Annotated in this window: 41 protein-coding genes (2 of these 41 cut by a window edge); 18 read left to right on the top strand and 23 right to left on the bottom strand. The window is 66.2% G+C overall.

Annotated features, from left to right (window positions below; all coding sequences use genetic code 11):
- Nucleotides 1–1,603, top strand: partial view of an esterase/lipase family protein gene (locus tag BSF38_RS26930; protein WP_076350127.1) — the 3' portion only. The gene continues 248 nt to the left of window position 1, outside the view; only the last 1,603 of its 1,851 coding nucleotides appear in the window; the start codon falls outside the window, past its left edge; the stop codon is at nucleotides 1,601–1,603.
- Between the two features lie 9 nt (nucleotides 1,604–1,612).
- Here the strand turns inward: BSF38_RS26930 and BSF38_RS30985 are convergent, their stop codons facing one another.
- From BSF38_RS30985 to BSF38_RS26910, 5 genes are all read right to left on the bottom strand, one after another.
- Nucleotides 1,613–1,825 (bottom strand): hypothetical protein, encoded by a 213-nt coding sequence (locus BSF38_RS30985; RefSeq protein WP_145952348.1) that lies wholly within the window; start codon nucleotides 1,823–1,825, stop codon nucleotides 1,613–1,615.
- 278 nt (nucleotides 1,826–2,103) lie between these two features.
- Entirely contained in the window at nucleotides 2,104–2,643 is a 540-nt protein-coding gene (locus tag BSF38_RS26925; protein ID WP_237170632.1) for a hypothetical protein, read from the bottom strand.
- Nucleotides 2,644–2,645: 2 nt separating this feature from the next.
- Complete coding sequence (locus tag BSF38_RS26920) at nucleotides 2,646–3,551, bottom strand: sugar phosphate isomerase/epimerase family protein (RefSeq protein WP_076350126.1); 906 nt, start codon at nucleotides 3,549–3,551, stop codon at nucleotides 2,646–2,648.
- 64 nt (nucleotides 3,552–3,615) lie between these two features.
- Entirely contained in the window at nucleotides 3,616–5,139 is a 1,524-nt protein-coding gene (locus BSF38_RS26915) for a glycine--tRNA ligase (protein WP_210405650.1), read from the bottom strand.
- A gap of 72 nt (nucleotides 5,140–5,211) precedes the next feature.
- A complete protein-coding gene (locus tag BSF38_RS26910; RefSeq protein WP_076350125.1) occupies nucleotides 5,212–5,994 on the bottom strand; it encodes a 2-phosphosulfolactate phosphatase in 783 nt (260 codons plus the stop codon).
- A gap of 331 nt (nucleotides 5,995–6,325) precedes the next feature.
- Between BSF38_RS26910 and BSF38_RS26905 the strand changes: the two genes are divergently transcribed.
- A complete protein-coding gene (locus BSF38_RS26905) occupies nucleotides 6,326–7,222 on the top strand; it encodes a hypothetical protein (RefSeq protein WP_210405649.1) in 897 nt (298 codons plus the stop codon).
- Nucleotides 7,223–7,322: 100 nt separating this feature from the next.
- Here the strand turns inward: BSF38_RS26905 and BSF38_RS26900 are convergent, their stop codons facing one another.
- Nucleotides 7,323–8,093: a hypothetical protein gene (locus BSF38_RS26900; protein WP_237170631.1), complete on the bottom strand. Its 771-nt coding sequence runs from the start codon at nucleotides 8,091–8,093 to the stop codon at nucleotides 7,323–7,325.
- Between the two features lie 496 nt (nucleotides 8,094–8,589).
- On the opposite strand from BSF38_RS26900, the gene BSF38_RS26895 reads away from it, so the two are divergent.
- On the top strand, nucleotides 8,590–9,105 hold the full coding sequence (locus BSF38_RS26895) for a Spy/CpxP family protein refolding chaperone (RefSeq protein ID WP_083713579.1): 516 nt from the start codon (nucleotides 8,590–8,592) through the stop codon (nucleotides 9,103–9,105).
- 545 nt (nucleotides 9,106–9,650) lie between these two features.
- On the top strand, nucleotides 9,651–10,472 hold the full coding sequence (locus tag BSF38_RS26890) for a TatD family hydrolase (protein WP_076350122.1): 822 nt from the start codon (nucleotides 9,651–9,653) through the stop codon (nucleotides 10,470–10,472).
- A gap of 17 nt (nucleotides 10,473–10,489) precedes the next feature.
- Here BSF38_RS26890 and BSF38_RS26885 read toward each other — a convergent pair whose 3' ends face one another.
- The 9 genes from BSF38_RS26885 to BSF38_RS26840 all read right to left on the bottom strand — a co-directional run bounded on the left by BSF38_RS26885 (nucleotide 10,490) and on the right by BSF38_RS26840 (nucleotide 20,822).
- Nucleotides 10,490–12,187, bottom strand: coding sequence for a tetratricopeptide repeat protein (locus BSF38_RS26885; RefSeq protein ID WP_168189472.1), 1,698 nt, complete (start codon nucleotides 12,185–12,187; stop codon nucleotides 10,490–10,492).
- A gap of 283 nt (nucleotides 12,188–12,470) precedes the next feature.
- On the bottom strand, nucleotides 12,471–12,680 hold the full coding sequence (locus tag BSF38_RS26880) for a hypothetical protein (RefSeq protein WP_145952346.1): 210 nt from the start codon (nucleotides 12,678–12,680) through the stop codon (nucleotides 12,471–12,473).
- A gap of 362 nt (nucleotides 12,681–13,042) precedes the next feature.
- The gene (locus BSF38_RS26875; RefSeq protein WP_076350119.1) at nucleotides 13,043–14,137 is read right to left on the bottom strand and encodes a DUF1559 domain-containing protein; all 1,095 of its coding nucleotides are present in this window, start codon (nucleotides 14,135–14,137) and stop codon (nucleotides 13,043–13,045) included.
- Between the two features lie 768 nt (nucleotides 14,138–14,905).
- Complete coding sequence (locus BSF38_RS26870; protein WP_076350118.1) at nucleotides 14,906–15,127, bottom strand: hypothetical protein; 222 nt, start codon at nucleotides 15,125–15,127, stop codon at nucleotides 14,906–14,908.
- A 78-nt stretch (nucleotides 15,128–15,205) separates the two neighbouring features.
- Nucleotides 15,206–16,303 (bottom strand): DUF1559 domain-containing protein, encoded by a 1,098-nt coding sequence (locus BSF38_RS26865; protein WP_076350117.1) that lies wholly within the window; start codon nucleotides 16,301–16,303, stop codon nucleotides 15,206–15,208.
- Nucleotides 16,304–16,943: 640 nt separating this feature from the next.
- Entirely contained in the window at nucleotides 16,944–17,780 is an 837-nt protein-coding gene (locus BSF38_RS26855) for a sugar phosphate isomerase/epimerase family protein (protein ID WP_076350115.1), read from the bottom strand.
- A 15-nt stretch (nucleotides 17,781–17,795) separates the two neighbouring features.
- A complete protein-coding gene (locus BSF38_RS26850; protein WP_076350114.1) occupies nucleotides 17,796–18,713 on the bottom strand; it encodes a UbiA family prenyltransferase in 918 nt (305 codons plus the stop codon).
- The gene (locus BSF38_RS26845) at nucleotides 18,713–19,549 is read right to left on the bottom strand and encodes a sugar phosphate isomerase/epimerase family protein (protein ID WP_076350113.1); all 837 of its coding nucleotides are present in this window, start codon (nucleotides 19,547–19,549) and stop codon (nucleotides 18,713–18,715) included. The genes BSF38_RS26850 and BSF38_RS26845 overlap by 1 nt, the downstream gene beginning before the upstream one ends.
- Before the next feature lie 58 nt (nucleotides 19,550–19,607).
- Nucleotides 19,608–20,822: an inositol-3-phosphate synthase gene (locus BSF38_RS26840; RefSeq protein WP_076350112.1), complete on the bottom strand. Its 1,215-nt coding sequence runs from the start codon at nucleotides 20,820–20,822 to the stop codon at nucleotides 19,608–19,610.
- Nucleotides 20,823–21,114: 292 nt separating this feature from the next.
- Here BSF38_RS26840 and BSF38_RS26835 point away from each other — a divergent pair, with 292 nt between their 5' ends.
- Nucleotides 21,115–22,530 (top strand): deoxyribodipyrimidine photo-lyase, encoded by a 1,416-nt coding sequence (locus BSF38_RS26835; RefSeq protein WP_076350111.1) that lies wholly within the window; start codon nucleotides 21,115–21,117, stop codon nucleotides 22,528–22,530.
- 1 nt (nucleotide 22,531) lies between these two features.
- On the opposite strand, the gene BSF38_RS26830 is transcribed toward BSF38_RS26835, so the two are convergent.
- The 3 genes from BSF38_RS26830 to BSF38_RS26820 form a co-directional block, all read right to left on the bottom strand.
- Nucleotides 22,532–24,844 (bottom strand): DUF4159 domain-containing protein, encoded by a 2,313-nt coding sequence (locus BSF38_RS26830; protein ID WP_076350110.1) that lies wholly within the window; start codon nucleotides 24,842–24,844, stop codon nucleotides 22,532–22,534.
- 110 nt (nucleotides 24,845–24,954) lie between these two features.
- Entirely contained in the window at nucleotides 24,955–27,279 is a 2,325-nt protein-coding gene (locus BSF38_RS26825; RefSeq protein ID WP_076350109.1) for a DUF4159 domain-containing protein, read from the bottom strand.
- Between the two features lie 129 nt (nucleotides 27,280–27,408).
- A complete protein-coding gene (locus BSF38_RS26820; protein ID WP_076350108.1) occupies nucleotides 27,409–28,551 on the bottom strand; it encodes a hypothetical protein in 1,143 nt (380 codons plus the stop codon).
- Nucleotides 28,552–29,390: 839 nt separating this feature from the next.
- Between BSF38_RS26820 and BSF38_RS26815 the strand changes: the two genes are divergently transcribed.
- The 8 genes from BSF38_RS26815 to BSF38_RS26780 all read left to right on the top strand — a co-directional run bounded on the left by BSF38_RS26815 (nucleotide 29,391) and on the right by BSF38_RS26780 (nucleotide 42,634).
- Nucleotides 29,391–30,356, top strand: coding sequence for an AAA family ATPase (locus BSF38_RS26815; RefSeq protein WP_076351504.1), 966 nt, complete (start codon nucleotides 29,391–29,393; stop codon nucleotides 30,354–30,356).
- A gap of 211 nt (nucleotides 30,357–30,567) precedes the next feature.
- The gene (locus tag BSF38_RS26810) at nucleotides 30,568–31,467 is read left to right on the top strand and encodes a DUF58 domain-containing protein (RefSeq protein ID WP_076350107.1); all 900 of its coding nucleotides are present in this window, start codon (nucleotides 30,568–30,570) and stop codon (nucleotides 31,465–31,467) included.
- A 6-nt stretch (nucleotides 31,468–31,473) separates the two neighbouring features.
- Nucleotides 31,474–33,681 carry a BatA domain-containing protein gene (locus BSF38_RS26805; protein ID WP_076350106.1) on the top strand — a complete coding sequence of 736 codons (2,208 nt, stop codon included), beginning with the start codon at nucleotides 31,474–31,476 and terminating at the stop codon, nucleotides 33,679–33,681.
- Nucleotides 33,682–33,780: 99 nt separating this feature from the next.
- The gene (locus tag BSF38_RS26800; protein WP_237170628.1) at nucleotides 33,781–35,973 is read left to right on the top strand and encodes a glutamine amidotransferase; all 2,193 of its coding nucleotides are present in this window, start codon (nucleotides 33,781–33,783) and stop codon (nucleotides 35,971–35,973) included.
- Nucleotides 35,974–36,111: 138 nt separating this feature from the next.
- Nucleotides 36,112–36,549 carry a BlaI/MecI/CopY family transcriptional regulator gene (locus BSF38_RS26795; protein WP_076350105.1) on the top strand — a complete coding sequence of 146 codons (438 nt, stop codon included), beginning with the start codon at nucleotides 36,112–36,114 and terminating at the stop codon, nucleotides 36,547–36,549.
- Nucleotides 36,546–40,775: a carboxypeptidase regulatory-like domain-containing protein gene (locus BSF38_RS26790; protein ID WP_076350104.1), complete on the top strand. Its 4,230-nt coding sequence runs from the start codon at nucleotides 36,546–36,548 to the stop codon at nucleotides 40,773–40,775. The genes BSF38_RS26795 and BSF38_RS26790 overlap by 4 nt, the downstream gene beginning before the upstream one ends.
- 189 nt (nucleotides 40,776–40,964) lie before the next feature.
- Nucleotides 40,965–41,849 carry a helix-turn-helix transcriptional regulator gene (locus BSF38_RS26785; protein ID WP_237170627.1) on the top strand — a complete coding sequence of 295 codons (885 nt, stop codon included), beginning with the start codon at nucleotides 40,965–40,967 and terminating at the stop codon, nucleotides 41,847–41,849.
- Between the two features lie 164 nt (nucleotides 41,850–42,013).
- Nucleotides 42,014–42,634, top strand: coding sequence for a DUF417 family protein (locus BSF38_RS26780; protein WP_076350102.1), 621 nt, complete (start codon nucleotides 42,014–42,016; stop codon nucleotides 42,632–42,634).
- Between the two features lie 16 nt (nucleotides 42,635–42,650).
- Here the strand turns inward: BSF38_RS26780 and BSF38_RS26775 are convergent, their stop codons facing one another.
- Nucleotides 42,651–42,929 (bottom strand): hypothetical protein, encoded by a 279-nt coding sequence (locus tag BSF38_RS26775; RefSeq protein ID WP_076350101.1) that lies wholly within the window; start codon nucleotides 42,927–42,929, stop codon nucleotides 42,651–42,653.
- A 114-nt stretch (nucleotides 42,930–43,043) separates the two neighbouring features.
- Complete coding sequence (locus BSF38_RS26770; RefSeq protein ID WP_145952345.1) at nucleotides 43,044–44,978, bottom strand: hypothetical protein; 1,935 nt, start codon at nucleotides 44,976–44,978, stop codon at nucleotides 43,044–43,046.
- 438 nt (nucleotides 44,979–45,416) lie between these two features.
- Here BSF38_RS26770 and BSF38_RS26765 point away from each other — a divergent pair, with 438 nt between their 5' ends.
- The 4 genes from BSF38_RS26765 to BSF38_RS26750 all read left to right on the top strand — a co-directional run bounded on the left by BSF38_RS26765 (nucleotide 45,417) and on the right by BSF38_RS26750 (nucleotide 50,608).
- On the top strand, nucleotides 45,417–47,543 hold the full coding sequence (locus BSF38_RS26765) for a hypothetical protein (RefSeq protein WP_076350099.1): 2,127 nt from the start codon (nucleotides 45,417–45,419) through the stop codon (nucleotides 47,541–47,543).
- Nucleotides 47,544–47,745: 202 nt separating this feature from the next.
- A complete protein-coding gene (locus BSF38_RS26760; RefSeq protein ID WP_168189470.1) occupies nucleotides 47,746–49,041 on the top strand; it encodes a carboxypeptidase regulatory-like domain-containing protein in 1,296 nt (431 codons plus the stop codon).
- 99 nt (nucleotides 49,042–49,140) lie between these two features.
- Nucleotides 49,141–49,401, top strand: a complete 261-nt coding sequence (locus tag BSF38_RS26755) for a hypothetical protein (RefSeq protein ID WP_076350097.1) — start codon at nucleotides 49,141–49,143, stop codon at nucleotides 49,399–49,401.
- Between the two features lie 28 nt (nucleotides 49,402–49,429).
- On the top strand, nucleotides 49,430–50,608 hold the full coding sequence (locus BSF38_RS26750; protein WP_076350096.1) for a glycosyltransferase family 4 protein: 1,179 nt from the start codon (nucleotides 49,430–49,432) through the stop codon (nucleotides 50,606–50,608).
- Here BSF38_RS26750 and BSF38_RS26745 read toward each other — a convergent pair whose 3' ends face one another.
- The gene (locus BSF38_RS26745; RefSeq protein ID WP_076350095.1) at nucleotides 50,609–52,387 is read right to left on the bottom strand and encodes an RNA polymerase sigma factor; all 1,779 of its coding nucleotides are present in this window, start codon (nucleotides 52,385–52,387) and stop codon (nucleotides 50,609–50,611) included.
- A gap of 1,100 nt (nucleotides 52,388–53,487) precedes the next feature.
- Entirely contained in the window at nucleotides 53,488–53,862 is a 375-nt protein-coding gene (locus tag BSF38_RS26740) for a hypothetical protein (protein WP_237170626.1), read from the bottom strand.
- Nucleotides 53,863–53,987: 125 nt separating this feature from the next.
- Between BSF38_RS26740 and BSF38_RS26735 the strand changes: the two genes are divergently transcribed.
- Complete coding sequence (locus tag BSF38_RS26735; protein WP_076350094.1) at nucleotides 53,988–54,812, top strand: esterase/lipase family protein; 825 nt, start codon at nucleotides 53,988–53,990, stop codon at nucleotides 54,810–54,812.
- 68 nt (nucleotides 54,813–54,880) lie between these two features.
- Here BSF38_RS26735 and BSF38_RS26730 read toward each other — a convergent pair whose 3' ends face one another.
- A protein-coding gene (locus BSF38_RS26730; RefSeq protein WP_076350093.1) for a beta strand repeat-containing protein crosses the window boundary here: on the bottom strand, nucleotides 54,881–57,671 show its 3' portion. Its footprint extends 1,295 nt past the window's final position; 2,791 of the gene's 4,086 nt are visible here — the last part of the coding sequence; its start codon lies beyond the right edge, outside the window; the stop codon is at nucleotides 54,881–54,883.

Here is a 57,671-nt window from a genome sequence, read left to right as displayed (position 1 = left end):
CGCGAGCGTGGATCGCTACTACGCGGCAGCGGTCTTCGCCTCGGCCGCGCTGACGGCGGCTTCGACCGCGACGACGCCCATCGACGACGCCGAGCTGATCGCGCTTCGCGACCTGTACAACGACGGGCTCCGCGATTGCCTCCTCGCCGCCCAGGCGTTCGGCCGGATCGACCCTTCGTCGCAGTTGGTGGTGAATACGCCGTCGGGCGCGACGACGGTGCCGATCGCGCATCGCGGCTTCGTGTGGCGGGCCGGCGATTTCGGAAGTCTGTGCGAGCCTACTCGGCCGGGTCGCAATACGAATGCTCATGCTTGCAACAATTATCCAGGACTGGGCGCGGATCTGGTCGTCGAGCGGCCCAACCCCAACGTGTCGGACGCCGATCGCTACCTGCCCCGGCTGGGGTGCTTCAACGCCACGGCGGTGCTTCGTCCCGACCTCGACGCCTGGCTGGGGATCCCCGGGACGCGGCCGCCGGTCGACGTGCTGGAACTGTACGATCCGCTGCGGGTGCGGACGGTGGGCTTCGCCGCTCGAAACTGGCGGATCACGGCCGACTACGACGCCGCGAACGCGCGAGCCTACGAGCTTCAGGAGAGCCGGGGGTCGTTCGCGCTCGCGGGCTTCGCCTTTCCCGACGTCCTGATCGACAAGGCCAAGGTCGTCATGCTGGAGCCCTACCAGCCCGGCAAGATTCCGGTGCTGTTCGTCCATGGGCTGCTCACCGACCCGTTCATCTTCAATGATATGATGATCGCCCTCCAGAAGACGCCGGGGTTCGTCGACCACTTTCAGATCTGGGTTTATCGCTATCCGACCGGCGTGCCGTGGTTCCGCACCGCCGCGATCTTGCGCGAGCAGATCCGCCAGGTCTCGGCGACCTTCGATCCCGGCGGGGGCGACGCCGGGATGCGGAACATGGTGCTGGCGGGGTACAGCATGGGAGGGCTGCTGTGCCGGCTTCAGGTCTCTTCGAGCGGCGACGCGCTCTGGAACATGGTGGCGAACCGTCCGATGGTGAGCTTGGTGATGTCGGACGAAGCGCGGCGACTGGCCACGGAGCTGTTCTACTTCGAGCCGGTGAGCAACGTCCGACGGGTGATCTTCCTCGCGACGCCTCACGGCGGCGGGTCGTGGGCGACGGGGGCCGTCGGTTCGGTGGCCACCCGCTTCGTCCGGCGGTCGCCCGACACGAAGCTGCTCATCGCCCAGGTCGATCGCGACAACCCCGGCGCCGTCCAGCCCACGCTTCGCGACCTGCCGACCAGCATCGATACGCTCATGGCGTGGAGCCCGTTCCTGGAGACGGTCCGGCGGCTGCCTATCAACCCCCGCGCGACGCTCCACACGATCGCCGGCCACGGCCTCGGCTCGCCCGAGCACGCGCGTGGAGACCTCGTAGTCCCGCTCTCCAGCGCCCATCTCGACGAGGCCGCCTCCGAGCACTGGGTGCGAGCGTTCCACAACGGCGTCTACTATCATCCCGACGCCATCGCCGAGGTTCAGCGCATCCTCGGCGAGCATCAGGCGGAAGTCCAGGCCGGCCGCTGGGAAAGCCATCCTGTCCCGGGTCCTGAGCGATTCCAAGACCCGGGGGGATGAAATCGCTCCTCACATCCAGACCTGTCGCAGCTCGGCCAGGGCGGCCGGCCGCGCGGTCGGAGAGGATTCGTCGCTGGCCTCGCGGACGAACAGGGAGTCGTCCGGCACCAGCCTGTTGACGGGGAACAAGGCCAGGACCTCCAGATCCACGCTCGGCGGTCCCTCACGCGTCAAGGGGAAGCCTCGACGAGCGGCCCTTCCTCCGCACAGCATTCGGTACATGGTCATCTCCTCGCAAGATGAGAACCCGTCGCGTCGGCTTGTCCGAAGGCCTTCCCCCCACAGAAAGGTGATCTCCGGTCGGGCCGCCGACCTTGTCGATGCGCCCGCTCTCTCTGTTATACGGTTACCATAGGACGTGTGGACCAGTCTTGATCCGTAGATTTAGTATTTTCAATCATGAATTGGCGCGGACGCGCTTTCCCGATCGGAATTCGGGTCCGAGTCGAGCGAGGCGACGGCGTCGATGTGAGGGGGAAAGCGGAGGCGGCTGGATGGCGTCAGTCCATGTCGGTGCGGAGCGATCGGGTGAGGACTTCGGCCAGCTCGTCGGCCCGCTGGCTGCCGATCAAGAGCCTGCCGCCGTCGGTGAGCACGAGGCGGACGCCTCGGTCGCCGCGCGCGGTGAGGACGCGCTCGCCGTCTCGGCCGGCGCGGACGCCCCAGCCGCCGTGGTCGGCGATCGGCCGGTATTCGACGACCTCGCAGGTTCGGATGTCGGCGATCGTCACCGAGCGACGGTAGATCGGAACCCAGCCGTACCAGACCGTGAGCACGTCTGGGGTGGCTTCGGTGGTCATGTGCAGGACGAAGACGGTCAGCAGCAAGGGAAGCCCCAGGCCGGCGCCGATCCCGAGGGCGAACTCCAGGTTCCAGGCGCGCGCCATGAGCGCGGCCGGCTCGGCGCGATAGGTCCACCAGAGCAGGCCCAGGCCGGCCGCGAGGAAGCCCGCGCCGAGCAGGGTGTAGACCCGCCAATCGAAGTATTGCTCTTCGTGGAAGAGGGTCGCGGCGGGTCGCATGGTCACCACGCTGGACACGCTCAGAGCCCTCCCCGAATTCCGCCGGACTGGGCCTCGGCTTCGGCGTCGGGTCGAGACGAGGCGGCCTCGGTCGAACCCTCCGGCTCGGCGCGGTTCCAGCGTCCCAGAGTGCGACGGACCGCCTGATAACCCATGTCGGCGACGCGGTCGACGGGAATCCGCCACAGGTGCGGGTTGAGTACTTCGAGCGACACCGGGCCGTCGTAGCCGATCGCGCCCAAGTGGTCGAGGATCGGTTCGATCTGAAAGTCGCCCTCGCCCGGAAAGATCCGGTCGCCGTCGCCGGCCAACTCGCGAGGCGTGCCGCTCAGGTCGCAGATCTGGACCCAGGCGAGGTTGTTGCGGTCGAGGTAGGCGAAGTCCTCGAACTTGCTCGGCCCCGTGTAGTAGTGGAACAGGTCGAGGCAAACGCCGACGTGGGGCGACCGGCACTGCGCGATCAGGGCCAGCGTGGTGTCGAGGCTGGAGCAGAACGCGGCGCCTTTCTGGAACTCGACCGCCAGCCGGACCCCGAACGAGCCGGCCAGCTCGCCCGCCTCGGCCAGCGAGGCCGCGGCGAGCGGGTAGTCCTCGGCCTTCAGCTCACGGTTGAAATCGACCGCGACGACCAGCGTGGGGACGTCCAGCTCGCGGAGCACGGCGAGCCGGCTCCGAAAGTGTTCCCAGTGGGCCGCGCGCTCCGCCCCGCGCGAGAGCAGCAGCCCCCCCTGGGCCGAGGCCGCCGCCGCCCGCAGTCCGCTCGCATCCAGCAGCGCGCGCAGGTCGGCGACGGTGTGGTCGCGGAGATACGTCTCGACCTTCGTCAGCCAGAGCTCGATCGTGGTCCAGCCGCTCTTCGGGTAGGCCGTCAGGTCGGCCTCCAGCGAGGTGCTCATCGTCGTGGCCTGGCTGATGCAAGGAATCATGGGGAACCCGTCCGTCTCGCTTGACGTTGCAACCTGAAGAATCATCCGACGACCGCTCCGGCGGTCAAGCCCCTTCGGGGATCGACCGGCCTTCGAGCAGGTCGCGGAGGGCCTGGGCCGCGCCGGCCGCCGGCACGCGCCACTGGCGGCAACTGTCGCGGTCGCGGAACGTCACGGTGTCGTCGGTCGTGGTCTGGCTGTCGACCGTGATGCAGAACGGCGTCCCCGCCTCGTCCTGACGGCGATAGCGGCGGCCGATGGCCCCCTTCTCGTCGTAATAGACGTTGTTGTGCTTCTTCAGCTCGCGGTAGATCGCCTCGGCCTTTTCGGGCATGCCGTCGCGCTTCACCAGCGGGAAGACGGCCGCCTTCACCGGCGCGATCCGAGGGTGGAATTTGAGCACCGTGCGACTCTCGCCGCCGACCTCGTCCTCGGTGTAGGCCTCGCAGAGGAAGGCCAGGGTCGCCCGGTCGGCGCCCGCCGACGGCTCGACGACGTGCGGGGTGAACCGCTCTTTGCGCTCTTCGTCGAAGTAGCTGAGGTCCTTGCCGCTGAACTTCATGTGCTGGGTGAGGTCGTAGTCGCCGCGATGCGCGACGCCTTCCAGCTCGCTGACGCCGAACGGGAACGCGTATTCAATGTCGGCGGTGGCCGTCGAGTAGAACGCCAGCTCCTCGGCGTCGTGGTCGCGAAGCCGCAGCTTCTCCGACTTCAGGCCGAGGCTCGTGTACCACTCGAACCGAGCCTTCCGCCAGTAGGCGTACCATTCCGGCGCCTCTTCGGGACGGCAGAAGAATTCGATCTCCATCTGCTCGAATTCACGCGAGCGGAACGTGAAGTTGCGCGGGTTGATCTCGTTGCGGAAGCTCTTGCCGATCTGGGCGATGCCGAAGGGGAGCTTGACCCGCGCAGTGTCGACCACGTTCTTGAAGTTGGCGAAGATGCCCTGCGCCGTCTCGGGGCGGAGGTAGGCGACGTTCGACTCGTGTTCGAGGGCGCCGACGAACGTCTTGAACATCAGGTTGAACGAGCGCGGCTCGGTGAGCGTGCCGCGGTCTTCGGTCGACGGGCCGATGACCTTCTCGCGGTCGGCGACGTCAATCTGCATGTAGGGGATGACCGTCGGCGGGGCGGTGGGCTTGCCGAATTTCTTGGCGAGCTTGGCGGCCCGTTTCTCCGGCGCCTCGGCCGCGTCCTCGGGCGAAGCTCCCAGGCCCGCGAGCCAGGCTTCGGTCGGCTCCCCCTTATGGTTGACGGCCGGGAAGATGTAGACGAAGACGTAGAGCTGGTCGGCCCGGTAGCGTTCTTTGGAGGCCCGGCAGTCGACCATCGGGTCGCTGAACCCGCCGACGTGGCCCGACGCTTCCCAGACCTTCGGATTCATGATGATCGAGCAGTCCAGGCCGACCATGTCGTCGCGCATCTGGACGTTGTCGCGCCACCAGGCTTCCTTGATGTTCCGCTTCAGCTCGACGCCCAGCGGGCCGTAGTCCCAGAAGCCGTTGATTCCGCCATAGACCTCGCTCGAAGGAAACACGAAGCCCCGCCGCTTGCAGAGCGAGACCAGCTTGTCCATTTCCACTTCCATCGTCGATCCTGCTTTCTGCTTTTAAAGCTTAACTCGCTCTGTCTGTCTGGAGGTCGCGTGACTGGGCCGATTCTAGCTCGCCGCGACCAGGCGAAGAGGATCGCGGCGAAGTTCGACGGCCAACTGATAGCCGCCGCGGTTGAGCGCGGCGGCGTCGGCGATATCAGCCTCGAATCCCAATTCCATGACGCGACGTCCTCCGGCCCCCCGTTTCAGGTAGCGGGTCAGCGGGCGATCGTCGTCGGTCTTGGCGTGGCCCTTGCCCCCGCCCTTGAACCAGACGGCGTCCTCGACCCGGGCCCAGAGGCCTCGGACGATTTCGGCCTCGTCGTTGTCGAGCGTGTGTTCAAGGTCCGCGAAGTGTCCGGCGAAGGCGCCGGCGAGCAGCGCGTCTTCATAGCTGACGGCGCCCTCGGTCCCGGCGCAGACCAGATGCACCGGCCGCTTCTCGTGGAGCAGGCGTTGCGCCGTGGCGGCGAAGTTGACGAACGCGCCCACGAGCACCACTTCGGCGTCGAGGCTCGCGAGGATCGCCTTCGTGCCGTTGGTCGTCGTCATGACCAGGGTCTTCCCCCGGCAGACGTCGGCCGTGCACGCCCCGGGAGAGTTGCCGAGGTCGAAGCCCTCGATTGGGACGCCGTGCCGCTCGCCCGCGAGCAGGGCCGAGCCGGGCGGCAGACCCCCGGCGATCCGCCAGGCTTCGTCGATCTCGCCGCACGGGATCACCGCGTCGCAACCCGCGGCCAGGGCGTGGACGATCATCGTCGAGGCGCGGAGCACGTCGATCACGACCGCGACCCCTCCTCGAAGCGCGCCTGCGGGAATCAAACTCGGCAGTAAATGCACGAACGTCATTCGCCACGTCCTCCCCCGCCCCCTTCCACCTCCGGGAACGGGCGTCTCCACGTCCTTAGCCCAAAACTATCGGAATTATGGCACAATCGGGCCGATCTGGGGAGCCCCCGCCGGCCGATCGAGCGTTCCCCGCCCGCTCGCCGGTCGCGTCGCGACGAGGGGCGGGTTTCTCGGGCCTTCGCCTTCCCAGGCAGGCCCGTTTCTTGTACCCTCCGGTCCGTGACTGCGCGGTCGTCCGAGCGGCCGCCCTCGGCAACGCCGACGACCGATCGTCGAACGCGTTCTCGATCGCTGTCCGCCTATTTTCGTCGTCTTGATGCGAGGTGCATGGATGCACGAGCCGAAGGGACGATACCTTTCGCCGACCGGCCCACGCGGGTTTATCAACGACCTGGTTCACTTCGCACACAAGGTCCCATCGGCCCCGGTGAGCCGGACGTTCAACGTCTCGGCGCTGCGCGACCCGCGAATTCGCCATCTTTCACGGCCGTCTTGGTCGTGCTTGTTCATGAAGGCGTACGCCCTGGTTGGGTCCGAGCACGCACCGCTGCGGCGGTCGTACCTCGAATTCCCCTGGCCGCGGATCTACGAACATCCGTACATGAACTGCGCTCTGGCGATCGAGCGGACGTACCAGGGTGAGGAGGGGGTCTTCGTCGGCCTCTTCCGGGCGCCCGAGCAGCAGTCGCTGGTGCAGCTTCAGGCCGCGCTCCGCTGGTACAAGCACGAGCCCCTGGAGAAGGTCGGCTTCTACCGCCAGGCCCTTCGCTTCAGCAAGGTGCCGCGGCCGGTGCGGCGGTTCCTCTGGTGGAGCACGCTCAACATCTCGGGCTTCAAGCGGTGCAAGCGGTTCGGCACCTTCGGCCTGAGCAGCTACGGCGCGCTCGGCGCGGAGCAGATTCACCCGATCTCGCCGCTGACCACCACGCTCACCTTCGGGCCGATCGACCCCGTCGCCGGCCGCGTGATGGTCAAGCTGATCTACGACCACCGCGTCCTCGACGGCGCGTTCGTCGCCCGCCGGCTTCGCGAGATCGAGGAGGTCCTCAACGGGGCGATCCTCGACGAGCTGCTCAAAGATCCCGGCCCGGCGCCCGCCCAGGAGCCGCCGCGCAACGTCGAACCGTTGCTCAAGCCGCACCTGCCGGGGCTGGCCCCGCCCCAGGTCTCCGGCTTCGCCGATCAACCCGCCGTCAACCAGCGCTCCGGGGCCGCCGAGCCCGCCTGACCGCCGACCTTCCCGACGGCAAAGGCGAACGACGAGCAGGGGGCCCGCGCCCCCTGCTCGATTCGAGAAGCCTACAACGGCGGATGAGCGGCCGTCGTTGTCAGGACGTCGGCAGGTTGGTCACGTCCTGGTCGGTCGAGATCCGGACGTCGAGCCGGCTCATCAGCTTCTTGAGCCCGTCTTCCTTGGCGTTGATGAACAGCACGTTGTCCATGATGATCGCGCGATCGACGTTCGGAACGTGCATCACCAGCCGCCCCGCGCCGAGCATCCAGAACTCGAGCACGTCGGGGATCTCCTTGTCGAACTTCAGGTTCATCGTCGGGAACCGTTCGAGGTCGCTCAAGGGGCCGTGGTGGTGGAGAATCTCGTTGGGGAGAATCTCCCAGTAGTCGAGCCAGCGGGTGATGTAAACCACGCCCAGCACGACCACCACCATCAGGAAGTAGAGGAAATAGAAGCCCGCGTTGGCGAACATGTAGGTCTGTTCGAGCAACTTGTTGATCGGCTTCATGATGTTGATGTTGAAGTAGGCGCCTATCCAGAGCAGGAAGAAGAGGGTGAAGAGCACGGCCAGGATGACCCCGACTAGCTCGAACCTCGGGAAGTCCAGGGCCATGACGATCAGATTGAAGGCCAGGACGGTCAGGAACAACACGCCCAGAAGATTCTGGGGCGTCCGGAATCGTTCCAGTTTGGTCATGTGCGCGACCTCGCTCTGGACGGCCGCGGGGTCCGAGGGTGCCCCCGTCACCTTCACCACGGTCTCCTTGCTGGGGTCGTAGGTCTTATTTTGAAGCGAGACCATGCCCAGCGAGCAGATCAAGGCCACGATCGCCGACGGGAAGATGTAGATGACCTTGGGCCACATGAAGATCCGGATTCCCCGCTCGCGATCCCTCGACGACCTCGACGAGCTGGAAGCCGACGCTGAACCCTTCGCATCCGATGACATATCGAAACTCTCCACGCGGCAAGATCAGGTTGACGAAAGCACCTGCATCACTCAGCGCAAATCCAGAGGACGTCAGGTGTAGGGATTGCCGAATTGCAGCCAGCGAAAATCGTAACGCTGGGTCGAGCCCGGGTAAAGCCCCCCGAACCCCGCCCTCCGGAAAGTCGTTCGAGCCGCCGCCTTCGCTCGCCACGTCTTTCAGAGGCCGTGCAGATCTTCGCACAAAGCCGCTTGACCTTGGCCTCTGAATGCAGATTTCGTACCGGAACGGTGGACGTCGCCTCGTCGGATTCCGCGCGAAGCTGGGGAACCTATGGAATCGCACGAGCACGATTCATAAACTAAACTGGTTGCAGGTCCACGATCGCATGCATTTCCGTTCCGTTGTCGCATTCAGAAAGGTCGGTATGCCATGACGCCTCTCGTCCGAAGGTCGATCGCCGCGCTGGCCAGCACCGCATTCATGACGTTCGCGCTCGCCTCCGCCTTGCCGCTGAACGCCGCGCAGGATGCGGGAACGACCAAGACCAAAGCGCAAACGGCGAAGAAGAAGATCGCGAAGAAGGCCGAAACCACCTCCAAGAGCGATCAGGCCGCCGCGCCGGCTGCCGAGGAGGACGACGAGGCCGAAGCCAAGCCGAAAGCCAAGGGCGGCCGGCAGGCGCCTCCCGACGCCGAGCACCGCGTCCCCGCCTATTTCGGAGGCCTCAACCTGACCGAGGCTCAGAAGGAATCGATCTACAAGATCCAGGGCAAATACCATCCCCAGATCCAGGAGATCGAGAAGAAGGTCGAAGCCCTCCGCGAGCGGCAAAAGTCCGAGATCGAAGACGTCCTGACCGCTCCCCAGAAGAAAGCCCTCACCGAAGCCCGCAAAGCCGCCTCCGACCGCCGCAAGGCCGCCGCCAAGGCGAAGGACGGCAACTGACCCCAGCCGAACCAAGCGATCCAGGGGCCGCCCACCCGGCGCGGACCCTGGCTCGCGAGGCTTGCCAGAATCTCTCCGAATTGACCATCGCCGACCCGCGATGCGTCGCCGTTCGTTTTCCGCGCTGTTCTGGGGCCGCCGTGAACGGTTTCTGGAATTCACAACCTCCATGCGACCGCCGTGCAGGGAGACTAGAGCAAGGAAGGCTCCCCGTCTGACTTGTTTGGAGCCCGCGCGATCGTAAAATGTTGAACGGCGATGAGATTCGGAAGTTTTTTTGGGGCGAGTCATGCCCGGAACGACAGCAACCGCGCTTGATCGCGACAGCCTCGCAATGTGGTATGCGAGACGGCAGTGCCGATGCCCTCACGCTCTTCGTCCTCGACATGACCCCCTCCCAAAGCGTTCAATGTCCCTGCCGCCTGGGTGGACGCTCACGAACAGCCAAGAACTTGGTCGGCGGTAAGTCGTCCCGCTCCAGAAGCGTTGCAGCCAAAGGTACAGTAAGTGGCCATGTGGTTATGCAAATTCAGGAATTAATATATATGAGTTCGTACATCGACCCGCACATCCACATGGTTTCCCGGACGACCGACGACTACAAGCGGATGGCGGTCGCGGGGTGCGTCCTGGTCAGCGAGCCGGCGTTCTGGGCGGGGTTCGACCGCTCGGGGGTCGAGGGGTTCCGCGACTACTTTCGCCAGCTCATCGACTTCGAGAGCAAGCGGGCGGCGGCGTACGGGATCGCCCACTACTGCTGGCTCTGCATCAACGCCAAGGAGGCCGAGGACGTCGCGCTGTCGCGCCAGGTGATCGCCATGATCCCCGAGTTCCTCGACCGCCCGGGCGTGCTGGGGATCGGCGAGATCGGGCTCAACAAGAACACCAAGAACGAGTCGACCGTGTTCCTTGAACACCTCGACCTCGCCGCGCGCACCAACGAACTGATCCTGGTGCACACGCCCCACCTGGCCGACAAGTACCAGGGGACGCGGATGATCCTCGACATGCTCAAGGGCGATCGGCGGCTCAAGCCCGAGCGGATCTGCATCGATCACGTCGAGGAGCACACGATCCGGTTGGCCCTCGACGCCGGCCACTGGGTCGGCATGACGCTCTATCCGACCACCAAGTGCACCCCCGCCCGCGCGGCCGACATGATCGAGATGTACGGCGCTTCGCGGATCATGGTGAACTCGGCCGGCGACTGGGGGCACAGCGACCCCCTGGCCGTCCCCGAGTTCATCTTCGAGATGAAGCGCCGCGGCCACGACGACGCCTTGATCCGCACGGTCGTCCACGACAACCCGCTGGCGTTCTTCAGCCAATGCGCGCGGTTCGATCGATCCGCCGTCCCCCGCTCCTAGGCTGACCGACGCCAGGCCTATGAGCCGGGCAAGGCGACCCCGCTCGGGTTCCGCTGCATTTCCTCCAGGAGGATCGTGAGGTTGCGCTGCGCCCGGAAATTGCGAGGGTCGCTTCGAAGAACGCGCTCGTACTCCGTCGCGGCCTCCTCTCGTTTTCCTTGCCGATCGAGCGTATAAGCCAGGTTGAAGCGAGCCTCGATATAGTAGGGATAGAGCCGCAACGCCGATTCGAAATGCCCCGCCGCTTCGACGAAGCGATTCTGATCGACGAGCACCATCCCGATCGCCATGTGCGCACGAGGGGATTTCGGGTCTTCGGCCAGGCTGCGTTCGAGCAATTTTAGACCCTCGTCCGGGCGGGCTTTCGCCACGAGCATGCCCAGCCCGTAGTTCGCCTCGGGGAAGCTTGGATCGACTCGGACCGCTTCGCGATAGCAGGATTCCGCCTCGGCGGGCCGCCGCTGCTGCTCACGGATGGCACCGATCGCCGTCAAGTGGCGAGCCCGCGAGATCGTCCCCGCGCGGATCGCCTGCGCCATCATCGCCTCGCTGTCGCGCCATGTTTGGCATTGCCGCCAGGAGGCGGCGCCGAGTGCGACGACCGCGACGGCCGGTGCCGCCCACGCCACGAACTTGGAGAACCCCGGCCCCGGCGCGCTCCAGAGCCGCGTCAGCCCGTAAGCCAGGGCGACGTACAGCGGTATGGTCGAGAGATAGGCGTAGCGATCGGCCGTGATCCAGAAGCCGGACCGAAAAAAGCCCGACACCGGCGCGAGCAACACCAGGTAGGCGGCCCACGCGGCGAGGAGTCCCGGCGAGCGTCGTCGCACGACGATCGCGAACGTGGTGATCGCGATCACGGCCGCGACGGCGATGACGAGGCCGCGATTCCCGTCCGAAGTCGCATCGGGACTCTCGTAGAGCGCCGCGAGCGACGAGGGCCGGCCGGTCTTCTCCACGTAGAACCATGCGGAATACCCGGCTTCGAGAAGTCGTCGAGGCACCCCCACGCCGCCGGTCGCCTCCACGGGATAGGCGACGTACTTTCCCACGACGGCGGCGGTCAGGAACAGCAGGCCGATCGCCACGAACGGCAGCTTCTCCACGATCGCCGCCCGCCACGGTCGACCCGGCCTGGAAAACCGCCGCAGCGGGTAGGCGTCGAGGATCAAGAAGACGATGGGAAGAGGGAGCGCGATCGCCTTGCACGCGAGCGACGCGAAATACAGAAACCAGGAGACGGCCAGCCAGCCTCCGCGGCCGATCCGCGCGGGAGAACCGGACCGCAGATAGGCGAGCGTCGAAGTCATGGCGAACAGCGCGCTGGGCAGATAGGGCTGGCACGACGCCCAGGCGACGACCTCGACGCGCAACGGATGGACCGCGAAAACCAGGGCCGAGGTCGCCGCGGCGTAAAAGGACACGCCCGGCCGGCGTCCGACCGACGAGGGGAGGAGATCGACCACCACCGCGATCAACCGCGCGAGCACCAGCGCGTTGAGCAGATGCAGGACTAGGCTGACAAGGTGGTAGCCCCAGGCGAGCAACCCGAAGACGGCGTACTCGGCTTCAAACAGAATCCATGCAAGAGGTTGGTAGACCCCCATATGGAGCGTCGTGAGAGCCCATAGCAGGTGTGTCGGGCTCAACCCCCGGAAATCGAGGTTTTCGAGAAAATTCGACGGATCGTCGTAGAAGACCCAATCGTTGAACACGATCGGGAGAAACGCCGCTCCAACCCCGATCGCGACGAGTGCGCCAACGCCGAGGCGCGCCGGGAGTCCCACCGCAGCCGTCACGTCAAGAACCTTCGAGGATCGTTGGCCGCGACGCAGATCTCCGACCAATCGCGGTCGAGGCGTCATGGCCATGAAATCGACCAATCGAGCTCATGCCCCAGGGTCCTCTGAGAATGGATCGATGTCGCGTCGTGTCCCAACACGTGGGCGGGTCACGAAATGGCGCACCGCACCACATCGCACCGCACCGAGTCAGAGATTAGAGATCGACGGATCCGGGCGGCTTGCCGACGTGGATTCCCGGGGGCTTGGCTTCCTTCACTTTGCCCTTTGCCTTGCTGGTGGAAGCGACCGGTGGGGGCGTGGGCGGGGCGGCGGGTTTTTCCGCCTCGGGGGCGGCGCCGGAGTCGCAGCCGACGGCGATCGCCAGGCTGAACGGAAGCAACACGAGTGACTTGGGGAATCGCATCAAGATTGGCTCCTGGTTGGCTCGATCGATCACGAGAGGCTTGCCGGCCGCTGGTTTGGGAACCATGATCCGCCGATCCGCCGGGAATGACAAGAGCCTCGACGGTCTCGCGACGGCGTCGAGGCTGTCTTGTGGGTTGCGGACAACCATCAAAATAGGCCGTTGCGAGCATGCTTTCTCCCCAGCGGGAGAAGGCGGCCGAAGGCCGGATGAGGGGTGAGCACCATAGGAATTCATCGAAGGCCAAGGCGATCGAATACCCCTCATCCGCCGCTGCGCGGCACCTTCTCCCGCAAGGGGAGAAGGGAATCCGGCTCCACGTCCTCTGCAACTCAACTCAACTGCAAATCACGCTGTTGAAATCAATAAGCGTCGGCGCTGATGACCTCGCCGCTGGCTCGGCTGCCCAGGGCGCGGTAGGCGACGTAGTTGATGGAGTCTTTTACGAACCGCACCGAGCCGTCGGCCATGGCGAAGTTGCCGCCGCCGGGATGGTTGCTGCGGAAGGCCCACTGGCCGAGCTTCATGCATGAGGGGAGGCCCGAGGCGTTTTTGACAGGGTCGGCCCAGTCGGGCGGCTGAACCGGGATGGCGAAGCAGGCGGCGATGACCGCCCCCGTGGTGTCGGGAGGGGAGTTCAGTCGGGGAACAACGAAGGCACCTGACGTCGGACGCGTGTCGCCTGGCCAGAACGGAGAGCTGGCCGACCACGGCGGTCCCGCGAAGGCCCCGGTGACATTGGCGAACTGGAAATTCGATCCGCCGGGTTCATTGCGAAACCGCGACATCTCGCCGAACAGGAACGTGTTGCTCGTGCCGTCGGTCACATTGGCGATCCGGACGATGCTTTCGGGCATGAACATGCCGTCGCCGCCGCCGTAGTTGCAGGTCGAGTAATAAGGGGATGATGAGTCGGGCAGAGCGCTCAAAGCCCAGTTGAAGTAGATGTTTTCCTGCGACCCGCGATTCATTCCGTAGGAATTCTGGGTCGTCGCGATGAACTGGGTGAGGTCCACCGACTCCGCATCGGTGTCTGAGGGGCAGAGGAACGTCTTCACCTTGGCCAGGGTCGCCGTGTTGTTGACGACGCTGTTGTACGGCCGCTGAAGGTTGTAGGCCGAGAAGGCGGCCCCCCCCTCCAGGAACGGAAGCATGAAATTGAACGCCGAGTGGCCGATGAACACCGTGCAAGGGGTCGTGACCGAACTGCTGTAGGGGGTGAACTGCGCGGCTCGGTTGCCCATGGGGAACGAGCCCTGGGCCGATTCGTAGTTGTACGCGGCCAACCCGATCTGCTTCAAATTGTTGATGCACTGGGCCCTGCGCGCCGCCTCGCGCGCCGACTGCACCGCCGGCAGCAAGAGCGCGATCAGGACGGCGATGATCGCGATGACGACCAAAAGCTCGATCAGCGTGAAACCGCCTGGCGGAGAATCGGGGCGAGATCGCGATCTCATGGATTGGTCCTTGCGAAGAAGATTCTCGAATGGGACGAATCTGACGCGGTGGGCGTAATTCTTAATTTAAGCGTTAACGCAAGCACGCTGTCAATTAAGAAAGCCGAGGCCATTGACGTCGTTGCCAGGCGGTGAGCGAGGATCGGACGGGATCGAAGTCGACTCGCTCATTGACACGCTGTTCCCTACAACATGCGTGCCAGGCGAGCCTCGCCGCGACCTGGGGAGGATCGCTCCTAAACGTTTGTGATCCCTGCCCCTTCCCTCACGAGCGTGAAGAAGGAAGACCTTCATGGACTACGGGCGAAGCGTCTTGATCGGCGGGGCTGCCTTGGAGAGTGGTGCAATCATACGGTTCATCCGACGTTCAAATCAAGACATTTGACGAAAATCGACAAGATCGCTCGGCGAAACGTGGGTCTCCAGGGAGCCAGTCCCCAAGCGGGATGAAAATTGCTCGAACAAAAGAAGTGGGGCGGTACGGTCACCCCCCGCCGCTGGCGGACCGACCGCATCGACTTCGGCGGACGCCCCGGGGAGAGGCTGAGGGGCCAGCCGGGCGGACGCGGAGAATTTGGGCCCATGCAATACGTGTCGAACGCAATTGTACTCCGAGGATTCGCAACGGCTAGTGTGAAAATCCGGATAGCCGGATCATCAACCCTTGCAACATGAATACGTTCGAGAATCGATTTGATGACACCCTCTTGCCTTTCGCCGCCTGGCGGGCCGTCGAGAGCGTGCGGGCGGGGCCGACGGGACGCGTGGTCAGTACTTCGACGGCGGGCCTTCCGGGTCCGCCGCGCTGTATTCCCGCCGTTTTTGGAAGGTCTGTTTCCCCTTGGAAGTGGGGCCCTTCTTGGCGTCAGGCGCGACGGCCGCAGTCGAAGCGGCGGTCGAGGTCGCGGAAGGGGGCGGCGTGGATTCGCCGCAACCGGTGGACATGAACGCGAGGACGGTCGAGAGAACGAGGCCGTGAGCGAGCCGCATACGAATCTCCATCGATAGTCGTGTACGGGAAGGCGCGAGTCGCCGAGCGACGCCCGACGGCTCGCGCCGCTGAGGTGGTCAATACGAATCAGCGCTGATCACCTCCGCGCCGGCGCGGGTGCCCAGGCCGCGGTAGGCCGCCATGTTGACGGAATCCTTGACGAACCGCACCGAGCCGTCGGCCATGGAGAAATTGCCGCCGCCGGGGTGCTGGCTGCGGAAGGCCCACTGGCCGAGGTTCATGCAGGCGGCCAGGGCGGCGGGGCTCTGGATGGCCGGATTGAACCAATCGGTAGGGACGATGGGGGCAGAGAAGCACGCGCTGAAGATGTCGCCCTTGCGGTCGGGAGGGGCGTTGAGTCTGGGGATGACGAACGCGCCGGTCTGGGGGCGGACTTCGTTGTCGAAGAATCCGATCCCCGTCGCCCCCGCGCCCATGGAGAAGGCGGCGGTCGCGTTGACCTCATTGTAGACGCCGGGGCCCTTGTTGTCGTTCCACCGCGACATCTCGCCGAACAGGAACGTGTTGCTCGTGCCGTCGGTCACCCCCGAGATCCGGACGGACGAGTCCATGCCGAACATGCCGTCGCCGGGGTCGGCATTGCACTTGTCGTAGTAGGGGGCCCCGGGATCGGGGAAGGCGGCCACGGCCCAGTTGAAGTAGATGTTCTCGTTGCGGCCGCGGCTCATGCCGTAAGAGCCGTGGGTGTACTGGGTGAGCGTCGGGTCGAAGGCTTTCGGCACCCAGTCGAGGTCGGACGGGCAGATGAAGCTGTTCACCGTGGTATGCGCTGCGGTCAGGTTGTATCCGCTCCGCGCCGTGTAGACGAAGTTGTAGGAGTTGTACTGATTACCGCCTTCGATGAACGGCAAGATGTAGTTGAACACCGTGTGCATCATCCACCAGGTGTTCGTGCACGAGCCGCCAGTCGGCTCGGCGAACATCATGTACCGGCTGCCCATCGGGAAACACCCCTGGGACGATTCGTAGTTGTGGCAGGCCAGCGCGATTTGCTTCAAGTTGTTGACGCACTGGGCCCTGCGAGCCGCCTCGCGCGCCGACTGCACCGCCGGCAGCAAGAGCGCGATCAGGACGGCGATGATCGCGATCACCACCAGAAGTTCGATCAGCGTGAAGCCGCCGGACGCTCCCGGGCGGCGGACTGAGTCTTTCATGGTGAGCACCTTTCATCGAAACGACGAAGTCATGACCTGGACGAGAAAGAAAAAAAGAAAAGAGGGCGCGACCGCGATCGATCGAGCTGAAGATGACCAGGAAAACGGAAGTTGATCGTCGACGTCGAGTGGCGACGACTGACTCGACCGAGATTTGGGCGTCTCACCTGGCGAGCGGAAGATCACGGACCGAACGCATCGCGGTTCGATGACGCGACCCGCGCCAAGAACGCCGGGCGGGTCGGATTTCAAGCCTGCTTGGGCGACGCTCGATTCGAAACACTTCGTTCGACGGGGGAAATGTCCGAAAGAATTCGAATTACTGGATCGCTCGTTCGAACCGGATGACAGCGAGAGGTTGGAGTGCTCTCAGGTTCGATGGCGGTCTGGGACCGGAGCCGAGGTTCCATGAACGCGAAATCAGAAGGCGTTACCGTTACGGAGAGAGGAGTTCACGAGGCGTTGAACCAAGAAAGCGACTGATCCGTGATCTTCGGTGCGTGACGTCGATGATCAGATCGAAGAGTTTTCCTGATGAAAATGAGAGACCTGGCTGGATTTCAAAATTTATCACTCTTTGGGCGGAAATTGCAACACCCTCGTCCAAGAAATCGTGACTTGCGCTTCCCGGAGGCATCGTTCAGTCGAGCATCGGCGTCAAAAAATCCCGCGCCCGACGCACGGCGTCGGCCCCCATCTGGCTATGTCGGCTGAGTTCGACGTGCAAGCCGCCCGAGTAGCCGACCGACCGGAGGGCTTCGAGGATCGGCGGGAAGTCCATCGTCCCCTCGCCGAACATGAGGTGTTCATGCACACCTCGATTCATATCTTCGACGTGGACGTTGGCGATTCGCGACCCCCACTGGCGGACGTGTTCGGCGACGTCGCCGGACTCGATGCAGTGGACGTGCCCAAGGTCGACGGTCAGGTCGAAGAGGGGATGTCGAATCCGCTGGTCGAGCTGATCGAAGCGGTTGAACGTGTCGATGAACATGCCCGGCTCGGGCTCGAACGCCAGCCGAACCCCGCGCGTCTCGGCGTGGGTGATCACGGGGCCGAGCGCCTTGGCCAGTCGTTCCATCGCGGCGTCCTCGGACGAGCCGTCGCGGAGAATCCCCGACCAGAACGAGACGACGCCCGAATCCAGCTCCACGGCCAGGTCGACGGCGCGGCGGAGGAAGTCGACCCGGACGGCCCGGCGGGCGGGGTCGGGGTCCATCAGGGTCGGGTCGTGCTTGAGCCGGGGGTTGAGCAGGAAACGCGCGCCGGTCTCGACCACCCGGCCGAGGCCGTGGCGGTCGAGCAGGCGGCGGATCTCGGCCGTCTGGCGGGCGAGATCCGACGGGTCGTCGTAGGGATCGAGCGCGGCGGCGTCGAGCGTGATCGCCACGCTCTGGTAGCCCTCGTCAGCCAGCAGCGCGACGGCGTCGGTCAGCCGGTGGTGGGCGAGTCCGTTCGTGTTGTATCCCAGACGCATCTCGGGCGTCCTCCCTCAGGTCGAGTAGAGCCAGCGGGCCAGGACGAACGCTGGAGGCCAGAAGAGCGCGACGGCGAGCGCGGCCTGCGGCCCCCGGATCGAGGCGACGAGAGCCACGTCGATCCAGACCAGGGACAGCACGCCCGTCTTGACGGCCCCTTGCAAGAATCGGGGCGACGGCTCTCTTAGGGCGCGAGAGGCCGCCAGGTTGACCGTCAGGGCGACGACGACGAGGACCAAAAGCCCTTCCAGCGGGATCAACGGCGGATCGACCGGCGGCGCAGGAAACCTTCGGGGGCTGAGGGCCGCGCCGGCCAGCCCGAGGAACGCCAGGTTCTGGATCGCCAGGCCGATCAGCAGGTTGCGGGTTTCGCCCGTCTTCGTTTCGGAACGACTGATCCAGGTCACGCCGGCGACGAACAGGCCGAACGACCCGGCCGCCAGCCACGCGGCGGGGCCTCCCAGGGCAGGCGCCGCGCTCATGCCCAGCAGCATGTTGAGGCCCCGGCACGAGCCCATAACCTCGGGACCGAGAATCGTGTGCTTGAGTCCCGCGTTGTACCCGACGATTGCGATCGCCAGGAGCGCGGCGACGATCAGGGTCGCGACGGCCCCCCCTGCTCCGGCGGCGGCGAGCAAGAGGCCCAGCGCGAGCCCTCCCCAGCCGATCCCGGCGGCGACGCGCGGCGAGACGCGGCCGGAAGGGAGCGGGCGAGCGGGGCGTTCGAGGCGGTCGACCTCGACGTCGAACCAGTCGTTGAGCGCCATGCCCGCCGCGTACAGGCTCATTGACGCGCCGACCAGCGGCAGCCAGCGCGCTGGCGCGTTCAGCGCGCCGCCGATGAGCAGCCAGCCGGCGAGGCTGTCGGCCCCGGCGGCGGCAACGTTGGGGAGTCGGATCAACTGGAGCAGCGGGAAGACGGATCGTCGCATCAGATCAGCGGCTTCAAGACGTTGTAGGCCTGGCGAGCGGCCTCGTCGGGGTTCTCCTGGGACGGATAGAGCTCGACCGTCAGCCAGCCGTCGTAGCCCGTCTTGCGGATCGCGGCGATCACCTCGGCGAAGTCGATCGCGCCGTCGCCGGGAGGCAGGTGATGATGGACCCGCGTCGCGGCGATGTCTTCCAGGTGGTAGTGCCGCGTGTAAGGCGCGAGCGCGGCGATGGCTTTCGGCAGGTCTTCGCTCATGCAGTAGGCGTGGCCGACGTCGAAGTTCAGGCCCAGCGCCGGCGAATTCACGCGGTCGGCCAATTCGACGTACTGGTCGGTCCGTTCGAGCAACAGGTCGGGCTCGGGCTCGATCAGGAGCAGGACGCCGACTTTTTCGGCGTGCTCGGCCAGGGGTTTGAGGACCTCGACGAACAGGTCGAGAGCCTCTTGTCGCGTCTGGCCGGGGGCGATGGGGCCGCCGGGCTCGGTCGTGATGTGCGGCGCTCCCAGCTCGGCGCAGAGTTCGAGTGCGCGGCGGGTGTGATCGATCCGGACCCGGCGGTAGTTCGGGTCGGGCTCGATGAAGGAAGGATGCCAGTACGGCTGACGGTGGTCGTTGACCGCGTTCATCATGAACGCGTTGACGTTCGAGAACTGCAAGCCGGTCCTGGCCATCGTCTCGCGGATGGCCCGCTTGGGGCCTTCCAGCAAGCCGGCCGGCCAGGCGTGCGGCACGTCGGCCAGGAGTTCGAGCCCCTGGTAGCCGATCGCCGCGATCCGCTCCGCGGTTTCGTCGAACGGATGGCGGAGATACGCGTTGGAGCTGAAAGCGAGTTTCACGGGCGAGTATCCGTCGGCGGGGTGGATGTAACGAGTCTTGTTTCTCGGGTGGAGGGCCTTACTTCGTCTTCGCCCGCAGCGAGGCGACGTATTCTTCGAGTCGGGCGTACTGCTTGAAGAAATCGTTCTCGTCGTCGCCTTCGGGGCCCTTGAAGAAGCAGGACAGGTGGCGCATCAGGCCCTTGCCGCCGCGCTGCTTTTCGAGGTCGGCGAGGCGGGCGAGGTCGACGCCGAGCGGGGCGGCGAGCAGGCTGTCGCAGCCTTGCCATATGAACTGGAGGACCATCTTGGTTCCGAGGAAGCCCTTGAAGTGGATGTGGTCCCACGCCGTCTTCCAGTCGCCCATGTCGGGGACGTACTCGATCGAAACGACCGAGGCCGGCTTGTAGCCGAGGATCTCGGTGATCACCTTGTCCTTGGTCTCGACCTTCGAAGACTTGTTGTTCGGATCGTCGAGCACCACGCCGTCACGGTTGCCGAAGATGTTGTGGCCGACCCAGCTCATCACCTTGAAGTTGCGGGCGGCGAACATCGGGGCGAGCACAGTCTTCATCAGCGTCTCGCCGGTCTTGCCGTCCTTGCCGCCGAACAGCGAGCCGGTTGTCTCGGCCAGCTCCCAGGCGGCGGGGAACGAAGCGCCCAGGCTAGGGGTGAAGTTCAGATACGTGTGGCCTTCTTCCAGGGCGGCGAGGGCGTAGTGGCTGCTCGCCGGCAGGATCAAGGCGTCGGTCCGCGACAGCGAGCCGTTCAGGGCGGCCATCGTCTGGTGCGGCTCGCCGATGCCGAACGGGGCCTCGGTGCTGGCCACGTTGAGGACGATCAGGTGGTCGATCTTCTCGGCTTTCACGAACGCTGCGATGTCGGCCTTGATGCGGTCGATCGCCTGGCGGGCGGTGGCGGGCTCGGATTCGGTTTCCCAGTCGGCCAGCCGGGCGATGGCCGGGCCGAGGCCCAGCTTGGGACCGGGGCGGACCCGCGACGAGGCGGCGGCCAGGTCGTCGCGGCAGGCGCTCAGCCACGAGGCGTCGAACACCCCCGTGTTGCGGCGGAACTCCTCGGCCGATTCTTGGAACGACGTCCGCCGGATCTCGTGGCCGCCGACCACGAAGTCGCCCGGCTCCGGCAGCGAAAGTTCACGGAAGTCGGGAAGATCCGTGACCAGGCCGGTTTGATCCACCAGGCCGCGAGCCATCGTCGCAAGACCGAGCGTGATGGTCGTACCCACTCCGCCAAACGCTCCGACCAGCCAGAGTCCGACGCGACGACGTGCCATTTTCACTTCACCTGTTGCAGGAGGGACGGATCTCGGGGCGGCCGGCGGCCTGACGCGATCATCAATGGATGGCGGCGGCAAGCCGGGCGGTGACCGGGGAGGGTGATCGAAACTCGGACCAGCTTGATCCGAGACGATTCATAAGATCATTATGGCCCCGAATCCCCGGCCCTTCAACCCACGGCGACCCCGCCCACCTGGCCGATCGCCTAGAATACTCGGAACACACCCGACAAGCTGAACATTGGATGCGGGCCGGCCGTCAGTCCGTTAGCATTTACGAGAGTGACAAATGGCCGCCCAACCCAGTCTCTCCCGCCTCCTGGAACCCCATCCTCGCGTCCGGACGATCCGGCCGGGAGTCCCGGACCTAGATCGTGCTTGCGTCTTGTACTGGATGCAACGAGCCCAGCGAGGTGTTGATAATCCCGCATTGAACATGGCGATCGCCATCGGCAACGCGATCGGCAAGCCGGTCGTCGCGGTCTTCGCTCTCACCGCCGATTTTCCGGGCGCCCAGCGCAGGCATTATCGCTTCCTGGTCGAAGGCCTCGTCGATGCTAAAGACGATCTCAATCAGCGTGGCGTCCCCCTCGTGGTCCGGCTCGGCAGCCCCGACGAAGTCGTACCCGCCTTCGCCGAGGAAGTGGGCGCGGCGTTCGTCGTCGGCGACGAGAACCCGGTGCTGGTAGGAAGGCGATGGCGGGAGTCGGTCGCGCGCGGCCTGGCAGTCCCGTTCCACCTGGTCGACGCCGACGTGGTGGTCCCTACGTCGCTTTTTCCTCGCGAGGAGTACGCGGCGCGGACTCTGCGTCCCAAGCTCCACAGAGTCTGGGAGGACTACCTGAAGCCTTTGCCGAACATCAAGGCCCAGCACGTTTTGCCGAAAGGGCTCCCCCAGGGGGAGAGGATCGAGCCCAACGCGCTCATGCATCACTTGAAGGTCGGAGGAGCTTCGGAGGTCGCCGGTTACGTCGGAGGGACGGGCGAGGCGATGCGGCGGTTGAAGCGGTTCCTTGACGAGCGGCTGGTCCGATACGCGGAAGGGCGGAACGAGCCCACCCCCTACTCCACGACCGAGCTTTCGGCGCACCTGCATTTCGGGCACATCAGCCCGCTGACGATCGCTCTGGCGGCGCTCAATTCCGAAGGGCCCCGCGAGGGGATCGACGTGCTTCTAGAAGAGCTGATCGTTCGTCGCGAACTGGCGGTCAACTTCGTATCCCGGAATCCGGACTACGACTCGCTGGCCGGCTGCCCCGAATGGGCGAGAAACACGCTCGCCGATCACGCCGACGATCCCCGGCCGTTTCATTACACCGCGAAGCAGCTCGAAGCCGGCGAGACCCACGACCCGCTCTGGAACGCCGCGCAGAAGGAGATGTTGCTCACCGGAAGAATGCACAACTATCTGCGTATGTACTGGGCCAAGAAGATCCTCGAATGGACCCCGAGCGCCGAGCGGGCATTCGAGATCGCGATCGATCTCAACGACCGCTACGAGATGGATGGCCGTGATCCCAACGGCTACGCCGGCGTGGCCTGGGCGATCGGCGGCAAGCATGATCGCCCCTGGCCCTCGCGGCCGATCTTCGGCACAGTCCGGTTCATGAGCTACGAGAGTACGCGCAAGAAATTCGACTCGGCCGGGTACATCGCGCGGGTGCGGGAGATCGAAGCGGGCCGCGCCAGGCGACTCGAAAGTTAGGCTACGGCAAGGTCGAGTAGATGACGATGTTGGCGGCGATCCGCAGGGCGCTGTCGTAGTTGTAGCCTTTGCAGTCGAGGGCCGAGTGGCGTTCGAGGGCGCAGCCGATGTCGTACTTGGAGTAGATGATCGACCAGTGTCCGTTGATTTTGACCCCTTCGAGCTGGGGGTAGTCCTTGGCTCCGCCGGCGGCCTTGGTGTACTGCGCGTCCTTGAGGTCGAAGTAGACCCTGGTGGAGAGGAGTTCGTCGTCCTTGGGGATGGGGACGAGGGGGTTGTTGGGGAACAGCTCGGCGGCGAGTCGGCGGAACGAGGCGTCGAATGCGGGGCTGCCGCAGGCGGCGTCGGCGAAGATCGTGCCGCCGCCGGGGTCGACGTGCTTGCGGAGGGCGTCGAGGTCTTCCTTGGAGAACGACGCCGCGGCGCGGCCGTGGACGTAGACCAGCGGGTAGTAGATCAGGTTGGGGTCGGTCGGCCGGAGAGGCTTCTGGGAAATGGTGACGTCGAAGTTCAACGGGGGCTTGCTGAGCACGGACATCAGGTTGGGGATCGCCAGCGGGGCGATGTTCCAGTCGCCGGGATGTTCGAGCTTGGCGATCCGCAGCGCGCCGCGCTTGGGGGCGTCGACCTTGAAGTCGTGGACCTCGCGGGCCATCAGCTTGTCGGCGGGCAGCTCGCGGCCGGTGGCGTAGTCGATGATGTTCTGACCGACCTTGGCGGCCTTGAGGATGGCGGTGTTTTGCTTGTCGCGCTCGGAACGTTCGAGCTGGTTCCAGAAGCAGGAGAGGTCCTTGGGCGAGTAGATCACCACGGTCCGGCAGCCGTGCTCGATGCCCCAGAGCGGATAGGCGGTCGGGCTCAGGAGGTGCTTGGCGCGCCAGACGGGGTGGTCGTCGGAGAGCGGCTTGAGCTTGTATTCCTCCTCGGGGAAGACCCGCTTCATGAGCTTCAGGAAGCCCTCGTGGAATATCGGGCTGTTGCAGCAGGCGTCGGCGATGATGAAGCCCCCTTGCTCGACGTACACGCGGAGCCGGCGTTCGCCGACGGCGGTGAACACCGGCTCCGCGTGGCCGTTGAAGAAGACGATGGGAGCCTGGAGCATGTCCTCGACGGTGGCCTCGGCGGGGTTGACGAACTGCCAGGTCAACAGGTTCTTCCAGTCTTGCGAGACGAGGTTGACGAGGTTGCGGACGTCGTCGACGTCGTGGTTCCAGTCGCCCCGTGGGCCGTGCACCAGCTTGTTGACCAGGACCGGCGCGCGGCCCTTGGACAGGAACAGGAGGGCGAAGCTGGTGGCCAGCAGCGGGCTTTCCCCTCCCCCCCCGCGCCAGAAGCCCGAGAGCCGGTCTTGCTCGTGGACGAGCTTCTCCGCGCCTTCGCGATACCAATCGTGCTCGCCGAAGAAGCGGAGGCCGGCGAGCCGGCCGGCCCGTTCCAGGCCGTACAAGTAATAGTGCCGCCACTGCTGGCCGAGGCCGAAGTTCTGGCCGACGGAGAAGTTGTTGGCCAGCCAGTTGATCCCGCGCCCGAGGTTGATGTTATCGCCCCCCTTGCCGCAGTTGTGGATGGTCCCGCCTTCGATGTGCTCGGCGCCCTGGTACCGCCTCAGGCCGGTGATCACCAGGCTGGAAACGCCGGCGGCGGTCATGCTGGCGGTCGAGTGCTGGTCGCGAAAGTGGTAGCCCCAGCCGCCGTCGGCCTGCTGGGCGCCCTGCCAATACGATCGAGCGAGATTCCAGACCTCCGGATTGACGGCGGCGCCGACCTCCGACGCCGCGTGCAGACCCAGCAGCGCGTACTGGGAGTTCGAATTGTCGACGCCTTCGTGCCGGCCTATGCCATAAGGCCATGCGCCACGCGATGAGGGGGCGGCGTCGGGCCGGATCTGGGCGCGCTCGAGCCAGTCGACGTTCGCCAAGATGCGGTTGCCGTCTTTCTCGGGGGCGACGCCGGCGAAGACCATCGTCTGGAGCGCGATGGTGTAAGTGCTGTCGAGCTGGCCGGGGCGGAAGCCCCTCAGGTAGGCGACGGCTTTGAGTATGGCCGGCGAATCGGGCTTCTCGCCGGCCGTGAGCAACGCCAGCGTGACCAGGCTCGTGACCCCCGTCTTGAACCTGCCGTCGTTGTAATCCTGCCAGGAGCCGTTCTCCTTCTGCTCCTTGATGAGGAAGCGGACGCCCTCGCGAATCGCCCGCTCGACCTCCTCGCGCGTCACCGCCGCGTCGGCCGTCCTGGGGCCGGCCACGGTCAGAGCGACGGACCCGACGACCAATCCGAGCGTCAGCCGGAACAGAGCCCCGCGTGTCTGCGACATGACCAACCTCCCGAGCAATGGGCGAGCGATCGTGTTTGTCAGACCGCCGCGAACCTTGCTACGTCCTCCAGCAAGGACGTAGGCGGAGGACTCGTCGGCATCCCGTCCGTTCACGGCAAGGTCGAGTAGATGACGATGTTGGCGGCGATCCGCAGGGCGCTGTCGTAGTTGTAGCCTTTGCAGTCGAGGGCCGAGTGGCGTTCGAGGGCGCAGCCGATGTCGTACTTGGAGTAGATGATCGACCAGTGTCCGTTGATTTTGACCCCTTCGAGCTGGGGGTAGTCCTTGGCTCCGCCGGCGGCCTTGGTGTACTGCGCGTCCTTGAGGTCGAAGTAGACCCTGGTGGAGAGGAGTTCGTCGTCCTTGGGGATGGGGACGAGGGGGTTGCTGGGGAACAGCTCGGCGGCGAGTCGGCGGAACGAGGCGTCGAATGCGGGGCTGCCGCAGGCGGCGTCGGCGAAGATCGTGCCGCCGCCGGGGTCGACGTGCTTGCGGAGGGCGTCGAGGTCTTCCTTGGAGAACGACGCCGCGGCGCGGCCGTGGACGTAGACCAGCGGGTAGTAGATCAGGTTGGGGTCGGTCGGCGCGAGCTCTTTGTGCGAGATCGACACGTCGAAGCTCAGCGGGGGCTTGCGGAGCACTTCCATCAGGTTGGGGATCGCCAGGGGGGCGATGTTCCAGTCGCCGGCGTGCAGCAGCTTGGCGATCCGCAGCGAACCGCGCTTGGGGGCGTCGGCCTTGAAGTCGTGGACTTCTCGGACCGTCAGCTTGTCGGCGGGCAGCTCGCGGCCGGTGGCGTAGTCGATGATGTTCTGACCGACCTTGGCGGCCTTGAGGACGGCTGTGGCGGTATCCTGCCTGGGGCGGTCGGAACGTTCGATCTGGTTCCAGAAGCAGGAGAGGTCCTTGGGCGAGTAGATCACCACGGTCCGGCAGCCGTGCTCGATGCCCCAGAGCGGATAGGCGGTCGGGCTCAGGAGGTGCTTGGCGCGCCAGACGGGGTGGTCGTCGGAGAGCGGCTTGAGCTTGTATTCCTCCTCGGGGAAGACCCGCTTCATGAGCTTCAGGAAGCCCTCGTGGAATTTCGGGCTGTTGCAGCAGGCGTCGGCGATGATGAAGCCCCCCTGCTCGACGTACTCGCGGAGCCGGCGTTCGCCGACGGCGGTGAACACCGGCTCTTCGTGGCCGTTGAAGAAGACGATGGGGGCCTGGAGCATGTCCTCGACGGTGGCCTCGGCGGGGTTGACGACCTGCCAGGTCAGCAGGTTCTTCCAGTCTTGCGAGACGAGGTTGACGAGGTTGCGGACGTCGTCGACGTCGTGGTTCCAGTCGTTCTGGGGGCCGTGCACCAGCTTGTTGACCAGGACCGGCGCGCGGCCCTTGGCCAGGAACAGGAGGGAGAAGCTGGTGGCGACCAGCGAGTTGTCCTCGTTGAGCACGCCGCGCCAGAAGCCCGAGAGCCGGTCTTGCTCGTGGACGAGCTTCTCCGCGCCTTCGCGATACCAATCGTGCTCGCCGAAGAAGCGGAGGCCGCCGAGCCGGCCGGCGCGTTCCAGGCCGTACAGATAATAAAGCCGCCACTGCTGACCGAGGCCGAAGTTCTGGCCGACGTGGAAGTGGTTGGCCATCCAATCGATGCCGCGCTTGAGGTTGATGTTCACCCCCCCTTTGCCGCAGTTGTGGATGGTCTCGCCTTCGATGTACTCGCTCCCCTGATACCGCTTCAGACCGGTGATCACCAGGCTGGAGATGCCGGCGGCGGTCATGCTGGCGGTCGAGAGCTGGTCGCGATGGTGGTAGCCCCAGCCGCCGTCGGCCCGCTGGGCGCCCTCCCAGTACCCCCGAGCGAGGTTCCAGACCTCGGGTTTGACGCTCACGCCGACCTCCGACGCCGCGTGCAGACCCAACAGCGCGTACTGGGAGTTCGAGTTGTCGCCGGGATTCGTGCGCCGTGAGCCGATGCTGTACGACCACGAGCCGGGCCACGAGACCACGTCGGTGGGCCGGATCTGGGCGCGCTCGAGCCAGTCGACGTTCGCCAAGATGCGGTTGACGTCGGTCTTGGGGTCGACCTGGGCGAAGACCATCGTCTGGAGCGCGACGGAATAGGTGCTGTTGAGCTGGTCGGGGCTGAAGCCTCTCAGATAGGCCACCGACTTGCGGATGGCCGGCGAATCGGGCTTCTCGCCGGCCGTGAGCAACGCCAGCGTGACCAGGCTGCTGACCCCCGTCCTCGCATCGCCGGGGTAATCCTGCCAGGAGCCGTTCTCCTTCTGCTCCTTGATGAGGAAGCGGACGCCCTCGCGAATCGCCCGTTCGACCTCCTCGCGCGTCACCGCCGCGTCGGCCGTCCTGGGGCCGACCACGGCCAGAGCGACGGACCCGACGACCAACCCGAGCGTCAGCCGGAGCAGCGCCCCGCGTGTCTGCGACATGACCAACCTCCCGAGCAAAGGGCGAGCGCCCATCTTCGTCCGACCGCCGCGAATTTCATCTCCATTCTACACTATGACATAAGTCATCGCGTGCGGACAAGGCGAGCGCGTCGCCCCGCGTCGGGGCGCTCAGGGGAGGCGCTTCGGGTCGCTTGCGCGACCACCAGGGGCTCCGTCGTCGGTCGCGAGCGGCAGGCTGACGATCCGGCCGAGATCATGGGAGAACCCGTGAATCCAACGGCCGTCCCACGAGGCGCTCAGATGGCCGATCGGGAACGGGCGGGCCGCCCCCTCGGCCGCCGAGTCGAAGCGCAGACGGAGACGACCGGCGTTGGAGCCTCGCTCCAGGTCGCCGACGCGCAGCTCGGCCTCGGACCCGCCGGTTCGGGAGACGAGGTAGGCGAGCTGGATTCGACCGTCGCGGGCCACGACGTTGGGAAATCTACGGCGGACCCCGACGCTGCCGTTGGGGTCGTCGGACGGGTCGATCAGGGGGCCGGCGGCGACGATCTGCTCGCCGTCGCCGCTCAACTCCAGCCACCAGAGAGCCGTCGCTCCGTAGCGTGGGCGTCCGCTGTCGTCCGCCGTCATGGCGCTCAGTGAGACGATCACCAGGTTCTGCAGCTCGGGGATCGTCGGCCAAACCGGATCGGAGAGGAAGGGCTCGCCTTGCCCCGGGGGCTGGCACCGCCATTCGACGGCCATCAGGTCGGCCCCGACGGTCGCCTGATGCTCGGGAGTCGCGATCAGGCCCCCCACTTCGTCGCTCCGCGAGGCGAACCGATAGGCATAAAGCCTGCCATTGCCTGCGGGGATGAGGATCTGGCCGTCGCCGACCGGATTCCAGGCGGGACGCCCCGCGGGGATGATGTCCAGGTCGACGCGCTCGATCACCTCGGCTTCGGGGAGTCGGAGCCGGACCAGTCCGCACACGGGAGAGCCGGAGTCCGCGCCCGGCCGGCTGCTCCTCGTAAACCGGCCGACGGCTTCGACCCCCTCGTCCTGGTTTTTCCAGGGTGACGCGGAGATGTAGTTCCACCGCTCCCCCTCGGGGGCGGCAATCGTGGTCGTCCGGCCGTCGGCACGGTCGATCAGGTGAACCCGGGCATCGCCTTGGAAGTACCCGCCGGACAAGGAATCCCATGAGCTGGCCAGCCGAGCGCCGCCCTCCGTGCCGACGGGCTTGAGCTGCGACGCGGTCAAGGCCGCCACGGAGAAGAGTGAGACGACGATCACGACGAGTCTTGCAAGTGATTCAAAATAATAAAACATGAGTTAATCTCGAGTTTTGGTTTCGTGCGCGTCGCTTCGCGCCGGCGATGGAATGCAGGATCGGGCGGCTTGATGATTTCGAGGCGTCGTCCAGTCGTGGACGGACAAACGAAGGCGGTTGGGCCGACGTGTCGAGAGGCGCGCGGCCGGTCCAGAGAGGTTCGAGGAACTTCGAGAGGGAGGATCGCGCCGAGCCGTCGACGCTCGAGCGAGGGGAGGAATTCAAGACGACGGACGGCCGAGAGAGGGCCGACGCAGCCCGAGTGGTGGGGCTGTGTTCCTCCCCTGTTGCAATCGCGAGGCCAGTTCCCTGTCTTACCCCGAGGATCGGCCAAGACGCCGGACGCAACGTCTGGTTGAATTAGTGTTTGCGTCTGTCTTGGGAAATTCGGGGGACGCTTCGGGCGGTCCGCTCGACGTGCCAGGGCGTCGGTTCGGGATCACAAGTCTTGGGCACGTCGTCGAAAGATCGGGCGGTCCGTGCGTCGAGGCGACGCGGCCAGAGATTGAGTGGTCTGGGCGATCTGTGGGGTTTGGCGACGTCGTTGAGGCGGCGTCGGGCTGTGAAACCCGCACAGGTTGGCGGCGGAGGGTGGTGTCGTTGCTTGAATCGGGGGTTTCCGAGTCCCTACAATGCGGGTGTCGATGTGCGCGCCGCGAGGGCCGCGGAATCCCCGGTCTTGCACGGTTGGTCTTTTCGCTGGTCCAGGCCCGACGAGACGCCGGAGCGCTTTTAAGCCTTTCCCTCAACTAACCTGGCTGGGGCGAGCTTCGGAATGTCTACCGCGAGCGACCGGATCACGCAGCTTCTCGACGAGTTTCGGCATTCCCGCGACGTCATGACCGCCGAGTTGAGCAAGGTCATCATCGGCCAGAGCGAGGTCGTCGAGCTGATCCTGGCCGCGATCTTCACGCGCGGGCACGTCTTGCTCGTGGGGGTTCCCGGCCTGGCCAAGACCCTGATGGTCAGCTCGATCGCCCGGATTCTCGACGTCGGTTTCAAGCGGATCCAGTTCACGCCCGACCTGATGCCGTCGGACATCACCGGCACCAACGTGTTGGAGGAGCCCGAGTCGGGGCGTCGCGAGTTTCGGTTCGTGGCCGGGCCGATCTTCTCGAACATCATCCTCGCCGACGAGATCAACCGGACGCCTCCCAAGACCCAGGCGGCCCTGCTCCAGGCCATGCAGGAACGAGAGGTGACCGTCGGCCAGGAGACGCTGCGGCTGCCCGAGCCGTTCTTCGTGATCGCCACCCAGAACCCGATCGAGCAGGAAGGGACGTACCCGCTCCCCGAGGCGCAGCTCGACCGGTTCATGTTCGACATCCGGGTGGGTTACCCGTCGCTCGACGAGGAGAAGAAGATCCTCCTCGGCACGACCAAGGGGGAGACGCCGGAGTTGAAGAAGATCCTCTCAGGCAAGGCGATCGTCAATCTCCAGCGGCTCGTGACCTCGGTTCCGGCGTCGGAGTACACGGTCGACTACGTGGCCCGGCTGGTCCGCGCCACGCGCCCCGCCGACGAGCACGCGCCGGCGTTCATCAAGGAGCTGGTCGACTACGGCGCGGGGCCTCGGGCCGGTCAGAACCTGATCCTCGCCGGCAAGGCGATGGCCGCGATGGACGGCCGCTACAGCGTCTCCCTCGACGACGTCCGCAAAGTCGCCGTCCCGGTCCTCCGCCACCGCATCAGCACCAACTTCCAGGCCCAGGCCGAAGGCCAGACCACCGAGAGCCTCATCAACCGGCTGGTCGCCGAGGTCCGCGAGCCCGAAACGCCGAAATACGAGCGGAAGGGGGCGTGAGGGGCCACGGTGATCGAAGGCCGCCGACCGCCCCGATCCGAAACGGAATGAACAACTCGCGCCTTTCGTTCGTTTGGAGAGAACCTTTCTCGACACCTCGCGGCCTTTGACTCAATCGAACGTGGTCGTGAAACGCCGCCCCGCCTGCCGGCGGAGAACCCCTTCGATCTCCGATGTTTCCGTTTTCTGACACCCTTCGGGGAGCTTCGACTTGGCAGGGTCCGCCGAACAATATCTGAAACCCGAGGTCATCCGTCAGGTCGCCCGGCTCGATTTGCGCGCGAAGTTCATCGTCGAGGGGTTCATCGCGGGGTTGCACGCCAGCCCGTTCCAGGGGTTCTCGGTCGAGTTCTCGGAGCATCGCAAGTACAGCCCGGGCGACAACATCTCCGACATCGACTGGAACGTCTACGCCAAGACCGACCGGTACTACACCAAGAAGTTCCAGGCCGAGACCAACCTCACCGGCTACCTCGTCATGGATCTCTCGGCGTCGATGGGGTACACCTACCGCCAGGAGCTGACCAAGTTCGAGTACGGGATCAGCCTGGCCGCGGCGCTCAGCTACCTGATGATCCACCAGCAAGACCCCGTCGGCCTGATGGCCTTCGACGTGAAGGTCCGCAAGAGCCTCGCGCCGGCGAGCCGGCGGTCGCAGCTCGGCAACATCCTCTCGATGCTCGCCAAACTCAAGCCCTCGGGCGAGACCGACATCGAGGCCAGTCTGCACCAGGTCGCCAGCATGATGCGGCATCGGAGCCTCGTCATGATCTTCAGCGACCTATTGGCCGATCCCGAGCCGATCCGCAGGGCCCTTTACCGACTCCGATTCTCAGGGCACGACGTGATCCTCTTCCACATCCTCGACGAGGCCGAGGCCGAGTTCCCGTTCGAGGGGATGGTGCGGTTCGAGGACAACGAGAGCCAGGAAGTCATCGAGGTCGACGCCGACGCGATCAAGGCCGACTATCTCGAAGAGGTGGAGAGCTTCCGCGCGACGTACAAGGCCGACTGCGTCCGCGCTCGCATCGACTACGTCCCGTTGCACACGGGCATGCCCTTCGATAAGGCCCTCATGTCCTATTTGCTGTCTCGACAGGCGCGAGGCTGACGCTCCATGGAACTCTCACTCATCCACGCCGGGCTTGCCGCGGGTGCCGCACTGGCGGCGGTGCCGGTGATCCTCCACCTGTTCATGCGGCAGACGCCCAAGCATGTGATCTTTCCCGCGATTCGTCTGATCCGCGAGCGGCAGAAGCGGTCGCGGAAGCGGATGAAGATCAAGAACTGGCTGCTCCTTGCGGCCAGGATGGCGCTTCTGGCCCTCATGGCTCTGGCCCTGGCCCGACCGCGGCTGCACTCGGACATGCCCCTGGGCGACGAGTCGGTGCCGACGGCCCTCGGCCTCGTCTTCGACACCAGCCTGTCGATGAGCTACAAGGAGAACGACAAAACCCTCCTCGACCAGGCGAAAGACCGAGCGCGCGAGATCATCGGCCGCATCCCCGATTCGAGCCTGGTCTTCGCGGTCAACTCGGCCGACCCCGGCGTCCCCGTCGGGCTGTCGCCGTCGGCCGCTCGCAAGTGGATCGACAACCTGACCATCCGGCCGGTGAACCGACCGTTGAACGTGGCGACCGGTCAGGTGTACCCGGCGGTCGCTGAATGCGACCGTCCGCGCCACGAGGTCTACATCCTGACCGACCTGAGCCGGTCGTCGTGGAACCCGGACCGTCCCGCCGAGGGGCTCGATCGGGCCAAGCAGGTCAAGGGGGCGCCGGCGGCCAAGATCGCCACGTTCGTGCTCCGCGTCGGCTCCCAGGAGTTCCGTGACGTCGCGATCGACGAGGTCGCGCTGTCGTCGACCACGGCGACGCAGGGCGAACCGCTGGAAGTCCGCGGCGTGGTCCGCGCGCTGGGGCCTAATCCGGTCAGTCCGATCGTCGAGTTCTACCTGGACGGCGTCAAGAAGGGGAACCAGCCGGTCGAGATCCCCGCGGGGGGGCAGGCCGAAGTCCGGTTCACCACGCCCCCGCGCCTCAAGGAAGGCGAGGTCCACCGCGTCGAGCTGCGCCTCAGCGGCGCGCCCGACGCGCTCAAGTTCAACGACGAACGCTATCTGAGCTTTGGCGTCCGCCCGGCCCTCAAGGTGCTGCTCGTCGCCGACCAGACCATCGACGCCGACTACGTCGCATCGGCCCTCGACCCTTCGCCGGGCGCGCTCAAGAGCTTCGAGCTGGAACTCGCCCGACCGGCCGAACTGGTCGTCCGCTATCGCGACACGCTCAAGGACTTCGCCGCCGTGTTCCTGCTCAACGTCGCGACGCTCGACGAGTCGGCTTGGGGACTCCTCAACGGTTACGTCCATGAGGGAGGAGGGCTCGTCGTCGGCCTGGGCGACCGCTGCCAGCCCAAGAACTACAACGGGCCGACCGCCGCGCAGGTCCTGCCGGCGCAGCTCGACGATCCGCCGCACGCCCCGCCCGGGGGCGAGATCATGTTCGGCAAGATCCTCGACGTCACCCACCCGTTGTTCGAGCGGTTCGCCAAGGAGTTCGACTCCCAGTTCGCCGTGATGCCCGTGTTTCGCTACTGGAAGCTCAAGACGACGGAAGCGAGCCGCGCCTTGCTGAGCTTCGCCGACGGGGCCCCCGCGCTCGTCGAGCGGACGTTCCGAGGCGCCAAGACCGGCCGCGTCTTGCTCTGGTCCACCCCCCTGGCCCGGCGCCCGGGGCTGAACGACCGGGCGCGGTGGAACGAGTTTCCCGATGCGTCCTACTGGGCGTTCCCGGTGCTGATGAACCTGACCGTCCCCTACCTGGCCGGCGCGACCAGCGATCAGCTCAACTTCGAGGCCGGCGACGACGTGGTGCTGAACCTGAAACCCGACGCCCGCTACCAGAATTTCCTGGTCACCGGCCCCGACGAGAAGACCACCGAACGGCTTTCCCCCCCCGTCGTCGGCGACCCGCTCAAGATCACCGCGCCGCAGCACCTCGGCCAGTGGACCGTCACCGCCCTGGGGCCCGACAACCAGAAGACGATGCTCGGATTCAGCCTCAACCCTCCGCGCTCCGAGAGCGTCATGACCCGGCTCGAGCCCGCCGAGCTGGACGCGATGTTCGGCAAGGACGGCTACGCGCTGGCCGACGACCCCGAGTCGCTCAAAAAGCTGATCGACGTCGTCCGCGTCGGCCACGAGATCTTCCCCTGGCTGATGATGCTGATCCTCCTGCTCGTCACCGCCGAGAACTTCCTGGCCAACACGTTCTACAAGGAGCCCCCCGCGCCCACCGACGCCGGCAAGGCCAAGGCGGCGGCGTGAAGCCCGAAGCCCCGGCCGCCGATCGGGCTGGACGCCGTCGGACCCGACCGCGACAATCGTAATAGACAACGCCCCTTTCTCGCAGGTCGGCCCGACGTCATGTTTCAAGGCATCAGCGCAAGCTTCAATCCGATCGGTCCCTGGCCGCTGCTCTTGCTGGCCTCGCTGGCCGTCGTCGTGCTGACCGTCTGGGCCTACGCCCGGAAGCTGCGCGGGCCCGGCGCCCGCTGGCGATGGGTCGCGCTCAGCCTGCGGCTGCTGGCGGTCTTTCTTTGCCTGCTGGCGGCGCTTCGGCCGTCGGTGATCGTCCAGGAGAAGAAGAAGCAGCCCGCGTCGGTCGTGTTCATGATCGACTCCACCACGAGCATGTTGCTCGCCGACGAGGCGAGCGGCAAGACCCGATGGGAGGAGGCGAACAAGGCCCTGGAGTCGGCCGTCGAGGCGGTCAAGAAGGTCGACCCCGACCTCGAAGTGAAGGCCTACCGGTTCGCCTCGACGCTCGTCGAGCCCAAGCCCGACGAGGCGAAGCCCGCCGAGCCCACGGGCCGCGAGACTCAGCTCGGCACGGCGATGATCGAGGCCGAGAAGCGACAGGCCGAGAGCAGCCGTCGGGCGGCGCGGATGATCATCCTCTCCGACTTCGCCTCCAACAACGGCGTCAACCCGCTGGTCGCCGCGCGTCGGATGCGCGATCAGCAGGTGCCGGTGGTCACGGTCGGCTTCGGCAGCCAGAACGCCGGCGCCGGCTCGCGCGACATCGCCGTCCGCGAGATCACGGCCGGGCCGACCGTGTTCGTCAAGAACAAGCTCGAAGTCCGCGGCGCGCTGTCGGCCCGCGGCTACGCCGGCCAGCAGCTTGACGTCGAGCTGTACGTCGAGGGCCAAACCTCGCCCGTGGCCAAGACCCGGGTCAAGGTCCCCGAAGGGGCCGACTCCGTGCCGATCAGCGGCCTCGAATACATCCCCAAGTCGCCCGGCGATCAGAAGGTCACGCTCAAGGTCGCGCCGCACGACGGCGAGCTGGTCGTCTCCAACAACGAGATCAGCACGTTCGTCACGGTGTTGAGCGGCGGGCTTAACGTCCTCTTCCTCCAGGGGCCCAACTTCACCTGGGACTACCGTTACCTGATGCGGTCAATCGGCACCTCGCCGGACATCCGGGTCGAAGGGATCCTCATCCGTCGCCCGGCCGTCGGCGACAAGAGCGAGGTCGACGACGCCGAGTTCACCCCCGGCCGGTACAACGTCTACATCATCAGCGACATGGCGGCCGAATTTCTGACCCGAAAGCAGCACAAACTGTTGGCCGACGCCGTCGTCAAGGGCTCGGCCGGCCTGATCATGCTCGGCGGCCGCAACAGCTTTGGGCCCGGCGGCTGGGGCCGCACCGAGCTGGCCGACGTCCTGCCGGTCGAGCTTCACCCCGGGGACGGCCAGATCGAACCCCCGGGCGGTGTGAGTTTCGTCCCCAGCGCCTCGGGCCTGAACAAGTACCTGCTCCAGATCGGCGCCAGCCCCGACGAGTCGGCCAAGCTCTGGGCGGGGCTGCCGCCGCTCCAGGGGGCCAATCGCTTCGGGCCCCCCAAACAGGGAGCCCAGATCCTCGGCACGACATCGGGGGCGATCCCCGAGCCGATGATGCTCACCATCGAGACCGGCCGGGGCCGAGCCATCGCCTACGGAGGCGACACCTGGGTCTGGGCCCGGACCGACGCGGGTCGTCTGGTCCACCGCAAGTTCTGGAGGCAGGTGATTTTCTGGCTCTCGCACAAGGAGAACCAGGGGGACGACCAGGTCAAGCTTTCCATCGACCGCCGCCGCGCCAGCGTCGGCCAGAGCGTCGAGCTGACCGTCACCGGCCGCAACGCCAAGGGCGAGCCCCTGACCGACGTCGTCTATGAGACCAAGGTCGAACGCGAGGGCCCGACCCCCGCCGGGCAGCCCGTCGAGCTCTACACGCGCGGCGACGAGTGGAAGGGCTCATACCCCGCGATCGGCGAGCCCGGCGACTACAAGATCACAGTCGTCGCCAAGCGGAACGGCCAGGAAGTCGGCCGCGACGCCGCCCGATTCCTGGTCTTCCAGGACGACCGCGAACTCGACAACCCATCCGCCGACCTCTCGCTGGCGAAGCAGATCGCCGAGATTACCAGCGGCGAGGCCGTCCCCCCGAGCAGCTCGTCAAGTACCTCAAGGGCCTCGACCACTCCCCCTACACCGAGTACGTCAGCCCCACCGAGCACCGCGTCTGGGACAACTGGCCCTTCTTCCTGCTCTTCACCGCCCTTCTGACAGCCGAATGGTGGCTCCGCAAGAAGCACGGCTGGGTCTGATCGGCCCGTCAACCACTTCTCCCTTGACTCCTCGGTTTTATCTACGTGACAATGAGTACGTTGGAACGAGTTGGGTCGAGCGGAGGAGGCGCGAACGATGGCTGGGCGGAAGGTCTTGGCGTTGACGGAGCGGCAGTTCGCCGTGCTTCGGGTGCTCTGGGAGCACGGGCCGCAGACCGTGCGCGGGCTGATGGAGCACATGCCGCGCGGCGACGGGCAACCGTACACGACGGTGCTCGGCTTGCTCCAGAGCATGGAGAAGGCGGGGCTCGTCGACCACGAGAAGCAAGGGCTGACCCATCTCTATCGGTCGGCCGTCTCGCGTCGGGAGGCCACGGGCAACTTGCTCTCGGACTTCCTGACGCGGTTCTTCCACGGGTCGGCCGAGCAGTTGATCCTCGGCCTGGTCGACGCCGACCAGCTCGCGCCGGACGACCTCCGCGCGATCGAAGCGCGGCTCGGCGGCGAGGGCGAGACCCGGCCGGAGTCGGAGAAGGCGGAGAAGACCGACAAGAGGCGGAGGAACAAGCCATGACGGACCGTTGGGTCGTTCCCTGGCTCGCGCTTCTGGTCGACGGCTCGATCCGCTGGGGGATCGTGCTGGCCGTGCTCGCCGTCTGGTTCGCCCTGCGACCGCCGCGTCGGGCCGCGACCCGGCACTTGCTGTGCGTCTCGGCCCTGGCGGCCGGAGCGGTCTTGCCGTTTGCCCCGCGCTGGGGCGACGCCGTCGTTCCGTGGCCCGCTCAAGCGTCGATGCCAACCGTCGAGCCCCTCGCTCTTTCACCTTCGCCGGCCTCGTTCTCAAGGCCCTCGACGGCGGTGTTCGTCGCGACCGACCGGCCCTCGCCGCGACCGGACGCGGAAGTCATCGCGACCGCCAGGCCCGTGGCGTATGTTCCACCTTCTCGATCCGCCGCCGTTCCGCTCGATCGTTGGCGACTCGCGGCCCAGGCGGCGGTCGGGACGTGGGCGATCGTGGTGGGGGTTCTGCTGGCGAGACTTGCCTGCGGCGGGGTGGTGCTCGCGAGGATGCGGCGCGGGCTCGCCGAGGTTGGTGAGGACGCGAACCGCCTCGTGGACGAGTGCCGGGCGCGGCTCGGGACGTCGCGGCCGGTGCGGCTGGCGATGCATCCGGGGGTGGCCTCGCCCGTGGTGCTCGGCGGTTTGAGGCCGTTGGTTCTCGTGCCGACCGACTGGGAAGACTGGCCCGAGCCCCAACGCCGCGCCTGCCTGCTCCACGAGCTGGCCCACCTGACGCGGTACGACGACTGGTCGAAGTTCGCTCAGGAGTTGATCCGAGTTCCGTTCTTCTTCCACCCCCTGGCCCTCTGGCTGTTCGCCCGGCTCGATCGCGAGCGCGAGCTGCTCTGCGACGAGGCGGTCGTCGCTCTCGGCACCGAGCCCGAGAGCCTGGCCCGCCTGCTGCTCGAACTGGCGAAGCGCCCCGTCCGTCTGGTCCCCGTCTCCCGTCCCGTCTTGCTCCCGTTTCTCGATCGCCGCACCGTCGTGGTCCGTATCGAACGACTTCTGGAGGATGACATGCCGCGCACGCTCTCCCGCTCGTCCCTCGCCCGTTCCCTGCTCCTCGGCTCGCTCGCACTGGCCGCCTGCCTGGCTGTAGGCGGGCTCCGGGTGCGAGGTGCTTCGCCCCGGCCGATTGCCGATGACGCGAAACCGACGCCGCCCGCCGGGAAGCCCTCGCCTCAGCCCACCGCGAAGCCCGCGCCCCCGGCGGGCGTAAAAGAAACGCCTCGCGAACTGCGGGGCGTGGTCCTCGACGCCGACGGACGTCCGGTCCCTGACGCGACCGTCGTCTCCGGCTCGTACGATCCGGGCAAGTCGGGCCATCAAATCCTCAAGACCGATTCTCAAGGAAAGTTCGCCTGGCCGATTCCGGAGGGGGCAGATCGGGTCTGTCTGATCGCGACGAAGGAAGGACTGAGCTCGATGATCCTCTCGACGGTCGCGCGTGCGCTGGCCACTCCGCTCGATCTGAAACTGCGGCTTTCCAAGCCCGACCCCTTTAACGCGGTCCTCCTCGACGCCGACGGCAAGCCGATGTCCGGCGTGAAGGTCTGGATCAGGAGGGTGGGGCACTCCACCGAGACGAAGAACGGCACGGGTTCCTCGATCAGCTCGAGCTACCAGGAAGTCCCGCGAGCGGTGATCGAGGGCAGCCCCGTGGAAGACCTCTTCGTCGCGACGACCGCCGCCGACGGATCGTTCTCATTCCGGTCTACTCGTGAGGGCTCGGGCCTGAAACTGGAAACCACCGCCCCTGATGGCCGCCCCATGACGATCGGAGTCCGAACTAATGGCTCCGGCCAGCCCATCGGAGGAGGCGCGTCCTCGCCGGGAAGAGTCCTGGAGGGCATGGGGTTCGTCGTCGCCGCGCCGGGGAAGACGCTCCAGCTCGCGGCGATCCCCTCGGCCCGGGTTTCGGGCCGGGTCGTTTCGGCTGTCCCCGGCGTGGACGTGTCGGGATTGAAGGCCCATTATCAGTCCAGCAGGAAACGCAGCGACACCTACGTCCCAGAGCGCAACTTCGGCGCCGAGGTTCCGGTCGACCGCGACGGCCGGTTCGTATTCGACGGCCTCGAAGAAGGGACGATCAACATCTTTGCGATCGGCAAGGGCGAGAACGAGGCCTGGACCTACCGCGCGGCGAAGGATGTTGAGCTGATTCCCGGGAAGACGTCCGAGGTCGTGATCGAGCTGATTCGCGGCGTCGAGGTCGAGGGGACTGTTATCGCCCAAGGCACGGGCGCGCCCGTCGAAAAGGCGATGATCGGATCCTACGGGCCGTACCGCCCCCGCACTGGGGCGGCGACCCAGAGCGATACGACCGACGCCAAGGGCCGATATCATTACCGGCTGCCGGCTGGTGAGACGTACTTCTACGTGATGGGTCCGCCGAGCGGCTTCACGAGGCTGCCGAATGAAGGCTCCAGCCGGACGGTGACGATCCCTGAAGGCGTGGCAAAGTTCGAGGTCCCGCCGATCGAGGTCACGGCCGCCGTGACGGTTCGCGGCCAGGTGGTCGACGCCGCCAATGCGCCGGTCGTCGGCGCGAATATCGTCGGCATGTGCGAGGGGGGACTCTGCCGACCGTTCGGCGGGCCCGAGACCCTGACCGACGCCAAGGGCGAGTTCCGCCTGCCGGAGGGTCTCAACAACGTGGTCGCGATCGGCAAGCCCGCCCGGCTGCTGATCCGGTTCAAGGACGGGACCGAGTTTGAAGCCGCCACACTCCCCGCCAAGGACGGCTCGGTCGTGGTCCAGGTGCCCGTCGCCGAGAAGTCGCCCGCCGGCGTTGAAGGCCCCCGTGACGTCGCGCCCGATGAACTGGCCGGGATCGTCGTCGACACGGACGGCAAGCCGATCGAAGGCGCCGAGGCCGACGTCTGGACCTGGTTCCCGGGCAATGAGGCGAAGACCGACGCCAAGGGCGTTTTCCGGCTTCGCAAGCTCGACAAAGGCGAGAAGGTCGAGGTCGTCGTCCGCAAGCCGGGGTACACGCCGAAGTTGTTCCTGAGCCAGCCGGTAGGTAAAAACGGATGGGTCGTCGTCTTGGGCGACAAGACCTACTTCGAAGGGACGGTCACGAGCCCCGACGGCAAGCCCGTGGCCGACGCGTTGATCCGGGCCAACAACGGACCGAAGCGGGTCGACAACGGCATGGTCTCCGAGATCTGGACCGAGGCGAAGAGCGGCGACGACGGCCGCTATCGGCTGTACGCCCAGGCCGACGTCTACGATATTCAGATCCGCATCCCGGGAGTCGGCGTGGCGAGGCTGCCCGAAACGCCGCTTTCGCATGACGAGGCCCGGAAGCTCGATATTCGTCTCGAACCGGGCGTGACCTTCCGCGCGAAGGTCGTCGACAGCATCACCGGCGCACCCGTCTCGGGCGTCCGCCTCTGGGACTGGCAACAGCCTGGCGTCGAGGGCCGGTCGGACAAGGACGGCGTCGCGACGATCGCCGACATGCTCCCCGGCCGATTCAACTTCCAGGTCGACGCCTCCGGCTTCACCCGTTGGTGGTCGGAAGAAGCGGTCAGCGAGTGGAACCGCCGCCATATCGACGAGAGCCGGGGCGGCTGGCAGCGCAATTTCGACCACCTGGATTTCGACCTCAAGACCGGCATGGCCGCTGTGACGATCACGCTCGAACGCGGGGCGACCGTGACCGGGAAGGTCGTCGACCCCGACGGCAAGCCGGTCGCCGGGGCGACCGTCGCGCCGGCCCTGACCGGAACCGGCAACTCGCTGACCGGCGATACCCGGTTCAGCGTGACGACTGACAAGAACGGCGGTTTTCGCGTGGTGCTGCCGGCCAGCGGCGACCGCGACTACAACCTGATCGCCCACGACGGCAAGTATCAAGAATGGCGGAACTGGGCCAACGGCGTCCTCCCGCCGTTCCGCACCAAGCCCGGCGACGCGATCGGCGACGTCGAGATCCGGCTCACTCGGCCCGCGACCGTCCGCGGCCGCGTGACCGACGCGCAAGGCCGACCGGTCGCGGGCCGTGACGTCCGCGCCAGCGCGGCCGATCGTTTTGAAAACCGCTACTACGACCCGACGGTCAAGACGGCTAGCGACGGAACCTATGAGCTTAAGTTCATCCGGCCCGGCGAGCAGTTCATCCAGATCTCACCCTTCTGGCTCGACGCCCGCCAATCCCCCGAAGGGACTAGCCGCGCCGAGACGCTGGCCGTCGGCGCGTCGAAGGACAGCGTCGATTTCAAGGTTCCCTGATCCGGCCAAGCGGCCGAGACGGATCGGCTTGATCTTGTCGGAAGTGATTCAACCGCGCCCCACGCACCGCGTTTCGCTGTGCGTGGGGCCGTTGGGATTGATCAGGTGGGCAGGGCACGGCGCCGGCGGAACCGGTTAGAATCGAACGAGTGACAAGCCGACCCGCCGTGGATCGAGACGAACGCGATCGTGGAAACGCCTCTTCAGCTTTATGACCCGCGCGACGGCGACGTCGCCCTCAAGGTGGCGAGCCTTCCCGGTGGGCTGGATCTCGCGCAGACGCTCCGCTTCAACTACTTCACCGCGGTGTGGGTACAAGAGGGTTGCGGGACGTTCTGGGCCGATCTGGGCCGGTATGATTTCGAGGCGGGGTCGCTCCTCTTCTTCGTTCCCTACCAGTCGTTCCGGCTGCTGCCGGAGACGCCGGCGCGCGGACTCGTCATCCAGTTCCACGCGAACTTCCTCTGCATCGAAACCCATCACGCGGAAGTCGGCTGCAACGGCGTCTTGTTCAACGACGTCTACGGCGTCCCACTCGTCCGGCTGAACGCCGGTCACGAGGGCGAGTTCCTCGGGATCGTCGACAGCATGCGCGGGGAGCTGGAAGCGAGCGGCCTGGCACATTCCGAGGTCTTGCTCTCTTACCTGAAGATCTTTCTCGTCAAGGCCGCCCGTCTGAAGCTTGAGCAGCAGGGGCGCCTTCAACCTGCCGCGATCAAGCGGCCTCCCGTGCTGGACGAGCTGAAGCGGCTGATCGAAGAGCACTATCGAGCCGAGCATAGCCCGGGTTACTACGCCCAGCAGCTTCATCTCGCGCCGAAGTCGCTGGCCAAGCTGGTCAAGAAGCACTTCCACAAGACCCTGACGGAGCTGATCCGCGATTGCGTTCTCCGGCAGGCGAAGTGGGAATTGCTCCACACCCTGAAGCCGGTGAAGCAGATCGCCGCCGAGGTCGGGTTTCAAGACGAGCTCTACTTCAGTCGCCTGTTCAAGCGCGCCACGGGCTGCGCGCCGAGTTTCTTCCGGGAATTCGAGACGAGCATTCGCGGCGGCCAGAACGTCTGGGTCCGCTAGACGCACCGACTGTTCGGACGCGGTCCCGGCGGCGTCTTCCGTCCATGCCTTGGCGTCAAGCGCCCATTCCGAGCCCCTTCTTTCAGCCCTACGATAGGGCTATAGACCCGCCGACGCCTCGGAGTTTCCGGCGGCCGTTGAGAACCTGAAAGAAGGAGGGGCCGATGGGTTGGATCAATCGTTGTTTCGAGGTCGCGGCGCGGGCGGACCGGTTGGGCGTCACCGTCACACGGATCGGCCTGATCGTCGTCCTGCTCTGGATCGGTGGTTTGAAGGCGTTCCGCTACGAGGCCGACGGCATCGTGCCGTTCGTGGCCAACAGCCCTATGATGAGTTTCTGGTACAACGACCCCGGCGGTTACAAGTCCCACAAGAACCCGGAGGGCGCGCTCGTACCCGCGAACCGGGCCTGGCATGAGGCGAACGGGACGTATGCGTTCGCCTACGGACTGGGGACCGTGATCGTCCTGTACGGGCTGCTGCTTTGCCTGCACCCGTGGCTGCCGCAGGCGGCGGCCGTCGGCAGCTTTCTGGTGGTGATCATGTCGTTCGTCACCCTCTCGTTCCTCGTCACGACTCCCGAGTGCTGGGTACCCGCGCTGGGAGACCCGAGGCACGGCTTCCCGTACCTGAGCGGCGCGGGGCGGCTGGTCGTGAAGGACGTGATCATGATGGGGGCCGCACTCGTCACGATGACCGACTCGGCGAAGCTCTACCTTCGGAGGCGTGAGGCCGTCGCGGGACGCACGACCGCCCAGGCGACGTTGGAACCGGCGTACAACTGACGTCGGCTCGCCTCGGCTACGCCCGCTCGGGCCGGGCGACGCCGAGGTTGCGCTGCCAGGCGGAGTCGTAGGCGAGCGAGAAGATGAGCTGGATGGTCTCGGCCCGATCGGGGCCCGGCTCGCGGAGGGCGTCGAGCGCCTGGCGGACCTGGCCGAGGCGCGGGTCGGGATGGTCGCCGTGGTGGGCGGGCGCGCGGTCCATCCGGTCGAGGCTCGCCGCGATCTCGAGGATCTTGGAACGGATTTCGAAGAAGTCGCGATCCAGGACTTGCAAGGCGTCGCGTTGGTGGGGCACTTGGGAGTCCTCGCCGCTAGGAGAACAGGCTTGCGGGCCGTCCGGCCTGGTCCGGCCGCTTGATCGGCTTCATTTTCCCACAACAAGCCCTCGCACGCAAACGCGTCTGTGGGATCAGGAGGCTAGTGCGGTCTGGGACTCCTCGATCAGCTCATCGAGCAAGGTGCTGGCGACCTGGCTTCGCTTTCGCCATTCGCGGGCTTCGGCGAGCCATTGCGCGGCCTGTTCTCTTCGTCCCAGACGCGCGTGGGCCAGGGCCAGCACGGCGAAGTCGAAGCTGGAGGGCGCCGCATTCAGGGCCAGGCCGCGTTCGATTGAGTCGATCGCGGCCTGGTCGTCGCCGACGCGGCAGAGCGCGGCGGCCAGCGTGTTCCAGTAGGTTGGGTTCTCGGGATTGGCTTGCGTCGCCTGCCGGGCCAGATCCACCGCCTCGACTCGGTCGCCAGGCTCGGGGTCGGGCCGGCTCAGGAGGAACCAGGCCAGGTCGTTGGCGCAGTCGAACCGCCGCCGGCTCAGCTCTGCGTCGTCGTCGGCGGCGCTCTGGCTGACGAGGAGTTCGTACGCGCACCGCCATGCGGAGCCGGCGTTCTTGTACGACCCGGAGCGCCGAGAGTTTCGCGCCAGTTCGATGTAGCGGTCGGCCAACCCGCCCTCGCGCCGGCCGCCGCCGAGCGGCCGGACGTCGCCGTCGCAATCGTCCCCGATCCCGTTTCCGCCCCCGACTCCACGCAAGGTATGCGCCGCATCGGAGGCCGGACCGCGCTGGAGACAGGAGACCAGCCCTCCGAGCGCCACGACGTAAACGCTGTTGACGAACCCGTTCAACAAGCAATCGATCATGTAAATGCCGATAATACAGACGACCGCCGACTGGGCGGCGAGGGCCGGTTCGGCCCACCTCTTGGGCTGGTATCTCCCAAGGAAAACGAGTGCTGGTAATAGGAAGATGGCGAGGAACGAGGCGAGTCCGACCATGCCCCCCTGCCCCAGGAGGATGATCCAGAGACCATCGGTGATGCTGATGTCCTTGCCGTTGGCGTCAAAGACGCGCGATCGTCCCCAGCCGGCCCAGCCGAAGATAGGCTGTTGAACGGCCTTATTGATCAGGATGTCCTCGTTCTGGAACCGAAATTCGAGGGACTGGGCGCGGGCCGGGCTGAAGTTGTTGGTCAGAAATGAGACCAGGCCTCCGTAATCCCAGAGGTTCGGCACACGAATCGCGACATAAAGGATGGGGACTGAGAGCAAGCTGAGCATCAACAGTCGAGAGTTAAACCGAACGGAGAGCCAGAGGATCGCCAGCCCCGTCATGAGAAGCAGCAACGCGCCTGAGGATCGGCACAGGACCGTGATGATCAGCAGCACGGGCAGGATAAAAGAGCCGAACGAATAACCCGCCATGCTTGTGAGCACGCGTCGCTGCCACAGCCACACCGCCGACAGGCTGCTGATCGACATCCACATTCCGAGTTCGAGCCCGTCCGGAAAGAAGACGCGAGGCCGCCAACCTCCCAATCGCTCGCCCGAGAATCCGCCGATGCCGTAAACCGTGGTGAGCAGTGTGGGGCTCATCCGCATCTCGTACAGGCAGAAGGGGACGTAGACGAGGCCCCCGACGACGATCCCGATTAGCAAGTCGCGAAGCGACCGCTCATCGTTGAAATGAATCCTCCCCACGAGATAGGGGAACGCCCAGGTGATGACGCTCGCCACGCATCCGGAGGTCCCGTCGTAGGCGCCGAGGCCGTTGGTCAGCGACGACGCCATCGGGCACACACAGTGGCAGATCATCATGACGTCGAGCCAGTGCGGGCGGAATTGGAGGATCCGGTCGGGCATGAACAGGAGTGTGCCCAGAAGGATTCCGTAGCTGAACGCCGAGCCCTTGCCGTAATCGGGCAGGCCGGCGATGGAGATCCCAGAAGGGGGCAGAAACAGCCAGGCGGCGATGATCCCGATCACGACGGCTTGGCGGCGGGGGATCACAGCGAACAGGACCAGACAGAACGGAATCCAGGCTATGAGCGTCACAGGTACAAGAAAATACACGGCGAGTCGATCCCCATCTGACGATCAGAGCGCCGTCGCTCCACCCGGCCCAGTTCTTCAAGCGACGCCTCGACGGACGGATCGAGACCGACCGGGCCGATGGCGGCGCTCCCACGAAGCTTGCCGAATCGGCCGACCAGCGGCCGCTCTTTCCCCGCGCGCCTCCGCCGGTTTCCGCTTGTAAAGCCTAGTGCGCAAGACTCCGGCGGGAAAGCCCTTTTGAAACTACGCACGAACCGCCGCGATCGGCCGCGGTCGGTCGAATCGAACGCCGGATTCGCTTGTTGCGTGGTTGCAGCCCAAGGAATAACCTAAGTTTAGCTCATCGTAACGGAGGGCTGCCGGATTCCGCGATCGGACGGCCGTCGGCGGCTCGGCATGTGACAGAGCGACGCGGAGACGATCAGGCCGCCCCCCGCGTCTCCAGGAGACCCATCCATGAGATCCCGGCTCGCAGTCGTCCTGGCTTTGGCGTCGATGATCGCCCTCGGATTCTATCGCGAGCGCGCGTTCCGGGCGGCGGAAGCCCAGACTGGCGCGCCGGCGGTCGAGGGCCGCTACGACCCGGTGAACCCGAGCCGATGGTTCCGCGGCGCGCTGGCCTGGAACGCCAGCCCGGTGGACCTCCGCTTCCTCAACAAGGACGACCGCCCCGCAGGCCGTCGTGGGTTCGTCAAGGCCGTCGGCGACCAGATGGTCTTCGAGGACGGGACCCCGGCCCGGTTCTGGGGGGGCAACCTCGCCGCCTACGCCCTCTTCACCACCCCCCGCCAGACCATCGCCGCGCAGGCCCGGCGGATGGCCCAACTCGGCTACAACCTGATGCGCATCCACCACCACGATTCGTCCTGGGTGCATCCCAACGTCTTCGACGCTAAATCCAAGAACGCCCGCCGCCTCGACGTCGATGCGTTCGACAGCCTCGACTGGTGGATCAAGTGTCTCAAGGACGAAGGGATCTACGTCTGGCTCGACATGCAGGTGGGCCGACAGATCGAAGCCCGCGACCATCTGGAGTTCGGCGCCGCCGAGCTTCTCAAGACTCAGAGCAACCTGGCCGGCTTTTGCTATTACAATCCCGACGTCCAGCGGCTCATGAAGGAGTTTCAAAATCAGTATCTCAGCCACGTCAACCCATACACCAAGATGGCGTACAAGGACGACCCGGCCGTGATCGGGGTGCTGCTCACCAATGAAAACGACCTGGCCCATCACTTCGGAAACCGGATGCTGCCCGACAAGGGCAACCCGTTCCACACGGCTCTTTTCACCAAGGATTACAAGGCGTTCGCGAAAGAGCACGGCCTTCCCGAGAGCAAGGTCTTCCAGACCTGGATGGCGGGGCCGAGCAAGATCTACCTCGGCGAGATCGAACACCGCTTCAACAAGGCGCTCGTGGGCGATCTCCGGGCGATCGGAGTCCGCGCGCCGATCGCGACGACGAACTACTGGGGCGCTTCGCCCCTCTTCGTACTCCCCTCCCTGACCGACGGCGACGTCATCGACGTCCACTCCTACGGCAAGGCCGAGGAGCTGAGCCTCGATCCGCGCCGCGAGCCCGGCTTCGTCCACTGGATCGGCGCCGCCCAGGTGAGCGGCAAGCCGCTCACCATCACCGAATGGAACGTCCCCTACCCGACCGTCGACCGCTTCACGTCTCCCTTGTACGTGGCCAGCCTCGCCGCGCTCCAGGGATGGGACGCCCCCATGATCTACAACTACTCGCAAGACAAGCTGCAGCAGCCGGGAGGGCCCAGCGAATGGTCCTCGTTCTTCGACCCCGCGCTCACGGGCGTCATGCCGGCCGCTGCTCTGCTGTATCGTCGCGGCCACGTCTCCCCGGCCAAGAAGACCTTTCACCTGGCGCTCACCCCGGCGCAGCTCTTCGACCGCGACCTCTCCCCCAAGACGTCGGCGACCATCCGGACCCTCGTCGAACAGAGCCGGCTGACGATCGGACTGCCAGCGGTCAAGGAACTGCCCTGGCTGGCGCCGTCGAAGCCGCCCGAGGGGGCGGTCGTGATCGACGACCCCGACCGCGACATGCTTCCCCAGGGCGCCTCGGAGGTCCGCTCCGACACCGGCGAACTGACCCGCGACTGGAACCAGGGAATTCAGTTCATCGACACGGCGAGGACCCAGTCCGTCAGCGGCTGGATCGGCGGCAAGGAACTCAAAACCGCCGACGCGCGATTTCAGTTTCGCACCAAGAAGGCCGTCGTGGCGCTCACAAGCATCGACGACCAGCCGCTCGACAAGTCGCGGTTCATCCTCGTCACGGCCGTGGCCCGCGCCGTACCCAGCGATAAGAACCACACGCCCCTTCTCTCCGAGCCCGTGGTCGGGACGGTCGACCTGAAGACGGAAGTCGACGACCTTGAGCTCCTGGCCCTCGCCGCCGACGGCAAGGTCGTGAGCCGGCTGGCGACCAACCGAATCCAGGGCGTCGTCTCCTTCACGCTTCCCGCGGGCCGGGGAACCCATTGGTTCGTCCTGAAATCCAGGCCCTCCGAAGCCAAACCGACGCCTGATCAATCGCCCCAACCCGCCTCCGCCCCCCTTTGAAGGCAACCTCGACCAAGGCGCGGCGTGCGATTTGCTAACAGTTCCTGAGTCGAACCGGGCCGGCCGACATCGTGGGATTCAGTACAGGTCGGGTTCTTGGTTCGACTTGTAAAATTTGCTATCCTAGAATCTCAACAGCCCTGGGCATGAAGCCATGGTGGTTCACCGGGGTTCGAATCCGCATAATGCGAGGAAATCAACGATGCGCTGCCGTGGCTTTTGGTTGCCGATCCTGGCGGTGACTCTCTGGGCTTCGAGCGCCGGATCGAACGCTTGGGCCGATGATTACTGGGTCGAGACGGTCGACTGGGTGCCGACGTCGAGCGTCTCGATTCTCCCGACGTCGTACCTCGCGGCGACTTCGTACGTCTTGCCCACCTCGTACAGCGTGCCGACCGTCTATGCGACGGCCTACGCCACCGAGCGCGTGCTGACGCCGACCTCGTACGTCGTCCCCAGCTACTATGAAACCCGATTCCGCCGCAGCATCTTCGGCCGGCGGCTGATTCCCAGCGCCATCGGCAGATACACGGTTCCCACCGGCCTCACCTCCTACACGCCGACGACTTACTACGCGCCGACGAGCTACTTCCCGACGACGCTCTATTATCCGACGGCCTACTACGTCCCGACCACGTACCGGACGGTTCCGACCGTGATCGACCGCTCGGTCGTCGCCACCGAGTACGTCCGCGAGTCGAGCCTCTGCTGCGACGACGCGACTCCCATCGCCATGGCCCCGGCGCGCACGATCGCCCCGGAGCGGTCGAGCGAATCGTCGGCCCGCCGCCCGCGTCGGTCCGTCGTGCAGTCCGAGCCCGAGGAAGACGACGCTCCGTCGCTCCCCTCCGACGTCGAGCCGACTCCCGCGCCGGTGGTCAAGCCCCGGGTGGCTCCGGAGAACAACGCGGGCGTCAGGAAGCCCGCCGAGGCCGCAAAGACCGAGACCCCGAAGGAAACGACCGGGAGCCCGCCGAATCCCCCCGCGCCGGAACGCCGTGACTCGGCGGCCCGCCCCGAAGACACCTCGAAGCAGGCCATCACGCCGGCCCCCGAGCCGTCGAAAGCAACCGAGCCGGCGCTGCCCAAGGCCCCGTCCGGCGTTGACGAGTTCCTGAACGAGCCGGCCCCGCTGCCGACCGCCCCTGACGAGGCCGGGACCCGCAGCGAGTCACGCAAGCCAGTCTACGACCCGGCACGCGCATTCCGGACCGAGAGCCGCAACGTCCTCTTCGGCCGCGTCCGCGAGCGCGAGACCCGCGAGCCCGAGGAAGGAGTCCGCGTCTTGCTGAGCAACCGCACCAACACCTTCGACGATCGGGTCGCCATGACCGACGCCTTCGGCCGGTTCGCCGTCCGCGTCCCCGACGGCGACTGGACCGTCAAGGTGACGATGCCCAGCGGCCGGGTCTACTCGGTGAGCGAGATCACCGTCAGCAACGGCCAGATCAGCGACGATCAGGGACGCGACGTCCCCAGCCTGACCATCACCCGCTGACGTTCGTCGACCATCACAAGCCACGCGCAGCCAACGCCCGGGCGGTCCTTCTCGGCCCGCCCGGGCTCGCCGCGACAGTCGGTCTGAAGGGAGAATTCCATGGACGAAGTCGAAGAAGTCCGCCTCTGCGAGGTCGCCAACGAGGTCGAAGCCGCCCTGGTCGTGAACCTGCTCCAGAGCGACGGCATCCCCGCGCGGAGCGACGCGACCCCGGCCGGGAGCGTCTTCGGCGGCCTGCCGTTCGAATCCGGCCACGGCGTGTACGTCGCCGCCCCCCTGGCCCGGAGAGCCCGCGCGATCCTGTCCGACTATCCCCATTTCCACAACCTGAAGAACGTCCACGAACCCGTCAGCGATTGACGCGCCCGGGCCGTCGAGACGAACTTCCATGTCACCGCTCCCGACTTCGGAACGGCCGTTGCGCGTCGGCCTGCTGGTCAGCTACTTCCACCCGTTCGCCAGTGGGGCCGAGCGCCAGGCGCTGGCGCAGGGACTCGAACTCGTTCGGCGCGGTCACTCGGTCCGGGTGATCACCCGGTCGGTCCCCGGCTATCCAATCGACGACGAGGAATATCAGGGGGTTCAGATCCACCGCTGGATCAAGACCTGGGACCGTGGGCCGGCCTTCGCCCTCAGTTTCGTCGCCGGCGTCGTCGGGGCGCTGCGGCGGTTGCGCGGCGAGCTGGACGTCGTCCACACCCACCAGGCGCTCTGGGAAGCCGTGGCGACCGGTCTGGCTCGGCCGTCGCTCCGGGGAATCCCGACGCTCGTCCAGCCGGCCAGTTCGGGATACTACGGCGAAGCCCAGGAGCTGGGCCGGACTCGGGGCGCTCCCCTGCTCCGGCGGATCATCTTGCGTAACACGCATTTCGCCGCGATCTCCGACGACATCGCCCGCGAGTGGACGGACCTGGGCGTGCCGTCCGGTCGGCTCAGTCGTCTTTGCAGCGGCGTCGACACCGACGTCTTCCACCCCGGCCCGAGCCTGGTCGACCAGGAATTGCTGCCGCGTCCCCGCGTCGTTTTTACAGGCCGGCTGCACCCCCAGAAGAACCTGCCGATGCTGCTGGACGCCTGGGCCGAGGTCTCCCGCCGGTCGGCCGCGAACCTGATCCTGATCGGCCCTGGGACCGATCGCCAGGCCCTTATGGAACAGGCCGAGTCGCTGGGAATCGCCGATCGCGTCCAGTTCGTGGGCGCGGTGCCGAACCCGGCCGACTACCTCCGCGCCGCCGACGTCTTCGTCCTGCCCAGCGTGGCCGAGGGGATGAGCAACTCGCTCCTCGAAGCGATGGCCTCGGCCCTCCCCTGCGTCGTCTCGGGCGTGGGGGGCAACACCGACCTGATCGCCCACGGCCGGACCGGCCTGCTGGTCTCGCCCCCGACGCCCGAAGCCTGGGCCTCGACGCTGCTCGCCTTGATCCACGACCCCGCCGAAGCCCTCCGCCTTGGCCAGGCCGCCCGCGACCGCGTCGAGACCGAATACTCCCTCCGCGCCGTCGTCGACCGTTACGTCGACTTATATCGCGATCTGATCGCGAAAGAAGATCAGCACAAAGGCCGATGATCACTCCTCCTTCTCCGATTCCTTGGGCTTCATATGAAGGTCGAATTCGGTCCATTCGCCCGACTGGATATTGTAGATGTGAACTTTATCTCCATACTTCAACGTGAGGCCGCGATCGCTCGCAATCGCCTTCGGCGTCGCGCCCTCAGGCAACTCCAGCACGCTCCACCTCCCGGCCCCGGCGCTGTAGGTGTAAAGCCGCCGGCCGAGGGCGTAGACGGTCATGTATTGACTCGATACGGGCGTCGCTTCCTTTACAGGCTCGCGCAGTTCCTCGACGTCCCAGCGGCTGTACTGCTTATTGAAGACCGCGAGCCGCTGGATCTTCTCACCCCGAAGCGCCAAAGGTATCAGCATCTGGTTGGTAACCGCGGTAACGACTAGCCGGGGGTCGCCCTCTTCAGCCAGTCGGACGGACTGGGGGTCAAGGTACGACTTCGCCGCGTCGCGGCCCATCATGGCACCCATGCCGCCGCCCGGTCCCATTCGACCCATCATCTGGGCACCCATGCCGCCCATCATCCTCGCTCTTTGGTTGGGAATTCCGAAGACCGTGACGACGTCACCTCTCGGTGACGGAATGACGATAGGTTTGTCGGGGTCGAGGTACTCGAGTTGGTTCGTGCCGTCGGCTTTCTGGTCCTCGGCGGGCTTCTGCGCCGGGGCGGTTCGCGGGTTGTTTGCATTCTGGAGCACGTCTGCCAGCACTTTCCGTTTCCTGGCCACCACGCTCTCTACGTCGGTGATATGATTCTCGAGTTCCTCTCTCCGGCGCTTCAACTCCGCGAGTTCGAGTTCGGATTTGAGGATCGTTGCCTTCAGCTCCCGCACTTCGCTCGCGACGCGCGACGTCGAAGTGTCTTGTGGCGTCTCGATCGCGGGCGTCGGCTCCGCTTTCTTCTCACCTGGCCCCTGTTGCAGCGCGTAGCCGCTCACCCCGCCCATTGTCAGGATCAACCCCAGCGCGCAGGCGCCAGCCAGCTTCAATTTCGAGATCAACATGGCGTCGAGAACTCCCTTGGCGAGCGCGGCGGTCGTGGCGGAGACCAGGGCCGTGGCGGTGTTGTGGTGGACGGTGAATTCCAGGGCGGACCGGACGGTCGTTTCGAACAGGACGGGCGAGACTGGCTCGGCGAGGACGATCGTGCCCCAGGCGGCGTCGTCGGCCGACACACCGCGACGGGCCAGGCGGGTTCGAAGTCGGTCGCGGCCCCGCGAGAGCCGGCTGCGGATCGTGCCCACCGGCTGTCGCAATCGACCGGCGGCCTGCTCGTGGGTCAGACCTTCGAGATAGCAGAGGACTAAAGGCGCGCGGAGCGCCTCGGGGAGTCTCGCCAGTTCGGCGTCGAGGATCGTCCGCAGTTCGGCGTGCTCGTGGTCGCGAGCCGCCGGCGCGAGTGCCAGTGACTCCACGTCCGCCCCGTTCTTCTCACGGACGAACCGGCGGGCGGCGCCGGCCCGAGCCCGGACGGCGACCCGGTGGGCGACGCCGTGGAGCCAGGGGCCGACCAATTCACCCCGGCGGATCGCCCCGGCGCTGCGCACCAGAACCAGGAACGTCGCCTGGAACGCGTCCTCGACGTCGTGCTCGTCGCGAAGGACGCGGCGGCAGACGCCCAGGACCATCGGCCCGTGCCGCGCGACGAGCGCGGTGAAGGCTGACTCGTCGCGATTGGCGAGGAACCGCTCCAGCAGCCGATCGTCGTCGTCGCCGGTCGCCGTCCCCCAGCGGAGTACGCGCGTCAGCTCGCCAATGACGTTCCCCGAAATGCGGCCCACGCCGTCGCCCTCCCCGTCCTCGAACGTCGGTCCAACACTCTCAATGTGCGGCTTGCGGGGTTCCCAATCTCACTTTTTTGGAATTCCGGGCGGAATGTCATCCGCCGCCCAGCCCGGGGGGCTACCGCGGCGATTTGGGTTCGTTCGCGCCGAAAACAGGTCGCGGCTTCACTTCAAGCTCCCGCTCGACGCAGCCCTGGCGATTTGGGTTCGTTCGCGCCGAAACTCCCCATCTCCCGCCCCGGCAGCCTCGCAAGACCTCCCGGCCGGATTTGGGTTCGTTCGCGCCCGAAGCTTTCAGGCCATGCCCGGATCTTGAACTGCAACGTACTAACACTAAACGCTTTGCATCGCTCAATCGAGGCCCAAGGATTGGGTTCGATCGCACGTAATTTCCTGGCCGACGATCGGTCGGGGCCGCGCGGTGCTCCGTTTTCGACGACCTGCCGGTTGGGTTCGTTCGCGCGTTTTCAAGGTCTGACCACGCCCCGCTCGCCTCGCGCTCCGGGCCGATCGGCATTGGGTTCGTTCGTCGCGCTTTCGACGATCCCACGCCGCCGGTAGCGGGCTCCCGCTCATTTTGCATGCTTGCTTCCAGGTCTTCTAAATCGCGCCCCTCGCTAATTCTCCAATCTAAATATACGACGGACGACGAACCAACGATGAACCCTCCCGGGTCCGTGCTCGGGAGTCCGGCCGGGTGATGCAAACGATCCTGCCACGGCCACCCAGGACGGTCGCCCCCCCCATGAGAACGGGGGGGCGCGGTCGGCGGGGGGCCGAATGGAAGCCCGAAGCGCCAGCGAGTGAATTCCCGGACGGCGTTCGAATCCATTCACTCGCTGGCGCTTCGGGCTTCCATTCCGGGCCACGATCATCCCACGAGCTATTTTCAGATCAATCCACCACGGAGGGTACGGAGGAACACGGAGGAAAAAACCAACCGGATTTCGGCCCTCTTACCCTCCGTGTCCCTCCCGTCCTCCGTGGTCGGTCGCTTCAACTCCCAATCCAATCGTCATGCCGCCAGTTTGGGTGCCGACCTCATGAGAACGGGGTGTCGCGGTCGGTTTCGTGGACGGCCCCCAAGTGTCTGGCGCTCACCCGGGATCGCGGAGGACGCGGCCGTCGGCGAAGCCGATTGCGGCGACGACCCAACGGCCGCCGGTGTCTTGCTCGACCTCGGCCTCGAAGCCATGGCCCTGGACGGATTCGGCGTCGAGCGATGGGTCGCTGAGCAGCAGGTCGTAGGGGACGACGATCCGTCTGGGCTTGCCGGGGCCGACGCCCTGAAGCCAGAGGGTCAGCTCGATTCGGTCGCTGCCGGGAGGGTTCTCATCGAGCACGGCGGACATGACGATCCCGCGAAGCTGCATGGGAGGCTCCCAGCCTGGGGACGAAAAAAAGCTCACGGTCGATCCGACCCCGAGAACCGGGGCGACCCGCGAGAGGGCCGACGATTTCTTCGTCTTCAACTCATGAATCGTCTACTACAATACCAAGAGCAACATCGAGTGTGTGGATCATCAGTGCGACGACGCCGCGGCCTACGCTGAGTAGAGCGACTTCGCCGCCGGATTGAAACGAGAAACATCCTGCCATGATCGGGCGGCTTCAAGCTCCCATCGTTTTAGCGCACGGGCTGTTCGGATTCTCACGGATCGGAATCGGCCCGCTGACGCTGACCTCGTATTTTCGAGGCATCCCCCAGGCCCTTCGCGACGCCGGCAATCGGGTGCTGGTCACGCGCGTTCATCCGATCGCGTCGATCGACTTTCGCGCCCAGCGGCTCGGCTATCGCATTCTCACAAACTTCCCCGACGAGCCCGTGCACGTCATCGGCCACAGCATGGGAGGGCTCGACACCCGCCGGTTGCTCGCCGAGCCCGGCTGGCGGAAGCGGATCTTGAGCCTGACGACGATCGGGTCGCCGCATCAGGGGACGATCATCGCCGACTTCGCCAAGCTGAAAGTGGGGCGGATCTTCCGGCTCTTGAGCGCGCTGGGGATCGACCACCGCGGCTGCCTCGACGTGACCCGCCGCGCGGCCCGGCATTTCCACCGCATGTATCCTCAGCCCGATGACCTGCCGTGCTTCAGCCTGGCGGGCGAGCCAAACGCCGACGACGTCGCCTGGCCGCTCCATCGCCTATTCGAAGCCCTCTCCGAGATGGAAGGTTCGAATGACGGTCTGGTCCCCGCCGAATCGGCGCGCGCCTTCGGCGAGCCGCTGCCGTCGTGGCCGCTGGACCATCTTCGCCAGATGAACTGGCTGACTCCGCCCGAAGACGCCGGCTCGGACCACTCCGTCCCGGCCCTCTACGGCCGGATCGTCGACAACCTGGTTGCGCTGGGGTTCGGTGCCGACGAGGATCAACCGCCGTGCGAGCACCGGGCCGCGACGACCGCTGGCCCCGTGATCTGACGAACGAGGCGGGGAAACAGAAACCCCGCGCCGGGCGAGAGCCGTCCGGCGCGGGGGATGAGTTCGACTCAGCGCGTCTTGTACGCGACGCTGAGCCGTTGCTGAAGAACGCGGGCCGCGCTCGCGCTAGGGCGGGCGGCGACCTTCGGCTGAACGGCGACGGTCTTGCTCTGCGTGGCGGAGGCCAGGCTCCTGGGCGACGCGCCGACTTCGACCGCCGCGGAGGCGGAAGCCGCCGCGACGCTCGACGAAACCGACGATGCCGCCGGGGCGCCGGCGGCTATGAGGGAGTTGGAGTTGGCCGCCGCCGCGACCACCAGGTGGTAGACCCCGGTCGCCGACGGGAAGGTGCCGGCTTCGCCCAGATAGACCAACTGGATGTAGTGGTCGCCGACGGCCAGCGTCGAGGTCGTGAACGTCGCCGCCGTCGCCCCCGCCGCCGTCGCCAACTGGCTGAAGCCGATCGGCTGGCCGTTGTCCATGAACATCACGCCGCCCACCGGCGGCGAGGTGGTCCCGGTGTAGGTCACGACCCCCTTCATCGCCACCGCCTGGCCGGCCGTCGCCTGGGCGGGAACGACGCCGTTGAGGAACGTGGTGCCGCGGACGACCACCTGGGACAAGGTGGCGGCGGCGGGTCCGAAGGTCGGATCGCCCGAGCCGCCGTAGGTCGCCGTCGCCGTGTAGGTTCCGACGGCCAGGACGGGGATCGAGGAGAAGACGGCGAGGCCGTTGACCAGGGTGCCGCTGAGGTTGACGGCGCCGATGTTGAGGTTGACGGTGCCGCCGTTGGGGGTTCCGACGCCGTTGGCGGCGGCGGCGTGGACGGTGAGGTTGAGGGTGTCGCCGACGCCTCGCGGATTGACGTTCGAGGTGATCGTCAGCACCGTGCTCTGCTTCACGACGGTCAGCGTGGCGACGAGGGTCGGCACGGTCGAGCCGATGTTGTTGGTGAACAACGCGCGGTACTGGTTGCCCGAGTCGGCCAGGGCGGGCGTGATGGTGAGCCAGTCCTGGGTCGCGCCGGCGACGTCGGCCCAGTTCGCGCCGCCGTCGACGCTGACCTGCCACTGGACGCTGAGCTGCGGCGACCCGGTGGCGGAGGACGTGAAGGTCGCCGTCGAGCCGATGGTCGTCGTCTGGCTGACGGGGCTGCTCGTGATCGTCACGGCCGACTGGGCGCTTCCGCCGCTCGCGGCATTCGTGACGGGGCCTCCGAGCGAGCTGGCGGACGCGGACGAGTGGTCGTCGCCGATCGTCCCGACGCCCGAGTTCGGAGCCGTCCCGTCCATGACGGGAGCCGGAATGGAATTCGCGACGGAGGACGCGCCGGCCGCCGCGACCACCAGGTGGTAGACCCCGGTCGCCGACGGGAAGGTGCCGGCTTCGCCCAGATAGACCAACTGGATGTAGTGGTCGCCGACGGCCAGCGTCGAGGTCGTGAACGTCGCCGCCGTCGCCCCCGCCGCCGTCGCCAACTGGCTGAAGCCGATCGGCTGGCCGTTGTCCATGAAGACCACGCCGCCCACCGGCGGCGAGGTGGTTCCGGTGTAGGTCACGACCCCCTTCATCGCCACCGCCTGGCCGGCCGTCGCCTGGGCGGGCACGACGCCGTTGAGGAAGGTGGTGCCGCGGACGACCACCTGGGACAAGGTGGCGGCGGCGGGTCCGAAGGTCGGATCGCCCGAGCCGCCGTAGGTCGCCGTCGCCGTGTAGGTTCCGACGGCCAGGACGGGGATCGAGGAGAAGACGGCGAGGCCGTTGACCAGGGTGCCGCTGAGGTTGACGGCGCCGATGTTGAGGTTGACGGTGCCGCCGTTGGGGGTTCCGACGCCGTTGGCGGCGGCGGCGTGGACGGTGAGGTTGAGGGTGTCGCCGACGCCTCGGGGGTTGACGTTCGAGGTGATCGTGAGCACCGTGCTCTGCTTGACGACGGTCAGCGTCGCGGCGGTGGTCGCCACGGTCGAACCGACGTTGTTGGTGAACACGGCGCGGAATTTATCGCCCGAGTCGGCCAGGTTGGGCGCGTACGTGAACCAGTCCTGGACCGCGCCGGCGATGTTGACCCAGTTCGCGCCGCCGTCGACGCTGACCTGCCACTGGACGCTCGGCAGCGGCGAGCCGTTGGCGGCGGCGGTGAAGGTTACGGTCGATCCGACGGACGTCGTCTGGTTGACCGGGTTGCTCGTCACCGTGACCGCGGCCGCGTTGTAGTAGACGTAGGCGGCCCCCTGGAAGAAGTGAGTGCCGACCGGCGCGCTCGGCACGCCCACCAGCAAGGCGCCGCCGTCGGCGCTCACGGCCACCGGACTGCCGAAGAGGTCGGCGGCCGCGCCGTCGCTGGCGGTCAGCTTGATCGTCTGCGGCCAGAGCGCCCCCGATTTCGTGTAAACGTAGACGGCGCCCTGATTGGCGTTGGCCCCGATCTTCGCGTAAGGCGCTCCGACGACGGCGGTGCCGCCGTCGCCGCTGAGGGCGACCGCGATGCCGAAGTTGTCGGCGGCCGCGCCGTCGCTGGCGGTCAGTTTGTTCGTCTGCGGCCAGAGCGATCCCGACCTCGTGTAGACGTAGGCGGCGCCCTGATTGGCGTTGGCGCCGATCGTGGCGTTCGGGGCGCCGGAGAGCACCACCCCGCCGTTGTAGCTGGCCGAGACCGACGTCCCGAACGCGGCGCCGGCCGCGCCGTCGCTGGCGACGAGCTTGGCCGCCTGGCTCCAGGTGGCGCCCGAGCCGTTGAACAGGTAGACCGCGCCCTGGCCCGACTTGCCGCCGATCGTCGCGCCCGGGGCCCCGAGCGCCACCGTGACGGCGTCGCCGCTGATCGAGACCGAGTAGCCGAGCAAGGCGTTGGCCGCGCCG

Source organism: Paludisphaera borealis, from assembly GCF_001956985.1.
GTDB classification, from domain to species: Bacteria; Planctomycetota; Planctomycetia; order Isosphaerales; family Isosphaeraceae; genus Paludisphaera; species Paludisphaera borealis.
Note: the sequence above shows the minus strand (reverse complement) of the source record. Positions and strands in the feature narration are given on the sequence as shown.

What these genes read in the sequence shown, in the direction of transcription:
- BSF38_RS30985 (WP_145952348.1), bottom strand. Translation starts at nt 1,825, where the DNA reads ATGTACCGAATGCTGTGCGGAGGAAGGGCCGCTCGTCGAGGCTTCCCC.
- BSF38_RS26920 (WP_076350126.1), bottom strand. Translation starts at nt 3,551, where the DNA reads ATGATTCCTTGCATCAGCCAGGCCACGACGATGAGCACCTCGCTGGAG.
- BSF38_RS26915 (WP_210405650.1), bottom strand. Translation starts at nt 5,139, where the DNA reads ATGGAAGTGGAAATGGACAAGCTGGTCTCGCTCTGCAAGCGGCGGGGC.
- BSF38_RS26910 (WP_076350125.1), bottom strand. Translation starts at nt 5,994, where the DNA reads ATGACGTTCGTGCATTTACTGCCGAGTTTGATTCCCGCAGGCGCGCTT.
- BSF38_RS26905 (WP_210405649.1), top strand. Translation starts at nt 6,326, where the DNA reads ATGCACGAGCCGAAGGGACGATACCTTTCGCCGACCGGCCCACGCGGG.
- BSF38_RS26900 (WP_237170631.1), bottom strand. Translation starts at nt 8,093, where the DNA reads ATGTGGCCCAAGGTCATCTACATCTTCCCGTCGGCGATCGTGGCCTTG.
- BSF38_RS26895 (WP_083713579.1), top strand. Translation starts at nt 8,590, where the DNA reads ATGACGCCTCTCGTCCGAAGGTCGATCGCCGCGCTGGCCAGCACCGCA.
- BSF38_RS26890 (WP_076350122.1), top strand. Translation starts at nt 9,651, where the DNA reads ATGAGTTCGTACATCGACCCGCACATCCACATGGTTTCCCGGACGACC.
- BSF38_RS26880 (WP_145952346.1), bottom strand. Translation starts at nt 12,680, where the DNA reads ATGCGATTCCCCAAGTCACTCGTGTTGCTTCCGTTCAGCCTGGCGATC.
- BSF38_RS26875 (WP_076350119.1), bottom strand. Translation starts at nt 14,137, where the DNA reads ATGAGATCGCGATCTCGCCCCGATTCTCCGCCAGGCGGTTTCACGCTG.
- BSF38_RS26870 (WP_076350118.1), bottom strand. Translation starts at nt 15,127, where the DNA reads ATGCGGCTCGCTCACGGCCTCGTTCTCTCGACCGTCCTCGCGTTCATG.
- BSF38_RS26865 (WP_076350117.1), bottom strand. Translation starts at nt 16,303, where the DNA reads ATGAAAGACTCAGTCCGCCGCCCGGGAGCGTCCGGCGGCTTCACGCTG.
- BSF38_RS26855 (WP_076350115.1), bottom strand. Translation starts at nt 17,780, where the DNA reads ATGCGTCTGGGATACAACACGAACGGACTCGCCCACCACCGGCTGACC.
- BSF38_RS26850 (WP_076350114.1), bottom strand. Translation starts at nt 18,713, where the DNA reads ATGCGACGATCCGTCTTCCCGCTGCTCCAGTTGATCCGACTCCCCAAC.
- BSF38_RS26840 (WP_076350112.1), bottom strand. Translation starts at nt 20,822, where the DNA reads ATGGCACGTCGTCGCGTCGGACTCTGGCTGGTCGGAGCGTTTGGCGGA.
- BSF38_RS26835 (WP_076350111.1), top strand. Translation starts at nt 21,115, where the DNA reads ATGGCCGCCCAACCCAGTCTCTCCCGCCTCCTGGAACCCCATCCTCGC.
- BSF38_RS26830 (WP_076350110.1), bottom strand. Translation starts at nt 24,844, where the DNA reads ATGTCGCAGACACGCGGGGCTCTGTTCCGGCTGACGCTCGGATTGGTC.
- BSF38_RS26825 (WP_076350109.1), bottom strand. Translation starts at nt 27,279, where the DNA reads ATGTCGCAGACACGCGGGGCGCTGCTCCGGCTGACGCTCGGGTTGGTC.
- BSF38_RS26820 (WP_076350108.1), bottom strand. Translation starts at nt 28,551, where the DNA reads ATGTTTTATTATTTTGAATCACTTGCAAGACTCGTCGTGATCGTCGTC.
- BSF38_RS26815 (WP_076351504.1), top strand. Translation starts at nt 29,391, where the DNA reads ATGACCGCCGAGTTGAGCAAGGTCATCATCGGCCAGAGCGAGGTCGTC.
- BSF38_RS26805 (WP_076350106.1), top strand. Translation starts at nt 31,474, where the DNA reads ATGGAACTCTCACTCATCCACGCCGGGCTTGCCGCGGGTGCCGCACTG.
- BSF38_RS26800 (WP_237170628.1), top strand. Translation starts at nt 33,781, where the DNA reads ATGTTTCAAGGCATCAGCGCAAGCTTCAATCCGATCGGTCCCTGGCCG.
- BSF38_RS26795 (WP_076350105.1), top strand. Translation starts at nt 36,112, where the DNA reads ATGGCTGGGCGGAAGGTCTTGGCGTTGACGGAGCGGCAGTTCGCCGTG.
- BSF38_RS26790 (WP_076350104.1), top strand. Translation starts at nt 36,546, where the DNA reads ATGACGGACCGTTGGGTCGTTCCCTGGCTCGCGCTTCTGGTCGACGGC.
- BSF38_RS26780 (WP_076350102.1), top strand. Translation starts at nt 42,014, where the DNA reads ATGGGTTGGATCAATCGTTGTTTCGAGGTCGCGGCGCGGGCGGACCGG.
- BSF38_RS26765 (WP_076350099.1), top strand. Translation starts at nt 45,417, where the DNA reads ATGAGATCCCGGCTCGCAGTCGTCCTGGCTTTGGCGTCGATGATCGCC.
- BSF38_RS26760 (WP_168189470.1), top strand. Translation starts at nt 47,746, where the DNA reads ATGCGCTGCCGTGGCTTTTGGTTGCCGATCCTGGCGGTGACTCTCTGG.
- BSF38_RS26755 (WP_076350097.1), top strand. Translation starts at nt 49,141, where the DNA reads ATGGACGAAGTCGAAGAAGTCCGCCTCTGCGAGGTCGCCAACGAGGTC.
- BSF38_RS26750 (WP_076350096.1), top strand. Translation starts at nt 49,430, where the DNA reads ATGTCACCGCTCCCGACTTCGGAACGGCCGTTGCGCGTCGGCCTGCTG.
- BSF38_RS26735 (WP_076350094.1), top strand. Translation starts at nt 53,988, where the DNA reads ATGATCGGGCGGCTTCAAGCTCCCATCGTTTTAGCGCACGGGCTGTTC.